Genomic DNA, 56,986 nt, shown 5'->3' with positions numbered 1-56,986 from the left:
GAGCTTCTGTTTCGTCTGTCCCTCAAACTGGGGATCCTCGATCTTGACGCTGATGATAGCGGTCAGACCTTCCCTGATATCTTCCCCGGTAAGATTTGCTTCACTGTCTTTTAAAAGTTTATTCTTTCTTGCATAATCATTAAATGTCTTTGTCAGCGCACTTCTGAATCCCTCCACATGGGTTCCGCCCTCAGGAGTTGTAATATTGTTTACAAATCCGTATGTGTTGTCCGTGTAGGAATCATTGTGCTGCATGGCAACTTCCACATACACGCCGTCCTTTGTTCCCTCGCAGTAAATAATCTGGTCATAGAGAGGCGTTTTGCTCTTATTCAGATAGGACACGAACTCCTTGATGCCTCCCTCATAGTGGAAGGTGTGCTCGTGAAGCTCTTCCCCTCTCCAGTCCCGAAGAACAATGCGGAGTCCTCTTGTCAGAAATGCCATCTCACGAAAACGCTGTTTGAGCGTATCATAGTCAAAAACAGTATCCTCAAAGATCTCCTTGTCCGGAAGAAACGTAACCTTTGTCCCCGTTCTGTCCGGTTCACATTCACCGATCACTTTCAGTTTATATGCGACTTTTCCCCGCTCATAGCGCTGTTTGTAGATCTGTCCCTCGTGGTAGATCTCCACCTCAAGCCACTCGGAAAGCGCGTTTACAACAGATGCACCTACGCCGTGAAGGCCTCCGGATACCTTATATCCCCCGCCGCCGAATTTTCCGCCGGCATGAAGGACGGTAAACACCACCTCAACAGCCGGGAGACCTGCCTTATGGTTAATTCCCACAGGGATTCCGCGGCCGTTGTCGCTGACTGTCACCGAGTTGTCTTTATTGATGTCCACCTGAATCTCGTCACAGTAACCTGCCAGAGCCTCATCCACCGAATTGTCCACGATCTCGTATACCAGATGGTGAAGACCTCTCACGGAAGTGCTGCCGATATACATCCCCGGTCTTTTCCTCACAGCCTCCAGGCCTTCCAGTATCTGGATCTGATCCGCCCCATATTCAGCGTCAAATTCTGTTCCTGATGCACCCATTTAATAACCTCCTAATTTGCTTTTACTGCCTGCCCGTTCCTGATATGAAAAATCTTGTTTATGGAAAACCGGTGATTCACGAATTCATCAAGTCCGGTACAGGTAATTATCGTCTGTATGTCATGTATACTGTCTAACAGATAGTTTTGCCTGTGTTTGTCCAGTTCAGACAACACATCGTCAAGCAAAAGTATCGGTGTATCTCCGATCAGCCGTTTTACGTGCTCGATCTCCGAGAGCTTCAGAGAAAGAGCAGCTGTCCTCTGCTGTCCCTGGGAACCGAATTTGCGGATGTCCAGTCCCCCCTCCGTCATGAAACATATGTCGTCCCTGTGAGGTCCCACAGACGTACTTTTCAGACGGATATCCCGCTCTCTGTTCTTCTTAAGAGCCTGCTCCAGCGTAAGGTTTCCTATGCTCTCCTCGTAGGTCAGCATGATTTTTTCCTTTCCGCCGGTCAGTTTATAATGTATTTCAGAAATTATTTCATTTACTTCAGAAATAAACTCTCTTCTTCTCTCCAGCACTTTTGTCCCGTATGCCACCAGCTGCATATCCCATATATCCAGCGTCTCCATGAGATGTGCCTGTCCGTATATATCTTTTAACAGGGAATTTCTCTGATTAATGATACGATTATAATTTGACAGATTGCTGAGATATATTTTATCGAGCTGTGAAAGTTCCAGATCAATAAACCGTCTCCTGCCTGCCGGTCCCTCCTTGATGATATTTAAGTCCTCCGGAGAGAAGAACACAAAGTGGACAATGCCGAACAGTTCACTGGCCCTGCGTATCGGTATCCTGTCGATTGCGATACCTTTCGGGCTGTTCTTCTTGAGATGCATATCGATCTGAAAACAGCTTCCCTTTTTCTCTACAACTGTCTCCAGATGGGATTCATCGTGTCCAAACTGAATGATGTCTCTGTCTTTCGTTCCCCGATGTGATTTGGTAGTTCCTGACAGATACAGCGCCTCAAGAATATTCGTCTTTCCCTGGGCATTGTCCCCATACAGAATATTTGTCTTCGGATCGAATTTCAAATCTAAAAAATCATAATTTCTGTAGTTTTTCAGCTTTAAAGATTTGATTACCATAATCTACCCATCGTAATTATTCTACACTTTTTCCTGTTATTTTTCAATTTTAATTTCCCTGCCCGCATATGCCGCAACATCGCCGTCATAGAGCTTCCTTCCACGGCGGGTGTCCGTCTCCCCGTTGACAGTCACTTCACCGTTCTGTATGACTTCCTTCGCTTCGGCGCCGTTCTCCACCAGCCCCGCCGCTTTTAAAACCTGTCCGAGCCGGATGAAATCTTCTCCGGCTCTCAGTCTGAATTTATCCATTACCCTCATACTCCTTCTTATACTGCCGCGTTAAAGTTAACCGGAAGAATCAGATAGATATAGCTCTGTACCTCGTCCTTGATAAAGCACGGTGCCTTTGCATTCATGAAGTACAGGTCTACCTCTTCGTCATCAATGACGCGGAGCGCATCGATTAAGAATTTGGGGTTGAATCCAATCAGCAGATCCTTTCCCTCTTTCGTACACAGGATCACTTCGTCCATGGATCCCACCTGGGATTTGATCTTCAGTTCCATGGACTCGTCCCGGATATCGATGATGATGGGCTTCTTGTCTCCCTCCTTGATGAGAAGGGTAGCACGGTCGATACACTCAAGGAGTTCTCTCTTGTTAATCCTTACCTTTGTCTCGTAGTCGCTGGAAAGCATCTGGTCAATCTTGAAATACTCCCCTTCAATCAGACGGGATACGACTACCGTGCGGTCAAATTCGAATACAATATGGTTCCTGGTAAACGAAATGTCCACGTCTGCCTCTGCCTCGCCTCCGATGATCTTGCTGATCTCCTGCAGAGTCTTTCCCGGGACGATCACCTTCTTCGGAGAATAGGAATCCTTCAGTTCGATCTTCCGGATGGAGATTCTGTGTCCGTCCAGGGATACCACCTTCAGGACATTGTCCTCAATCTCGAAAAGCTCTCCGGTCATCATCTTGTTTGTGTCATTATCAGCGATTGAAAAAATCGTCTGACGAATTACTTCCTTGAGCGTAAACTCCGAAACGGTAATAAAATCATCCTTCTCGACAGCCGGAAGATAGGAGAAATCTTCTCCTGACTGTGCTGCAATATTAAACTTCGCTTTCTCGCAGGTAATGAGTGCCTGGCTGTCATCCTGTGTCTCGATCACAACTTCACTGTCCGGAAGCTTTCTTACAATCTCTGAAAAAATTCTTGCATTCAGGGCAATGATGCCTCTTTCAATAATCTCACCGTCAATGGAAGTCTCTATTCCAAGCTCCATGTCATTGGCAGTCAGTTTGACGACGTCTGTGGACGCGTCAATCAGAATACATTCGAGGATCGGCATTGTTGTTTTTGATGGAACAGCCTTTGATACAATACTTACTCCTTTGACAAGATTGGATTTGGTACAAACAATTTTCATTTGCGGTAACTCCTTTCGCTGTGTGGAAAAATTTTCGCGCGTGCGCTTTTATGTATTTTGGTATGAATCGATTCCGCCTTCGCCGCCTTAGGGGATGTGAATATGTTAATATCTGCCTCAAACCCTTGAAAAACAAGGCTTTGTCCGCTTTGATAACTCTGTAGGTTTCGATTGAAATCGATGTAGAATCTGTGGGAATAATTCAGGGTGCAAAAATCCGTCCTGACGTTATTCCCAGCTTCTTCACATCATTATTCCCAGTTTATTTACAGAGTTATCCACATCGGCTGTTCCGAAGGTTATACAGGGTTAATTTTCTTCTTTATGATATTCACAGTATTGTTAAGGGCCTCGTCTGTCTTAAGGTCCTTCTCAATTTTCTTGACTCCGTGGCTGATGGACGCATGGTCCTTCCCGCCCAGAAGGGCGCCGATGGATTTCAGCGCTGTGTCGGTCATCTCCCGGCACAGATACATGACGATCTGGCGCGGAAGAACGATCTCGGAGTTCCTTTTCTTCCCTTTCAGTTCAGAGACAGGGATGTTAAAGTGTTCCGAGACAACTTCCAGAATCAGTTCCGGAGTGATCACCCGGTTGTTGTCCGGGGAGATCATATCCTTGAGAGCTTCCGCAGCAAGCGGAATATCGATAGGTTTGTTCTCAAGGTTGGAGAGGGCGATCAGCTTGTTAAGCGACCCTTCCAGCTCACGGATATTTGACTTGATATTATTGGCAATGTACTGCATGACTTCATCCGGAATGTGATAACGCTCCAGTCCGTCAAGTTCTTCTTTCTTCCTGAGGATCGCCATCCTCGTCTCATAGTCCGGGGAGGAGATATCCGCGATCAGTCCCCACTCGAAACGGGTACGGAGTCTGGCCTCAAGAGTTTCAATATCTTTCGGCGGCTTATCACTGGAGATGATGATCTGTTTTCCGGATACATGAAGGTGGTTAAATGTGTGGAAAAATTCTTCCTGGGTACTTTCCTTACCGATGATAAACTGGATATCATCGATGAGAAGCACATCGTTGTTTCTGTATTTTTCACGGAAAGTGGTCATTGCCAGCTCATTTCCGTTTTTACCGACTTTCAGGGCATCGATCAGCTCGTTGGTAAAAGTCTCACTTGTGACATAGAGAACTTTCTTTGAGGGATCGTTCTCCAGAATATAGTGGGCGATGGAATGCATCAGGTGGGTTTTCCCAAGACCTACGCCTCCATATATAAAGAGAGGATTGTAGATCTCGCCCGGAGATTCCGCCACCGCGAGAGAAGCAGCATGTGCGAAATTATTGTTGCTTCCCACGACAAAAGTATCAAATGTATATTTGGGATTAAGGTTTGCATTTTCATAAAGGGCATTGACCTTGTTTTTCTTAATAATATTCTCCTTCTTTTCCTGAAGGACGGTCTGGTTGTCCGTGACAAACGCGACCTCATATTCGATCCCGGTTACTTCTGCAATGCAGACTTTGAATGGGAGCAGATATTTTTCTTCAATATGTTCAAGGCTTGCCCTTAATTTTACAAGAATATAAACCGTGTTGTCTTTTACTTCATACACAGTCAGAGGCGCTATCCATGTATTATAGGAAATATTGGATGAGCAGTACTCAAGTTTCATCTTATTCAGTATCTGATCCCAGTTCTGTTCTACAATGTTCATCAAAAGTAACTCCTAATCAATATAATAGAGAGATATGAAGGCAAAATCTCTCTACTACATTTTACATCAAAATGTTGGCATAAGCAACGAAAAATCCGTGTTCATAACTTTATTAACATCTTTAAACCGCTCCCCGGGTAGTTTTCCAGATAAAATTTATTTTTTTCAACACGTTATTTTGTATTTATCCAATAGTTATCCACAAGTTATCAACAAATGTGGAAAACTTGTGGATAACTATTGGATATTTATGGGATATCTGCAAAGTTTTCCACACAGGCATGGTGAAAAATGGAGGACAAAATGAAAAACAGCGAAAAAACGCTGATTTTGCTTGACTTACAGCCATTTTTTAACTATAATTAAGAGCAGTGTCTTTTGGGAGAAAAAGATACGGGAGAATGATAATTATTGTGAATACTTTAATAAGTATAACAGAAAAGGGAGGTGTATGAGGAATGAAGATGACATTTCAGCCGAAGAAAAGATCCAGATCAAAAGTTCATGGATTCAGAGCAAGAATGAGCACACCGGGCGGAAGAAAAGTTTTAGCTGCCAGAAGAGCAAAAGGGAGAAAACAGTTATCAGCTTAGGCCGCAGATATGTGGCCTTTTCTTCTATTTATTATTAGTTAATATTGAAGAGGTATTGATGAAATTTTCCGAATCTTTAAAGAAAAATAAAGATTTTCAGATTGTTTACAGAAAGGGGAAATCCGTGGCCAACAGTTACCTTGTTATGTATATTCTTCCGAATAATACAGACAGGAACCGCCTCGGAATCTCCGTCAGCAAGAAAGTAGGAAACAGTGTTGTGAGGCACCGTCTCACAAGACTGATCAGAGAGAGCTACAGACTGTCAGAAGTTCATTTCCGAAGTGGGTATGATATTATTGTTATAGCAAGAAAGAGCGCAGGAGAAAAAGGGTATCATGAGATTGAAAGTGCGCTGATCCATCTCGGAAAACTTCATAATATATACGTCCCTTAGGACGACAATAAATCTACAGAAGGAAGTGGCGCGGATGAAACGGATCCTCATAGGCATGATCCGGTTTTACAGAAAATATTTATCCGGTCTGAAAGGGTACAGCACCTGTAAGTATTATCCGACGTGTTCTCAGTACGGTCTTGAGGCGATTGAGAAATACGGGGCTTTAAAGGGCGGCGCAATGGCGCTCTGGCGGATCCTGCGCTGCAATCCATTTTCAAAAGGCGGATATGATCCGGTACCTTAAGGAGGATAAGTAATGGAAGTTTATGGACTTTTAGCCTCGGGCTATGGGGACTGGCCGATCATCGGGCAGATTGCATGGCTGCTTGGTCAGATCATGAACGGTATCTACAATGTAATGAGTGCGATCGGTATCGAGAATATCGGTATCTGTATTATCATCTTTACGGTGATTGTTTATTCACTGATGATACCGCTTACCATCAAGCAGCAGAAATATTCCAAGATGTCGGCGGTAATGCAGCCTGAAATTCAGAAAATCCAGAAAAAGTATGAAGGAAAGAAAGACCAGGCGTCCATGCTCAAGCAGCAGGATGAGATGAAGATGGTCTATGAGAAGTACGGCACGTCAATGTCGGGCGGATGTCTTCCGCTTCTGATCCAGATGCCGATTCTCTTTGCACTGTACCCGGTTGTTTACAATATTCCGAGATATGTGTCCGGTGTGAGAAAAGTTTACGAGCCGGTTGTGGAAGCGATTATGGCGACAGACGGATGGCAGTCCATCATGGAGACCATCGGTTCTGCAAGTCCGGTTCTGATGAATCCGGATTCCTATGATTACAGCAAGGCAAGCACGATCGTAAATGTACTGTACAAGTTCCAGGATGCAACCTGGGGACAGCTGATCGATCAGATCCCGTCCATTTCCGATATTGCCCATTCAACGATGGACCAGGTTACACACCTGAACAGTTTTATCGGTATCAACATCGGTGAGGCGCCGATCACTCTGCTGACGAATGCATTCCACAATAGATCTTTCACGGGAATCATTCTGGCGGTTATCATTCCGATCCTGGCAGGTCTCACACAGTTTATCAGTGTAAAACTTACATCGGCGCAGCAGCCGTCCACGGGAAACAGCCAGGACAACCCGATGGCAGCGTCCATGAAGACAATGACATATACGATGCCGCTGTTCTCCGTATTTATCGGATTTACAATGCCGGCAGGTATGGGACTTTACTGGGCTGCCAGTGCTGTGGTAAGATGTGTGCAGCAGCTCGCAATCAATAAATATCTCAGCAAGAAATCTGTGGAAGATATTATTAAGGAAAATCAGAAGAAGGCTCAGAAAAAGCGCGAGAAGAAAGGTACCTCTGCGAAGGAGATCAACCGCATGGCGCTGACGAGCACAAGGAATGTAGGAAATACTTCCAGACAGCAGACAGGACTTACGGATGCTGAAAAAGAAGAGAAGTTAAGACAGACCCAGCAAAGAGCGATGAACGCGAAACCGGGAAGCCTTACGGCAAAGGCAAATCTGGTAAGCAGATATAACAGCGGTCTTGCTACAGAGACACCTGCTGATGAGAGCAGCAGTGAAGACAAGAAAGAGACTAAGAACAAGAGTAAACGGAAAAAATAGTCGTCTGTCCGCAGCAGACGCCTGAAGGCAGGGCGTCTGAGCAGGAGAAAGGAAGGAATCGGGATGAAAGGAAGTATCAGGGTATCAGCAAAGACAGTTGACGATGCAATCACAGAAGCATTGATTCAGTTGGGCGTTACAAGCGACAGACTTGAATATGACGTAATTGAAAAAGGAAGCCCGGGATTTCTGGGAATCGGCATGAAACAGGCGGTAATCGAAGCCTGGAAAAAGGAAGAGCCCGAACCGGAAGAAGATATCTTCTCAATGGATTTCTTAAAGGAAGAAAAAGAAGAAAAGGACGAAAAGCCTGTTCAGATGAAGGAAGAGAAAGAGGAGCAGGAGACAAAGGACGAAGCTGAGAAAGAGACAGAAGTAAGGAAAAAAGAGAAAAAAGAAATAAAAAGAGAACCAAAGAAAGATAAAAAGAAAGAAAAGAAAAAGGAAGCACCCCAGCCGCAGGAAGTACAGACAGAAGGAAAAAGGGAAGAAATCGAGCTTGCAAAAGTGGAGGATGAGACGATCCAGGCAGTTGAGAAATTCATCAGGGATACGCTTACGGCCATGAATATGGAAGTTGAGATTCACTCCGAGATTGACAGCGACGGCGCCCTGTTTATCGACATGAAGGGGGAGCATATGGGGATTCTCATCGGAAAGAGAGGACAGACTCTGGACGCTCTGCAGTATCTTGCAAACCGTGTCGCGAACAAGCACCAGGAAGGCTATGTAAGAGTGAAACTTGATACGGAGAATTACCGTTCGAGAAGAGAAGAGACTTTGAAGCATCTGGCAAAGAATATCGCACACAAGGTGAAGAGAACGAGAAGACCGGTTGCACTTGAGCCCATGAATCCGTATGAGCGGAGAATCATCCATTCCGCGCTGCAGTCGGATCCGTATGTGACGACCCACAGCGAGGGAGAAGAACCTTACAGAAAAGTTGTAGTTACTCTGAAGAGATAGTTTTTCAGATTTTGTTCTGAAGCGAAAGGACGTTTTACGCTTCACGAGACTTTCGTGAAGACGGCAAAACGTCCTTTTGTGCGTGAAGGAGGTTGATATATCATGGAGAGAGAGACGATCGCGGCGATATCGACAGGAATGACGAACTCCGGGATCGGGATCGTGAGGATCAGCGGCGAGGAGGCTTTTCCGGCAGCGGACAGGATATTCAGAGGCAGGGAAAAAGTCTCGGATGTAAAAAGCCACACGATTCATTACGGGCATATTTACGATGGAGAGGAAGAGATTGACCAGGTACTTGTCATGGCAATGAGGGCTCCCCACACGTATACGGGGGAGGACACGATTGAGATCAACTGCCACGGCGGTACATTTGTGGTGCGCAGAGTTCTTGAGACTGTGCTGAAAAACGGAGTGAGGCCGGCAGAGCCGGGGGAGTTTACGAAGAGAGCATTTCTCAATGGCAAGATGGATCTTTCCCAGGCAGAGGCAGTCAGCGATCTGATCACATCCAGAAACGAGTACGCAAGGAAAAGTTCGATCAGCCAGTTGAAGGGCAGCGTAAAAAATAGAATCAACGACATAAGAAATGAAATCATCTATCATACGGCTTTCATAGAGAGTGCGCTGGATGACCCGGAACATATCAGTGTGGACGGATATGGGGATACGTTGAAAACAGCGGCGGAGAAGATTGTTTCTGAACTGGACAGGCTGATTTTATCATCAGATGACGGAAGAATTATGAGGGAAGGGATCCAGACCGTCATACTGGGAAAGCCGAATGCGGGAAAGTCATCCCTCCTGAATGTTCTCATGGGGTATGACCGGGCGATTGTGACAGAGATTGCCGGAACTACAAGGGACGCCCTGGAAGAACAGATTCATCTGAAAGGGCTCAGCCTGAATATTATCGACACGGCGGGCATCAGGCAGACGGAAGATATTGTAGAAAAAATGGGTGTGGATAAGGCGAAGGACTATGCGCGGAATGCGGACCTCGTGATCTACGTTGTAGATGCGTCCGAAGAACTGGATGAGGACGATGATAAGATTCTGGATCTGATCCGGGATAAAAAGGTTATCATACTTTTAAACAAATCCGATCTGAAAACAGTGGTAGATGTGGATAAGATGCGGGAAAGAATCCGGACAGTGTGGATAAATGATAAAAATGCAGACCTTTCAGAGATACCGGTGATCGAGATTTCCGCAAAGGAAGAGCAGGGAATCAGCGAACTGGAGAAGACGGTGGAAAAAATGTTCCTGAAGGGAAGTATCTCGTTTAACGATGAAGTCTATATTACAAATGCAAGGCAGAAAAGTGCCCTGACGGATGCGCGGGAGAGTATGAAAAAAGTAATTGGAAGCATCGAAAACGGTATGCCGGAGGATTTCTATTCGATTGATCTGATGGATGCATATGAAGCGCTTGGAAGAATAACAGGAGATTCAGTAGGAGAAGATTTGATCAATGAAATATTCAGCAAATTCTGTATGGGTAAATAAAGACGAGTATGATATTGCCGTGGTAGGAGCGGGGCATGCCGGATGCGAGGCAGCCCTTGCGGCGGCGCGTCTTGGATTTAAAACAGTTATATTTACAGTGAGTGTGGACAGTATTGCACTGATGCCATGTAATCCCAATATAGGAGGCAGTTCAAAGGGACATCTGGTAAGGGAAGTAGATGCTCTCGGCGGAGAGATGGGGAAGGTCATAGACCGTACATTTATTCAGTCAAAGATGCTTAACAGTTCGAAAGGACCGGCGGTTCACTCACTGAGGGCACAGGCGGACAAGGCGGAGTACAGCAGGGCGATGCGTCAGGTACTGGAAAATCAGGAGAATCTTGATATCCGTCAGATGGAAGTGACGGATATTCTTGCAGAGGACGGAAAAGTTACCGGCGTACAGACCTACTCCGGAGCAGTCTATCACTGCAGGGCTGTTGTTCTTTGCACCGGAACCTATCTGAAAGCAAGATGTATTTACGGAGATGTGAGTACCTATACCGGCCCGAACGGACTGCAGAGCGCCAATTACCTCACGGACAGCCTGAAGGCTCTGGGAGTGAAAATGTACAGATTCAAGACAGGAACTCCTGCCAGGATTGATAAAAAATCTATTGACTTCAGTAAAATGGAAGAGCAGAAGGGTGACGAGAGAGTAGTACCGTTTTCTTTTACCACGGATCCGGAAGACGTACAGATCGAGCAGGCATCCTGCTGGCTCACTTATACAAATGAAAATACGCATGAGATTATCCGCAGAAATCTGGACCGTTCGCCATTGTTTTCCGGGGCGATTGAGGGGACGGGGCCGAGATACTGTCCGTCCATAGAGGATAAGGTTGTAAAGTTTCCGGACAAGAACCGGCATCAGGTCTTTATCGAACCGGAAGGACTTCACACAAACGAAATGTATGTGGGAGGTATGTCAAGTTCTCTTCCGGAAGATGTACAGTATGCAATGTACAGAAGTGTACCGGGACTGGAAAATGCTAAAATAGTTCGCAATGCGTATGCTATAGAATATGACTGTATTGATGCCAGACAGTTGAAAAGCACACTGGAATTCAAGAATATAGAAGGACTGTTCAGTGGAGGACAGTTTAACGGCAGTTCGGGATATGAGGAAGCAGCGGCACAGGGATTGATTGCAGGAATTAATGCGGCGAGAAAACTTCAGGGAAAAGACGGAATTGTCATAGACCGGTCTCAGGGATATATCGGTGTTCTGATTGATGATCTTGTCACAAAGGAGAGTCATGAGCCATACCGTATGATGACTTCAAGAGCAGAGTACAGGCTTCTCTTAAGACAGGATAATGCAGATATCCGTCTGACAAAGATCGGGTATGAAGTGGGGCTGATCAGTGAAGAAAGATATCAGAAGCTTCTTCTGAAGGAGAAGCTCATCGATGAGGAAATTCATCGTGTGGAGCATACGAATATCGGCACATCTCCGGAAGTTCAGCGAGTCCTTGAATCATGGGGGAGCACGCCCCTTTCTTCCGGAACAACACTCGCTGAACTGATCAGAAGACCGGAACTGTCCTATGAAAAACTCCGAGAGATCGATAAGAACAGACCGGAGCTTCCGGAGGATGTTATCGAACAGGTAGATATTAACATAAAGTATGACGGTTATATCAAAAGGCAGATGCGGCAGGTAGAGCAATTCAAAAAGATGGAGAACAAGATTATTCCGGAAGATATCAATTATGACGAGATTCAGAGCCTCAGGATAGAGGCAAAACAGAAACTGAATCAGATACGTCCCCTTTCGATCGGACAGGCTTCCAGAATATCCGGGGTGTCACCGGCAGATATATCCGTACTGCTTGTTTATCTGGGTGGAAAAAAGAGTGTATAAGTCTGTAAAAATGTGAATAAGTGTGGTGAAATAATGGATAATGTGAAAAAAAGTATTTATAATGAAAAAAACTGGCACGGGATTCAACTGACGGAAAAACAGTGCAGTCAGTTTGACAGATATTATGAACTTCTGAATGAATGGAATAAGGTAATGAATCTTACCGCAATAACCGATTATGATGAGGTTGTGCTGAAACACTTTATAGACAGTCTTTCTCTTGTAAGAGTACTGGATCTGTCTTTCGTGCATTCTCTGATCGATGTAGGAACAGGAGCAGGTTTTCCAGGAATCCCGATTAAGATTGCCTTTCCGCATATCAATGTGACTCTGCTGGATTCTCTGAATAAAAGAGTAAAATTCCTCGATACAGTGATCAGTGAACTGAAACTGGATGATATATCAGCGGTGCACGGTAGAGCAGAAGATCTTGCAAAAAAGGCGGAGTACAGAGAAAAGTCTGACTGCTGTGTTTCCAGAGCAGTTGCGAATCTTGCAACTCTGAGTGAATACTGTCTTCCCTTTGTAAGATGCGGCGGAAATTTCGTGTCGTACAAGAGCGGTTCATCCGATGAGGAGATCAGGGAGGCGGAGAAAGCTGTAAAGATTCTGGGAGGTAAGATAGAGAAGATTGATAAGTTTGTCCTGCCCGGAAGTGATATGGGAAGAGCGCTTGTGAAAATATCCAAGAAAGTGAGCACACCTAAGAAATATCCGAGAAAAGCCGGAGTTCCGGGAAAAGAACCGTTGAAGTAAGGTATTATTAAAGCATGTATTAAAGCCTGCATTAAAGCTTGATTTAAAGTTTGTATTAAAGTGTGTATATGAAATAGAAAATAATAAAATATCAACCGATGATTTGACAGATAAAGGAAATTATCTACTTAAATCATCGGTTGTTTTTTTTGACATCAATTATTCACTGTCGGAGAAGAGTATATTTACCTGCTCGATAAATTCTTCCGGTTTTTCAATATGCGGAAACTGCTTTGCATGATCAATCCCCACGATTTCAATCGAAGGAAGATGATTCTGATACTGTCCGGCAGCCAGTGTGTTTTCCGGATTATTTGTTCCTGTGATGATGAATATGCTGTTGTTCAGATTTGGAAGAGAACAGAGCACATTGGCGTTTGTATAACGTGATTTCAGGCATGCATACAGATAACGTGAATGTGTCTTCTCTTTCTGGGATGATTCAACGGCAATGAGAATATCTTTCTCGGTGATTTTATTCTGATCATAGTAGCAGGCTGAAGCAAGGGCTTTTCGCACAGTTTTCTTATTGATCTTTATATTGTAGATAAATGTACCGACAATGGGAGATGATAAGATGTGTTTTATCATCTTTGAACGTTTTGTTGGTACTTTTGCCAGGGTTACAATGTTCTGAGGATTGATCATAATAATCCTGTTGATAATTGTATTATCATTTGAACAAGCCATTAATACAAAAGATGAAGACTCGCCGGAAACAATCACATCCGTTTTATCTCCGATTATGTGTTTTATAAAATCTGTTATGAGCTGCACATACAAATAGTTCGTATATGTAAGAAGCGGTCTGTCGGAGCAGCCGCAGCCGAGCAGATCAATTGTATAAACTGTATACTGCTTTGATAAATCGTTTTCAATTTTATTCCACTCGTATGATGAAGAACAGACATTCAGATCATGAATCAGAAGAAGCGGACTTCCCGTTCCTTTTTTCTTATAGGAAATTCTTCCAAATCTCCAGTCATAGTATTCATTCTTTTCTTCTTCAAGAAGATTATCGGACGTAGAAATGTAATGGATTATTCTGTTGGCAAGATGCATAACCCCAATCGTCGTTCCAGTAAACAGCGCCATGTATCCAAGAAATTTTTTGAAACTCATTCGACTCACCCTCTTTCAGTATTTATTTCTATTATACTACAATCAGTATTTTAAGAAAAGTGAAAATAATGTTTCACGTGAAACATTTTAAAATGAGGTTCTTTGATGGATTATCGGTCGGATGTTCTGTCTCGTATCGCCATGGCGACCGCGCTTCCGCTGCGTTCCACTACGGGTCTTCATGGCAATACGAGACAGAACAGCCTGGAATTCGATATGGATGTCAAAAAATCGATTTTAAAATTTAGTACAAAGGATTTAAAGGGGAAAATAAGAAAAATAAAAAAATTCGAGGAAAGGGAAAACGATGAAAGTGAAATCAATAGGAGACTGAAGTGAAAATAGTAAAGTGACTAGTAAAGTAAATAATAAAGTAAAAATGATAAAGTAAAAGTAATAAAGTAAAAATGGAAAAGTGAAAATAGAAGTTTACAGGAATAGAATGATGTTTCACGTGAAACATTGAAATAAATGGTTTATATTAAAAAATATTATGATGATTTTGAGCTTGAAAAATGGCAGAGAGATAATTGAGGTTTGCAAAAATAATAGTAAATGTTTCACGTGAAACATTAGAAAAATATTTGATATAAATAAAAATACTGTAAAAAGATGTTTCACGTGAAACATTGATATAGATTAATAGAAAGAAAAGTGATATAATGAAAAAGCATCCGAATGAAAGGAGTACGACAATGGGTAGAATAATAGCAATAGCCAACCAAAAGGGAGGCGTTGGTAAGACAACAACGGCAATCAATCTGTCAGCTTCTCTGGCCAGTATGGGACAAAGAGTTCTTGCATTGGATATGGACCCGCAGGGAAATATGACCAGCGGACTCGGCGTTGATAAAGATAATGTAGAAAAAACAGTCTATGATCTTATTATTGGCAATGTTGGCATTGAGAAATGTATTCAGAGCGAAGTGATAGAGAACCTTGACGTACTTCCTTCAAATATTAATTTATCAGCGGCTGAAATTGAACTGATCGGAATAGATAATAAGGAGTTTATTTTAAAGGAAGAGGTCGATAAAGTAAAAGATGAATATGATTTCACTATAATCGACTGTCCGCCTGCCTTGAGTATGCTTACTATAAATGCCATGACAACAGCGGATTCCGTTCTTGTTCCAATTCAGTGTGAATATTATGCACTGGAAGGTTTGAGCCAGCTGATACATACGATTGAACTGGTGCAGGAAAGATTAAATTCTTCACTGGAAATCGAGGGTGTAGTCTTTACCATGTATGACGCCAGAACCAATCTTTCACTGCAGGTAGTCGAAAACGTAAAGGATAACTTAAATCAGAATATATATAAAACTATAATACCGAGAAATATAAGACTGGCGGAAGCACCGAGCTACGGAATGCCAATTAACCTCTATGATCCCAAGTCAACAGGCGCCGAGAGCTATATGCTTTTAGCAGAAGAAGTGATTCATAAAGGAGAAGAGTAATATGGCAGTGAAAAGAAACGGACTTGGAAAAGGGCTTGACAGCCTTATACCGAATAAGGCGGAAAAGACATTAAAAACGAACGAAAAGAAGCCGGAAGTAAACAAAACGGATGAAAAAACAAGCGAGACAGGTGAAATCCTCGTAAAGATAAACCAGGTGGAACCAAACAGGGAACAGCCGAGAAAAGATTTTGATGAAGATTCTCTTATGGAACTGGCTGATTCGATAAAACAGTTTGGAATACTTCAGCCTCTGATTGTGCAGAAAAAGAAAGATTATTATGAAATCATAGCAGGAGAGAGAAGATGGAGGGCTGCAAAACTTGCAGGCGTAAAAGAAGTTCCTGTCATTATTAAGGAGTATACAGATCAGGAAATTGTGGAAATCTCTCTGATTGAGAATATCCAGCGTGAAAATCTCAATCCGATTGAAGAAGCAATGGCATACAAAAGACTTCTGGAAGAGTTTAATCTGAAACAGGACGAAGTGGCAGAAAGAGTATCTAAGAGCAGAACCGCAGTCACAAACTCCATGAGACTTCTGAAACTGAGCAGCCGGGTTCAGCAGATGATCGTTGATGACATGATAAGTACCGGACATGCCAGGGCACTTCTTGCTATCGATGATGAAGAACAGCAGTATCAGCTTGCCAACAGGATATTTGATGAAAAACTCAGCGTAAGAGAGACTGAAAAACTGGTTAAAGCACTGAAAAATCCGAAGAAGGAGATTAAGAAAGAAAAGCCAGAACATACGTTTGTTTACCAGAATATTGAAGAACAGATGAAAAATATAATTGGTACAAAAGTAAGCGTAAATGCAAAGGCAAATGGAAAAGGCAGAATAGAAATCGAATATTATTCCGAAGAAGAGCTGGAAAGAATCTATGATTTAATTATGTCTATCCATACAAATTAGATAAGATTTTGAAACAATAATGGGGAGCAGATTATCTTTCACAGTACAGATGGGAATAATGAAAGATATAAATAAAAGGGAGTGTACAGATAATGAACGGGATATTGGGTAACCTCGGGATAGATCCATTCTATCTTTTTATTGTTGTGTTTGTATTACTGATCGTTCTGATCGTATTAAATATACTTGTTTATCAGAAATACAGTAAACTCCAGAAAAGTTATAACGTGTTTATGAAAGGAAAAAACGCAAAAACTTTGGAGAAAAGCTTCTTTGAAAAATTCAGGGAGCTCGAAGAAATCGGCGATCTTGCAAAAGAAAATGAAGAGAATATCAAAAATATCTACAAGAAAATGGAAGGCCACTACCAGAAAGTGGGAATCGTAAAATATGATGCATTTCATGAAATGGGCGGAAATTTAAGTTTTGCCCTGACAATGCTTGATGAGAATAATAACGGATGGATATTCAATGCGATGCACAGCAGAGAAGGCTGTTATACGTATATCAAGGAAATCGTGAAAGGCGAGAGTTATATTGAACTTGCTGAAGAGGAGAGACAGTGTCTCGAAAAAGCCATCTATCAGGAAGAATATGACATAAAAGATTTAGAAAAATAAGTAAAAGAAATGAGAGGTACAAAAAATGCTTGATATCAAATTTGTAAGAAACAATCCTGATGTAGTAAAACAGAATATTAAGAACAAATTTCAGAATGAAAAACTTCCTCTGGTGGATGAAGTAATTGAACTTGACAAAAGAAACCGTGAAATCAAACAGGAAGTAGAAGCGCTCAGAGCAGAGAAGAACAAAGCTTCCAAACAGATCGGGGCAATGATGGCTCAGAAAAAGCTTGAGGAAGCAGAAGAACTGAAGAAGAAAGTGGCAGAGAGCGGCGGACGTATCGATGCTCTTTCGGAAGAAGAGAAAGAAGTGGAAGAGAAGATCAGAAAGATCATGATGACAATTCCGAATATTATCGATCCTTCTGTTCCGATCGGAAAAGATGACAGTGAAAATGTGGAACTTGAGAGATTCGGCGAGCCGGTAGTACCGGATTTTGAGATTCCGTACCATACGGAAATTATGGAATCGTTCAATGGAATCGATCTGGACAGTGCAAGAAGGGTAGCCGGAAACGGGTTCTATTACCTGATGGGAGATATCGCAAGGCTTCATTCTGCAGTTCTCGCATATGCGAGAGATTTTATGATTAACAGAGGATTCACCTACTGTGTACCGCCTTTTATGATCCGGAGCAATGTTGTTACCGGCGTAATGAGCTTTGCTGAGATGGATGCGATGATGTACAAAATCGAGGGAGAAGACCTGTATCTGATCGGTACAAGCGAACATTCCATGATCGGTAAATTTATCAATACTCTTCTGACGGAGGATGAACTTCCGCAGACTCTTACAAGCTATTCTCCGTGCTTCAGAAAGGAAAAAGGAGCACATGGAATCGAAGAGAGAGGTGTATACAGAATCCACCAGTTTGAAAAACAGGAAATGATCGTAGTATGCAAGCCGGAAGACAGTATGGAGTGGTATGATAAGCTGTGGCAGAATACGGTAGATCTGTTCCGTTCCATGGATATTCCTGTCAGAACACTGGAGTGCTGCTCCGGAGATCTGGCGGATCTGAAAGTAAAATCTGTAGACGTAGAGGCATGGTCTCCGAGACAGAAAAAGTATTTTGAAGTAGGAAGCTGTTCCAACCTGGGCGATGCGCAGGCAAGACGTCTGGGAATCCGTGTGAAAGGAGAGAACGGAAACTATTTCGCTCACACGCTGAATAATACGGTTGTAGCTCCTCCGAGAATGCTGATTGCATTCCTGGAGAATAATCTGCAGGCGGACGGATCTGTGAAGATTCCGGAAGTCCTGCGTCCATACATGGGCGGAAATGCAGTAATCATGCCGAAGAAATAAGAGACCGGACGCTGCAGATCCATGTGATTAAATGAGAAGAGAGTAGGAAAATAATAAAATAAAATGCATCAATATTTGAAAGCAATCGGGTTTGATAATATCAGGACGAGGAAAGACCTGAAAGGAGTTCTGGATGATGTCCGGAACAAATGCACACACTATACGACCATATCCTATAATCAGGAAGAAGATTTCTGCGAATATCAGAAAGAGTACGGGCAGTGTATCGGCATCGCTCTCTGCGGCGAGCTCGATGAATATGAAAACTTTGAGCCCGCATACTATTTCCCCTATTTTAACGGGAGCGGAATCACAACCTTTGCAGACATTGTGGTGGAAAAAAAGATCGACAAAGAGCAGTATGTGGGAATGTGCGAAGATTCCAAAATCGGAATCAGTCTGATCTTCACCCTGCAGAACGGGATTGAGTATATGAAAGAAAAACAGGCGGGATTTGTGTCGGATCTGACAACATCCGTTACATTTTCCGGTCTGTCTCTCTCCGGGACCATTCTTCTGCCTGTTGTGAAAAGCGAGCGCCAGCTCAAGAATGAACGGCAGGCACAGGACAACCGGAAGATGTTGATCAACGCTGCGAGAAACGGCGATCAGGCAGCGATAGAGACACTGACGCTTGATGATATCGACACTTATTCAAAAGTCTCGCGGCGTCTTATTACAGAAGATGTATTTACCATCGTGGACACGTACTTTATGCCCTATGGAGTAGAGTGTGATCTGTACTCGATTATGGGTGAGATCCTGGCTGTGAGAGAGCGGCAAAATACTGCCACAGGAGTAAAGCTGTATCAGATGAAACTGAATGTGAATGAACTGAAATTCGACGTCTGTATCCCTGCGGATTCTCTGATGGGAGAGCCGGAGATCGGACGAAGATTCAAGGGAACGATATGGCTTCAGGGGTATATTAATTTTTAAAAACAGTTGTGAAACAAAGAAAAATATGATATACTAATTGTTGCGTGATTGATAAAAGCGCAATGTTTCTGTAGCTCAGCAGGATAGAGCGTCCGCCTCCTAAGCGGCAGCCCGTTCAAGTCCAAAACTGAATAATTTGGTTGTAGCGGTTGCATAAAACCGTTATAATATATATAAGTTCCTGTAGCTCAGTAGGATAGAGCGATTGCCTCCTAAGGGCGTGTTGGAGCAATCGCCTAACTTGCTTTTTCTAGCTGAGTTTTATAGATAAAATTGAATAATGTCCCAGTACCTCAGTAGGATAGAGGGTCCGCCTCCTAAGCGGAACGTCGCAGGTTCGACTCCTGTCTGGGACGCCAGAAAATCCGCTGTAAGCCTTTATTTTTAAGGGTTTACAGCTTTTTTGTTGCGAACACCCTCTACAAACTATTAAGTAAGTTAGTAGCTTTTTATTTATATAGAAATTCGATTTTTTTTAGGACTGTTTTGGTAGTATGGCTTGCTAACACTTTTTTATTTCTGATGAAAAATCGCTGATTTTCTTTAATTTTGCTAACACTTTTTGAAATTAGCTATTTGATTGATTTTGAAGTGTTTGCTTCAAGAGTTGCTCTTTCATCTCTGGCGACAGGGATTTTAGAAGCTCCAGCAACATCATATCGCTGTCACTGACACTCGTTTTTGTCTCGGGTTTTTCTTCCTCATCATTGAGGGTGGAATAAAATTCTTTATCCATTTTTTGAGCATTGAAACGTCTGTCTTCGTCAATGATTTCAGAATAAACATCTGTCACCATTTCTGCTTCCGCATGACCTGTATCACCCTGTACGGATTTTACATCACCATTTGTCATTTTCAGCTTATATCCCGTACTCAAATGACGCAGGCTGTGAAAAACGACTACTTCAAAATCGTTTTCTTCACACAGCTTTTGAAATCTGTCTCTGACAATACGGCTTTCCACAGGATTTCCATTTTCCAATGCAATGACGAGATTGTAATCGTTATAGGCATTGCCAAGAAATTCTTTCATCTCCTGCTGGTCTTTTTTATACTGCACTAATAGTTTAGCAACAGTCTTAGGCAACCAGACGGTTCTATTACTTGTTTCCGTCTTTGGAGTTTTCAGAACAAGGCGTGTAGTGCAATGCGGTTTCTGTGTAGGAAAAATCTTAATAACATCTTTCTCTTTCAGCTTTTGCATTGCTTCCGCATTTATTCTGGATAATTCCTTGTTGATAATTACTTTTGCGTTGTTGTTGGCAATCGCTTCCTCGTCAATAATCACATCTTCCCATGTAAGACCTGTGATTTCACCGATACGCATAGAGCAGGAAAAGGCTAAGTGCATACACATAACGAGCAAATCATCTTCCGCAGATTTAACAGCTTCTTTGAAAGTATCAATACTCCAAACCTTACGTCTGACCTTTGGAACTTTTGGCAAGGTAGCCAATGACGCAGGATTTCTTTTGTTAGGGTCGAAGTATTCCCAGCGGATAGCTTGATTTAAAGCACAGCGAATAATATCGTGAATTTTCTTGATGTTTGCTGGCTGAACACAACGCCCGCTAGGTTTTCTGTTTGATTGCGGTACTTCTGGGACGCTTAATAAATCATTGTAGTATTTTGATAACTTCTTTGTCGTAATCTCATTGAGCTTCCAATCACCGATATACGGATTGATATAATTTCTAATAGAGCCGACCTTGCTACTAAATGTATTTGGCGACCATTTAGATGTCCCGTAGAGATTAACAAAAATCTTTAAAAAATCTCGGAATGTAATATCCTCATTGACTACCTCTAACTCTTTTTTAGAGTCCTCAATCTGCTGTGCAAACTGTTCTTCTAAGGGAACAATGACATAGCCAAACTTTTCTTGATAATACTCTACAAATGCCTTTCGCTGTTTTGCTTCTTTTCTAGTTCCCAGCGTGTCCCACTTCTGTTTTCTTTCGCCAGTGTTATCCAAATACCAATAGATTACTGAAAAACTCTTTTTTCTTTGTTTTATTGTAGCCATAACTTATCTCTCCTTAATAGTTAAATTTGATTTAACCATTTATCGAAAGAAAGTTTAGACACTCGTATGACTCTACCAGCTCGAACATAACTGAACTGCCCGCTTTTCACCAGAGCATATGTAGCCTTTTTGCTGATATTCAGTTGTTTTGCGATTTCATCTACCGTATAAGTCCTTTTTTCCATTTCGGGAGATTGCGTATTTTTGCTATCATCTATCACAAATAAGACTCCTTTCATTGATAGCAATAAATACTTTCGTCTAACATAATTCATTATATCGTACTATGATTATGTAGGGAATAGTATTTTATTGCTTTGGTAAATTTTTTTACAAGCAGACAGACGGCTCTGGAAAAGCTCCGCTGGTATCTCAACCAATCTCATTCCTATGAGCAAAACCACCTCTGGGACGTATCATTATTCTGTGAATACAGGTCATAGCGGAGCGACTTTTCCAAAGGTCACTCTCGGATCACTGTGTGGGTCGCTCGCTCTCTTTTGGAAAGGTCATGGCGTACAGTCCCCGTGGCTCGCTGTATCACAAACGTATCTGTCTGCTTTATTTAGTTTTCAAAGAACTGCAACGGCTTGTCAGCCTGTAAAAGCCAACAGCAGGACTATTGACTTTTATAGAATGACAAGCGGTGTGGCTGGAAAGGGGAAAACACCACGCCCGCCTGTATGTATTTAGATTACTGCGATTTCAAAATTGAGTATCATGTCCAGAAAGGCTGTCTGTATTCTGTTTTTCAAATCTGCGTCCACTACCATACACACATTTCCGTGTTCATCATAGAGCTTTCGCAAACAGAGCTTTGAGATATATCCGTCGTAGAAGTTCATCACTGTAGCAATGGCTTCTGGGTCGCCCTCTGTCGCTGATACGATAACCTCAAAAGGTAAACGTTCATGTTTCTTCATTTGTGTTCCTCCATGTATTTCCTCAATGTTTCAAGCGTCTTTGTTCTGTGATACTGGACGTTTGAACGAGGGATATTGATAAAATGGCTGATTTCTCCGTCTGCCATATCCATGAAGTAGGACAACAGAATAATATTTCGCTTCTTCTCGGTCAGAGCTTTAAGGGCTTCACTCAACTTGTCATTTTCAATCCATACTTCAATTCCCAGCACGTTAAACACGGTGTAGTCGCTTTCGTACTTATCACACTCGCCAAAGCGTTCCTGCTGATAATCTGGCAAATCAGAAAATGAACACTCACGCTTTTCACGTCGCTTCATATCACGGTAGCCTTTCATCACAGCTCGCTTGATGACTTTCTTTGAAAGGCAATCGAACTGTGCTTCAACGGCTTGTCTGAAAGAAGATGTTTCCACTGTTTCACCTCCTTTCTGTGCAAAGTAGAAATGAACGGAAGTCCATTTCCCCCTTTCCGCACCCCAACTACCCAAGGAGGTGTCCAGCTACCAAGATTTACAAAAAAGAATTTGTAAATCTCGGATATAATAAAAACAGTCTATTAGAATACGAATGTACCAACAGACTGTTTTGCTAACGTAAGTGATATGAATTTTTAACTCATGTTCAGGGCGTGTTGACTGGATAACCATTGTAAGGCGGTTATTCAGTTGTGAATACTGGCGTATTTGCTGATACGCAATCATGACACAACCCCCTTACCCAAAGTTGTCCCGTGAGTGCAAAAGAAAAGGACAGCTCTGGGTATCCAAAACCGTCCTAATCAGATTGAAAGACATGGAAAAAGATATTACCTTAGAACGGTTTTTTTTATTTACCGTCAAGGTAATATTGATATGAATTATTAACGCATGATATATGTATTTTTAACACATTCTAATCATGTGTCATGAAGTATAAACTCATGACAGGTGATTGAAAATGAGGAAAAAGAAAGATACGCACAGCTTTGATTTCCGTCCGCTGGGACTGGCAATCAGAAAAGCGAGAGAGAAAGCTGGGCTTTCCCGTAATGATTTAGGCGATAAGGTCTTTTACGGAGAACGTCATATCGCAGATATTGAGAATATAGGGAAACACCCCAGCTTTCAGCTATTTCATGATTTAGTGACCATGTTCCATATCTCTGTTGACGAATATTTCTATCCGCAGGAGAAAGCAAAAAAATCTACAATCCGCAGGCAGATAGACGTATCGCTCGATGAGCTGACAGATGAAGAACTTAAAATCATTCAAGGAACAATCGACGGTATCATGAAATATAAGGGGACGGGAAGCAAATAGGCTTCTCGTTTTCTTTTTCCTCTTACAAATTATCCTGCCGATCTGCTTTGCAGGAAGCAGGATTTAATGAAAAAAGCCAATAATCTGTAAGAAAATTCTTACAAACTATTGGCTCTGCGTCTTAGCGTCTGGCTCTTTAATAATTTTTACTATTCCACGATTTGTATTGATTAAAGTTTCATGCTTGCATTTTGGACAGAATAAAGGGAAATTTATCAATTCTGTATCTTTTCGCACTTTAACTCGTGTCTTACTATTGCAAATAGGACATAATATCCATGATTGCTTTTCCACGGCAACACCACCTTTTATTTTAACGGAATACAAAATTCACACAAATGTAATGAGATTTTCGAGAAAGCATATCGCTCAATTATCGGTTTCGTATAGTCAACTGGCAAATCGGAAGTTAATGTGTCAATATTCTTCCAAAAATTTGCCACGTCATTTTCTGCGTGTGGAACCTCAAATATAGCGTAATGCCCACTATCAATATTACGAATAGGTAAATCACAATGAATATCCTTGCCAGTGATAATCATTCCCACGTCATATCGCTGTTCGTTTTCTGGCGTTGATAAAGGATTGTCCAAAGCTATACCTAGTATCGTTGTATCATCTTTGAATAAATCATTACTTTTTAAATATTCTTTTAACTTTTCCATTAGTTGCTTGTTTTCTGCACCATACTTACCGGTTCTGCGTATATATGCAATTTTAATATCTTTAAATTCCTCAATAACCAAGTTATTACCTCCCACATTTCAATCGGTATCAAGCTTGATAAAGCAATGGTAAGGGCAATTAAAATGTTTTTCAAGATATTTTTTAAAATGCACCACAACTTTTTTTAAAGGTAAGTTCTTCCTGCTGATCTGCACCGCAGGAAGCAGGAAGAAAACTTAAATTTTCACTTTTTTTGTAATTGTGTAAATATATTCTTCTGGTGTAGGCGTTCTGTTTCCAAAGTATTTCTTGAAGCGTTTCTGTATCACTGGGTCTTTACTATTCATAGTGTTGTCAATATTTTCTTGTATCTCGGCTCTGAACTCAGATAACGACACACCTCTGGCCTTTGCTCCAGCTTGAAGAATTTTTTTCATATCTTTCTTTTTTAAAACTATCATAGTTATTCCCATTTAAAGAATTTCAAAGAAACAGTCGTACAAATCACGATAATTACAACCATTAACCCGATAGGAAAGATGATATTATCAATCGGCAAACCTAACGCTGTGCCTTTTAATAATTTTATTCCCTGTGTTAATGGGAGTATATTTGCAAAGTTTTGTAACGCATTAGGCATAATCTCATAAGGAAGCGTTGCACCCGAAAAAATTAGCATTGGAAAGTATAAAATACTGGCAACGGTACTTGCGATTTTCATATTTGGTGCTATTCCACCAACCATCATACCAATGCTAAACATAGACAACATTACCAACACGAAAGATAAGAAAAACTGCCAAAAACTTCCTATTATCTGAAAATCAAAAAATAAAAAAGCCACTAAATAAATGAGTGCCAATGACACCAATGAATAAATACAGTAAATAGTTATTTCGACCAGTAAAATTGTAATCGGCTTAACAGGTGTCACTTTAAGTCTCTTTAAAATTTTTCTGTTTCTATAATCAGATACAACTAAAGGCAAGCCCATTAGTCCGCCAGCACAAATAGCTATTGTAGATACTGCACCGAATGATTGTTGCAAAAAAGTATATTCAGCATCAGCAAAAGCAGGTTTATCGCCATAAATAATACCCAATAGAACTATTACTACCACAGGCATACAGATAGCAAAAATGAACATATCCATACCCCTAAGAGAAAGTTTTAATTCTGTTTTTAGCATAGTCTTAAATGTTTTCATTTGTCATGTCCTCCTCTGCATACCAAAGATAAACTTCCTCAAATTCTTTATATGGACTGCTGGCAATCGCTTCTTCAATTGTCCCAGAAAAAACGGTATTTCCCTTTTTCAAAATCATAATCCTATCGCAAAGATTTTCTACCTCGTCCATAAAATGAGAGGTAAGGAAAATAGTTAATCCTTTTTTCTTTAGCTCCGATAAACATTTCCATACATCACGGCGGGCTTTGGTGTCCAATCCTGTCGTCAATTCATCTAAAAAGACTACTTTAGGGTTAGGGATAAGTGCTAAAACAATAAATAGTTTTTGTTTCTGTCCGCCAGACAGTTCCGATACAGGACTTTTTAATTTGTCAGACAGTCCGAATTGCTTCAATAAAATTTTATAATCCGTAACTTCTTTATATAGGCATTGTGTTTCCTCGCATAACTCTGACACCAAAATTTTTTCTTGATAGTTTGACTCTTGAAACTGTACGCCTACGTTTTCAAACAATCGTTTTCGCTCTTTTGTCGGACACATTCCAAGTATTTCTACTGTCCCACTGTCTGCCTGTCTCGTTCCTAAAATACATTCAATCGTGGTGCTTTTTCCTGCCCCATTCGCTCCCAAAAGTCCAAAAACTTCACCTTCATTTACAGAAAGACTTATATCATTGACAACACAAGTATTTCCGTAGGATTTTTTGAGATGTTCAACTTTAATTGTTGTATTCAATTTTATTCCCTCCTTTATTTTACGGACAAATAATAACACCAGAGAAAACTCTGGTGTTAAAATGTAGGGTGTATTTAAAAGGATTTTTTCATATTAATTAGGGTCGCTTTCATAAATCGAGCATTTTCAGAAGCGTCATTAAGTGACAGCAATAGCTTATCGCAAGCGGTTATAATATCTTCGTTTTCTTCCGGCATACCAATCACAGATTTTATATTTATGTCTGGATTGACCGATAAAGCATTTAACATTCTAAGAATAGAAGATAAAGAATAGTTAGCACATCTTAATGCTTTAATAATGCGTAATCGTTTTATATCATCATTTGAATATACTCGATAACCATTTGCTTTACGCTTAACACACAGTAAACCGTTCAACTCCCAATTTCGCAAAGTGTCCATTGTAATGCCTAAAAACTCTGATACTTCTTTACGTTTCAATAATACCTGATTAGGACTACTTTCTCCATTTAAGAGTTCATTTACAATTTGTATTGCCTGCTCCGCATTATGTTTTTCACGCTCAAGCTGTGATAAATATTCATCTGTCAATTTAATAGCCATATCAAAATTTCCTGTAGCAGAAACTTTAATAATATTCATAGCTTTTTTTCTCAATCCATTTTGCAAAATTTCAACTTTTAAAGCTGTACGGGCTAAACGAAATTGCTCTATGTGAAAATCCGTAAAAATGCGATATCCATTTTTTTGGCGTTTTGCCAGTGGTATTAAATGAAGTTGTTCATACAATCTAACTGTGTTTGGGTGTACACCAATTATTCGAGCAACTTCTGTTGTTTGATATGTATTCATCAAAAAACCTCCTATCTTACTAAAAGTATATCATCACTTCAAAGGTTGGTGTACTAATGGAGGGTTAATTATATACAAAATCATAAATATATGCAAGAGTTAAAGGCTTGCGTAGCATACGATACGATGTATGACGCAAGCCTATTGACTACCTTATGATTTTCCAGTTGCTATCTTTATGTAGCGTCAGCTCATACTGTGATACCTGTGTTGCCTTTGTCTGATTATCAATGAATTTCACCGCAACACTCACTTTCACGTTGTCGCCGTCAGCCGTAAATACTGGATTGACAAGCTCGGAAAAGAGATAGTCGCCGTTTATCGGTTCAAGGGCATTTCCCTCTACATAGTAGGCAAGCTCCTTGTCCGTTGCAGTAGGGTACAGCTTAAAGAATGTTTCCAGAAACGCCGTGGCGTCATTTACTGTGTCAGCGTCCACACTGTTGTCTGCTTCCTGTGTCTTTGGTTCATAATCGGATTTTTCCATAGCGGGAGCAAGGGTCGGGTTCTGGATAATCACCATATCCCCGTCAGCGTCCACATGGACGGTCACGGTATAGGTTTCTGATACGTCCCTTGTCTGGTCGCCCTCTTTTATCTGTTGATCTACCTCATAGGTGACAGAAAAAGCGTTCTCCCCAGACTGTTCCACGTCCCAGATAAGTACGTCCGTGACCGTGGAGCTGGTCGGTATATCCGTTCTCACCGTATCAACATTCAAATCCTGCAATTCCTGTGTCAGATAGGCACTGATAGCCTGTGTCCTTGCTTCGATTGCTTCCTTGCTGTTGCTCCATGTGTAATAGGATTTACAGAAATTCTTCACGAAATTTTCTATGCCGTTGGTGTCATTCAAGCGGAGCTGTATGGTTTCTATCTCATGCGTGGTGTGTTGGTCGATAGCCGTAAAATTCTTATACACACCAAAGCTCACGCTTGCGATAAGCACCACCCAGAGGGCAATGACGGACTTCTTATGCGTCCCCACTTTCATAGTGCAGATTTTCTTTTCCTTTATCGGTTTTTCTTTCTTCTTGAACATGATATTTCCATTCCTTTCTTTCTATTGCTTAATTCTGCCAGCCCCGATAAGGTGCTGTTGCCAGTAGCTATTGTTCAAATCAGCGTAGCCTATCGGGTCGCCAGCGTGGTACATCTGGTTATTTCCCACATAGATACCGACGTGGGTTACATACGTCCCCGCATTGTAGGTACTGTGGAAGAACACCAAATCCCCAGCCTGTGCCTGTGATAGCGGGATATGCTGGGTAGCGTCATACTGTGCCTGTGCCGTTCTCGGTAAGGAAATACCTGCCTTGCCATAGCACCATTGAACCAGCCCTGAACAGTCAAAAGAAGTATTAGGATTGCTCCCGCCGTACACATAGTCCCAGCCTTGATATTTCAGAGCTTCGTTCATTATCTTCTGTGCCAGCTCGCCCGATACTTGATTGACGGTGAGATACTGGCTGACAAGCTCCACATAGAACATATTCCCGTACCCGTAACGCCAGCCACCGTTGCGGGCAACAGCGATAGGGTTCGTGTAAGTGACTTTTGTTCCACCAGACTTGTCACGGGCGAAATTCTCTGCCAGCGTGAAGCTGTGCTTTTTCCCGTTCTTAGCTACATAGTCGATATATCCACCGCCATAGTTATAGGACTGTACCACGACGTTTATATCCTCTATGCCTTGACTTTCTGCTGAAGAAAACAGAGACGCAAAATACTTGCACCCCTGCTTGATTGAGCTTTCTGTATCAAGGGAATTAGGCGGTAAGCCCATGCTCTCGGAACTCTGCATAACGTCCTCGGCTGTCCCGCCACTTTCCACCTGTATGATTGCCAGCAGATAGGGGACGTACTCGGATATGCCGTATTCTCTGGCGTATTTTTCCACCATAGGCTGATGTTTCAAGACCTCTGCGGACAGGTTCATACCCGTTACCCATGAGGAAGAGCCACCGCCCCCGTCGTCGTCCTCGGCACTGATAAGCACACCAAAGAAAAGCACTATCGCAAGAAGAAAGGGAAACAGACTGCCGATAATGGCGATATGTCTCAGCTTCATTTCTTACGTCCTTTCTTTTCCGTGGTGTTTATGGTCGCTTTCTTAATGTTTCGCTCTTTTCTGGTGGTCTGTCGGTTCAGTTCCACACCATTAAGCCTTGTCCCGTGTTTCTGTGGCATAGGTTCATCAGATTTTGAAGCCAGCGGACGTTCCTTGACAGATTGTGGCGTGGTCAGCTCGGTATGTACCTTGTCAGTAGTGACAGGACGCTTGATTTCCTGCATTTTTCCTGTGTCTGTCTTTGAAGCAGGAGAAGCGGTCACAGGTCTTTCATGGGGACGGGTAGCTCCTGTTGTCGCTGATCCGTCCGTCTTTCTTCCAGTCTGCCTTGCTTCCTGTGCTTTTTGAAGCTCCATACGCTTGTCAGCGATATTCTGTCTATGTTGTTGGAGCTTGTCGGCACGTTCGCTCTGTCTGGTTTCCTGCCCCTGCACAATGCCACGCTTGAAGTCGGACACATTTGCTTTTGCCTTTTCCTTTGCGGAGTGTACGGCATAGGCAGTCTGGGTCGGCATATCCTTGATATTCTCCTTGACAGTCGTTGCCTTGTCCTTGACCTTGTTTTTCGTATCAAGCACCGCACCCACAGCAGAACCAGCTCGGCTTCCAAAAGACGCATTTTCTCGACGCTCTTTTCTACCCGTACCAGCTCTGGCAGATTTCCCAGAACCGTCATTCATGGCTGTTCCGGCTACTGTACCAGCCACCGCACCAGCGACACTTCCAGCACCGACAGCCCTTGCGATACGGTGTTCCATACGCCTAGCCCTGTGTCGCATGAACAGATACGGGCGACGGAATATCCTGCGTCCCATGCTCTGGCTGTCCCCAGCGTTTAAACTGAACATACTCATAAGGTCGCCCAGCTTCATGTAGATACCCGCAAAGCAGACTATCTGTAAGAACGCAATCATAAAGAACGGGTAATCGGTGGATATGTTGTAGAACATACTGGAAATACTGAAAGCCACCGTGACAATGAGCGTTATTCCCGCCCTTGTCATAATCGTATTGAACACTCGCACGATTGCCTGTTTCGCCATGTTCTCATAGCTCGGTATCATGGAGAGCAGGAAGCTAATCGGCAGGAACATGGCAAAGATGATAAAAAGTATCTGGGAGAATATCATCATGCCCGTAAGCAGGAAAACAAATATCGTTATCCCCAGATTGAAGATAAGCAGGAAGAACACCATTCCCAGACGGTTGATGACCTGCGGTATCGTCAGATTGTCGTTGTCGTTATCCTCGATTTCCGTTTTCACCACGTCCTCACGGGTCGCCCCGTCGTCGGCAGAGGGACTAGCCGATACCAGAGCTTCCACACGGTCAGCCCCGATTTCCTCTATATCGCTGTTTCCAAATTGCAGGAGTAGCCACGGCTGTTGTACCTGTATGGAGAACAGGCTGTCCCTTATCAAGTCCACGCTGTCTTTTCCTTGACTGTCGCTGTCGGGGAGCATGATTTTTGTTCCCAAATCCAGCGAAGCGGTACTTATATCACTGGAAAAATCGTTAATCTTCTTGATATAGTCGGGAGCATAAGCGATAAAGGAAGCGGACACGATAAACACCACAACGAAGTTGATAACGGCGTGGAGTGCCTTGCTGGTTTCTCGCTTGATAAGCCCTGTGTAGGCTACATACATACCCACGATAAGGATAATGAGGAGCAGGAAGCCTACATAAAAGCCCGTACTTCCAAAGCCGTTTTCCGTCACACCCGCTAGGGTCTGTATGCTCTTTCCGATACTGTCTGCCATGTCGTTGATAAAGTCCAGCTTATACGCCTGCTGGACGACGTACCCCGTGGCGTTACTTAGATACAGGCTGATAGTCCAGATAAAGTTGGTGATACAGTACAAGCCGTACTGTACGGACTTCCCGATACCGTCCAGCCAGTTCCACGGAAGCCAGCCCCAGCTATTGTCCACATAGAAGTCAAGCTGGTAATTCTCCAACGGGTACTGTGAATACAGGTTGTCCGCATTGACGGTATCATCTACCAGCCCAGAAGCGTGTGCCACCGTCCCGAACAGGGAGAGGAACACAATAGAGGTAAAAATGACTATCAGAGCAATCTTGAAAAAACGAAAGAGCTTCTTTCTTGTCAGAAGCCCCTTTATCCTATCTTTCATCACTCCACCTCGCTTTTCACGGGCGGTCTGGTATCAAAGGCGTGCAATAGTTCTTCAAAGACAGGGTGTATCTGTACCACGCCCACACGTCCGTACAAATCTTGAAGCAGGCATTGTCCGTTCTCCAAGTCACGAAGTCGTTTCTGGTTGTTCTCGTCGTCCTTGTCGATACCGAAAAATTCAAGGGTCTGCTTTATCTCGTTGATGTCCGTAGAACGGAAAGCGAATTTCAGACCGATATTGTTCTTTAGGCTCTCTTTGGACACGTCGCCAGAGGATTGTGTGACGAAGTACACGCCAGCCTGCATAGCTCGCCCTGCACGCACCAGCTTGTTAGAAAGGGTTTCGCCCTGCGCCACGTTGAGGAACGCCCACGCTTCATCTAAATCCACGATTTTAAAGATACTGCGGTCTGAATGAATGAAGTCTAAGGCAAAGGTGGAAATGACAATCAGCATAGCCACGGACAGCAGTTCTATGGTCGTGTATTCCTCAAAGGTCGTGTCCTTGTCTGGGAGTACCAAATCTGCCACCTGTATGATATTGAGCTGATTGTCCAAGCTGATAGCATTAGACACTGAACCGTCAGAGAACAGCAGATGTGCGAAATCATAGTCCGTAAAGCTGTCGATATGGTCGGCAATGTTGCGGGCTATCGCCGTGTCCTCTCTGCGTAGCTCGTCTATCACATGAAGCAAGCCTCGCTGATCGCTCTGGGTCACGGCTCGCACCGCTTTTCTAAGGACAGGGAATTTCTCACCGTCCCTAGAGGAAATCCCCGTAAGGAATGTGAGAATGTCTATCGCCAGACTTTCAGCGTCTTTGACGTTCTTCATAATCACGAACGGGTCAAGAAGCCCTGCATTTTCCTTATCGCTGGTAAGATTGACGATATTGATTTCATGGGCTATCTCTGGGAGCGTTTCTTTCCAGTTCCCACGCTCGCTCTTAGGGTCGAGAATGACCGCCTGCCCGCCAAAGAGGACGGAATAGTAGACGATAAGATTATTACAGAATGACTTCCCACCGCCCAGCGAACCGACAAAGGCAGACGCCAAAGCATTGGTGACTGTCCCCTTGATACCCTGTGAAGCAAGGGACGGCTGTAAATAGACGTTTCTTCCTGTGTCCACGGAATAGCCGATATAGATACCTGTATTTTCTCCTAACTGCTGGGTCGCTCCGAAGCCAAGACCTGCCAAGAAGTCGGATTTCACATACTGCACATAGTCATTGATGTAACGCTTGCTGGCGGGGAGAAATTCAGAGTGAAGCCCCAGCATATCCCCAGCAGGACGGACTAACTTTACATTGAGGTCGTCGTAGAAGTCCTTGACCTCATCACAGCGTCGTTTCAGCTCGTCAAGGTCGGGAGCTGATACACGGATAACGTAAGAAAGTTTATACATACTTTCCTTGCTCTGGTCTAAGTCGGTTTCCAGCTCGTCCACGCTGTCCAGTGCGTCCACCACATTTGAGCTTGTTTCGCTTCCAGACTGATAGGCGTGGTTGTCCAAGTCTTTCAGCTCTTTTTTCTTGTTGCGGACAGTCGATAACGCTTTTCTGTTTCCCACGATTTCTACATTCATGCTTGTATCAACAGGAAACGTGAACTGCTGTTGCTGGAAGTAAAATATCTCACTGGACGGGAAGTCCAGCTCACCCACAATCGCATTGACGGTAAAGTAGGACACGAAGCTCTCGCTGTCCTCATGTTCCAGCCTTATGTATCGCTGGCTTTCCTCTACCAGACAGCGGGTAGGACGGATAAGGTCGTACTGCTTGATAAGCGTTGCCTTTTTCAGCTTCTTCTTTGGAAGCGAATATTCGTAGTCCTCATACGCCACGCCGTCCCTGCCGTAGATATGCTCGATAAGATACCCGAAGTCGTTCTTGTCCAAACGACGGAACTTGAAACGGCGGGAGATTTTATTTTCCAGCAGTTTTTCCATTTTCATGTAGCGGTTGATTTCATCATCTGGCATGGAGATAAAATCGTTCATCAGCGTGTGGTTGACCTCGTTTAGAAATTCCTTGAACGTCAGAAACGCTGATTTCTTCATGCTGTCAAGGCTGACCTTTTCCTCGGTCACAATGAGCTTGAAGCCGATAAAAAAGCGGTAGTCCACTTGATTGTCGCCAATCATGGAAACAAGGGCTTCCGTCTGTTCATCTATCTTCTGTATCGCCACATCACGAAGTCGCCCCGTCACCAGCTTCTTTGACTGCTCCTGTATGCTTCTGACGGAGCTTTCCGTTGCTATCTGCAAGGCGTGTATCTTCCCCTCACGGCTCTGTGCGATAAGCTGACGGAAGCTGTCATGGACGATAAATTTCTGTTCAGCCGATAGAAAGCTGTAATTGTATGGTATCAGCTCATAGTAGGCGAATACCTCATTGTCCTTGTTCCAGACAAGGTTGTTGTCGATATACTTAATCGGGAACATACATCACACTCCTAACCGCCGTGACGGGTTCGCTGAACACTTCCTTTTCCAGCTTCACGGCTTTTCCTGCATAGGTCACTTTTGGTCGCAGAGCAAACGTAATCTGCGATTTCAAGAAGCTGTAAGGCTTCTTGCCGTCAAAGGTCTTTTGGCTCATGAACCATGTGAGGGCAACGGGAATACCGAAGTATTTTAAAAATGCCCCCTCGATAAGCGATAACGGCGGTAAGTCCCCTAAGAGAATGACAGCAAACTCCGTGATGACAAACCACGTTATCTGGGTAAAGGTAACGGGAAACGGGAGAGTAAAGTCATTGATTGCGTATAAGACTTTTTCCACGTTCCAGATACCCGTGTAGCTCTTAATCTTCTTCAATTCGTTTCAGCTCCTTTCGTTGTAATGGAAAAGGACAGCCATTTTCAGACTGTCCTTGATAGAAAAAGCTGTCAGTAGCAACAGTTCCTGTCGCTGATCTGCCAGCTCTAATATGGTATCTCGCATATCCCTCGGCTTGTTTCAATAAATGTCCCCTCTATGGACAAGTCCCTGCCGTATGCTTCATAGTCGATATAGTTCTGCAACGGTAGCGGTATCTCACCCAATACCTGTAACTCGTCAATGAAGTAATAGGCAATATCGGTCATGTCCTCACAGTCTGGGTAGAAATAAATGTCGTCCTTGTGTTCGTAGACCTCTTCCAGACTTCCATAGTGGGAAACAAACTCGTCCAGAGCGTCGGTGATATAATCGGGAAGCTCACAAATCATCTCGTACATCTCATTGAGTTCTTGAATGGAGATATATTCCCCGATTTCAATCGGAAAGTTGTCGGTATCATGGACAGCGTATTCTTCATAGTAGCTGTTCAGCCCGATACGCTCCGCAACATCTTCCTCGTCGATAGGGAAAGAGAACCAATCCCCGACAAGTTCGCCCTCATTGTACTTGCCAAGATTAGCTATATACACCCTCATGTCGTCAACCACAGGCACACACCTCTTTTCTACGGAAGCTCATAGATACCGTGGTCGGTTTCCACAAAGCGTCCGTTGTCGTCAAGGTACTGTCCGTAGGCTTCAAAATCGAAATAGCGGGTGAAGCTCTCACTAAGGGAAGTAAAGTCTGGGTCATTGTTCAGAATGTGGCGGGCAACGTCCGTCATGTTCTTACACCATGAGTAATGAATGATGTCGTTTCTATATCTGTGCAATTCATCAAGGTCAGTGAAATAGCACATCAGCTCCGTATAGTCCTCTTTCAAATCAGAGGGTAAATTTTCGTAGGTATGGTACAGGTCATTGAGCTTTTCCACGGTGGTATCTTCCTGTACTTCATCAGCAAAGGGAAGCTCCTTGCCTGTGATATAGTAATAGTCTGTATCTACATCAATCCCCAGCATTTCTTCCACCTGTTCTGTGTCGATAGGCAGGGTGAACCAAAAGGCTCGGATTTCTCCGTCTGTTGGTTCTCTGGCTTCAATCTGCACACGCATTTCTTCCATGTTTCATCACTCCTCTCTTGTCAACGCTTCCTGTATGACGGCGTAAGGCACACCGAATACATAGCGTGAAAAATCTTCTAACTGTTTCTTAGGGTAGTCAGACAGGCAAAGGCGTTTCATCTCAAACCAGACCGTACGCTTGTAATAGGGCAGGTCGGAAAGATACGGACACCCAATTTTTGCCTGCATATCGGTAAAAATATCTTTCAATCAATCACTCCAATCTGAAATTTGAGTATAGAAAAAGCGGTTGATCTCCAAAGGAGTAACCGCTTTGTGTGTGGGATATGAAATTGTAAAATTATGATTTCGTATACGCCAACGTGATAATTATTACTTTTTATTTGGCTTTCTCTTAATTCCTAGTAATTTAATAAAATCTTGAAACATTGATGTATCGGTGGGTTCAAACATTACCCATTTACCATCTCGATAGGTTTTAGCTTCATCATAGATTTTTTGGACTTGTTGAGAATAATCATTGCGTTCTGCTTCAAATTTTGCTCTTTCGTCTTTTCCAAAGATAATCATAAATCCTATACAATTTTCTCTAGCATATAACGCACAGAGTGTCTTACCACCTCGGCGATATTTATACTCATAAGTCCATGCCTTTCCACCTTTATTCCATAGACGTTCCATTTCATATTTTTCGTCAATTAAAGTACATAACTTATTCCATACATCATACAATGATTGCCCAACCAAAGTCATCATTTCCTCTGCACTCGGTATTTTATCAAGCATAATTTTTTCCCTCCAAACACTTTGATTTATTGCATACAAGCATTTACAAACTTCATAGGCGTGTATCTCATTCCATCCGCTAACTGTTCCGTATCTGTTTCAACAAACCCCAGTTTACGATAAACGGGTACAGCATATGGAGAAGAATTAACGGTGAATACATTTCTTTCACTGTGGTTTAAAACATATTCCCAAAGAGTTCTTCCAATTCCTTGCCTATGATATTTTGCTTTTACAAAGAAACAGCAGATGTGCTTTCGATTTTCGCTTGTAGCAATTACACCTTTCAATTCGTCCTGCTCATAAGCTCCAAAAAATTCAAGCGTCTTTAGGATTTCATCATTCTCAATAAAATCCTTAAATGATTGAATACCCTCATCTGAATAGTCGGGAGCTTCAAATTGTAAAAATACTTCCCATATCAAAGTGATAGCTTCGTCAATCTCAAAGGGTTCTAATTGTCGAATTTCCATACAGTCACCTCACTTCTTATACTGGCTTAATTAAATTTGCTTCTAAGAGAGTTTCAAATGTATTTACAGAACCACCATGTTCAATGATTTTTCCATTTACAACTCTGTCTATATTGACACCTGTAAATGATAATTTCTTATGAGTGGGTTTAATACCTATCCATTCACCCTCATGTGTACCTGCCATTATAAATTCAGAAATCACATATTCCTTATCATTGAATTGACGTACTATTTTCATTGTATAGTCTGGATAAGTCTTTTTTACGGATATTAGATGTTGCTTCATGCCGTCCAACCCCAAAGGTACAGTTTTGTCTCCGAGAGTCAGAGCACAGTTTTCTGATACATATTTAGATAATTCTTCAAGTCTATTTTCTGAAACAATCCTCTCATAGAAGTTCTTTACAATCATTTTGTCATTCATTTTCTACCCTCGCAAATTTAATTTATGATTTCCATACTTACATTATATCAGTTGAAAATCAGCCATTCAATGAAATTCATAGCATGACTATTTTTTATCTGTGTACCATTCCGTCACCCCCTTTCATTCCCCCCTATGCCCGAACTCCCATAGGGGGGGGACAGGTAAGTTTGCGTGTCCGCAAACTGCTGATTGTTACGCTCCAATGATACGGTTGAACAGCTCTAACAGCACGTCTTTGACCCCGCCTGCATTGAATACCAGCCCGACAGCGATTAAGGCAATCACAAGGAAGCCGATTAACTTAGAAAACTCTCTCTTAAATCCTAAGTAGATACCGATAACCACGATTGCCATAAGCACCAAGCTCTGGGCGTTGCTTAAAAACCAGTTGTATAAGTTCTGTCCGAAATTCATTCTTTATCAATCCTTTCTTTCTTGATTTCTTCCATTTGTTCATCAGCCATTTTGCTGACCTGTGCGATACACATAAGGACGACACCGATACCCATTCCCAGCGATACCAGCACCAAGTCCTTGACAAGTTCTGCCATAACCAAATTTCTCCTTTACTCTGTGATAAGCTCCTCTGTGTCCGCTGTCTGCTGTTTGATTATCTGCAAGTGCTTTTCCGTCAGCTTTGCGTTGTCCTCAATCTCTTTCAGATAGCTTGTGCTGTTGCCAGCGTCTATCTTTTTCAGCATTTTCAGCGTAGGGGCGACCTGTCGGCTTATCCAGCCCAGCGTCCTTTCCAGCGTGTAAGGCTCTGGGTCGGTTGTCAATTTGATAGGCGGGCGGTCTTTCCCGATAAACCACGCCCAGCGGTCATTGAGCTTCCAGTCTGTCTTTCGCTTCTCCGGCTCTCTGTCCACGAAGCGGATATAGTGATTGATGATAGAAAATGCTGTCTGTTCTGCGTCATAATGGGTCAGCAGTTCACGGACAGCATAATAGGCTCTTTCATCTTTCAGTCGTATCTCGAAGCGGTTCTTTATCGGAGCTTCCTCAATCGGCACGCCCAGCTTTGCGTACTGTTCATAGTTCTTCTCATAACAGCAGAAGTAGACTTCCGATTTCAAAGAGCCGATATACAGCGTGTGTCCCATGCCCGCCTTGTCCTGCTCGTTGTGCTTCACCAGCTCGCCCGAAGCATAGGACTTGAAAGAACGGAACAGGGACACACATTCCTCACGGTTGCATTTGGCGGTCAGATCTGGAATATCCAGTATGCCCGCCCTGTCGTTAATCGCAAGGTCAAGGCGTTTCATCACACCGCCCTCAACCAGAGCGTCCATGAGGAAGTCATACCAGCTTCGCTCCTGTGCCAGCAGATAGCTTTCAAACTGGCGACAGCCTTTTCCTTTCAGCTCTAGAAGCGTGCCTTTTTCCTCGTCCTGCGAGGTGTAGACAAACACATCACCCAGATAGTAATGCTCGGTGTATTTGTAGTGTCCGTAGTCCTCATGGAGCATATAGTCGATATTGAGCTTCAATATATCTTTGATAACGTGCTGGATATCCAGCGTGGGAAAACGGATACGCACATAGTCGAACAGCAGGAACATGGGAGCGTCGGGATTGAATTTCTCGACAGCTTCCATGAGCTTTTCCTGCATATCGTCCGTGAGCGTTACCTTTCCCGCTTCGATACGGTTCAAGTGTTCACGGCTGATACCAGCCATGATTGCAAGCCTTGTCTGGGACACGCCGTAAGACTGACGTTTCTCTTTCAAGGCGGTTATAAAGGTGCTTTCATTCAGCCTGCATACCCCCAATCGTGAAAGTGTGATATTTTCCGCCGATTGTCACAGTCAGCTATGAATGAGAGAAAACCCTTTTATCAAGCGGGATTTCCAGACTTTTTGACCGTAGTTTCCAGCGGAATTGTGCCCCTCTGTTAGATACCGAGGGGCTTCTTTCGCTGGCGTGGCTTACGCCACACCAGCAAGGCTAGTCCGTTCCGTCGCCTTTCGCTTCGCACGTCGCCGTCCCGTCCTGCCTTATGAGGACGAGAGAACCGATAGCTTGTAAAAAGTCATGCTCCTTTGGAACAAGGGGAGTATAAAATTCCGATATGACACTTGTACCTACATCACAATAGCCACGCCCTTTGATACGCTTCTGGAAAAACTGTTTCTTTACGTCGCTTCCAAAGAGCATACCGTAGCCTAGCTCACTGATACGCCCCAAGCCCAAACGGAAGTTGAAATTATCTCTGATACCGTCTGAAAAATACTTTGCGTCGGGACGCTGGCAGGCAACAATAAGGAAATAACCCGCCTGTCTGCCAAGCATGACGATTTTCTTTAGTTGGCTTAAAAGGCTCATGCTTTCCTTTGTCCCCAGCATTTCCAAGAACGCCACATACTCATCAAAGATAAGGAAGCAGGGCGGTAAACCCAGATAGGCATAGTTCTCACCCGTCTTATAGTCTGGGTGCTGTTTCATTTCCTCGCTTCTTGCTACCATGCCCTCATAGAACGCATTGACACACTCTATCATATCTTCTTTTGTGTGGTACACGTTATCCATGACCGTACCCAAGTCCGCAAGATCAGCGTTCTTAGGGTCTAAGATGAAAAGCTGTGCGTTGGTCTGTAAGAGGGCTTCAATGATTGTCAGCAGGAAATAGGTCTTTCCACCGCCAGTCCCGCCACAGATAAGGGCGTGAGGGAGTGCGTCATATTCCCATGTAAGGTTCTTCATCAGACGCAAGCCCCCGTTTTCAGCCTTTACCTCGTCAATCGTGATACGGTTCGCTATCATGTCATAGAGCAGGGTGTACTCGATATAGCCGTCATGGAGCGTCTTGTCGATCAGCTCACAGTACAACCCGCTTTCCAGTTTATCTTCCAGTCGCAAAAGCTGGTCTTGATACTTCCCCAAAGAGATTTCACAGCGGATATGGAGCAGTCCTGTGTCCATTTGATAATAGATTTTAGGAAACCAGACGATTTTTTCCCTTGATCTGCTCTGCAGGTCAGTGAAAAAACCGCTGTCCTGTACGGTCTGGGCTTCATACCACTTATTGTCCAGTATCATGCGTGCCAGTTTTTGACGGTGCAGGAGCTTCTTAAAGCTGTCATGGAAGAAGCGGTAATAAAGAAAAGCGACCAATGTACAAACACCAGTCGCTATCCCTATGGTTATGAAGTTGTATGTGGAAAGCGTCACGCCATTATCAAGCAAGCTGAAATGCTCCCAATCGGTACGCAAAAGCTGTCCCATGTTCAGTAGCAGGAGAACCACCACGAGCAGGAGCAGGAGCGTACCTGTACAAAAGCGGTACACAAGGTTCTTGTCGCTGGCTCTGATACGCTTTCCCTTGTATTTGTATAGGTTCATAAACACCCCTTTCTGAATATAGAAAAAGCGGTTAATCGTATAGACTAACCGCTTTATTTCTAAAGAAACCATGTCCAGTTATATAGTAGGAAATTACTTGCACAAGCTAACACTAAATAAATAACTGGCTCCGAATTTCCCAATGAAATAGTTCGCTGTTTTTCTTTTTTGTTAAAGAAATGATTTCCAATCAGTTTCCATACAACATATCCTAAAACCGCACCTAATGTATTCATCAGCAAATCATCAATATCTACCAAACGATTAGTTGGTAATTGAGCAAATTCGATAAATACTGAAAACACTAATCCTGTTAGGGCGACTTTTATTGGATTTCTAAAATTTTTCCATATATACGGCAATAAAAATCCCAATGGCATAAGCATAATTATATTCATGCAATAAGTAAATAAACCATCTGACTGAAACGGGATAATTCCAATATTTGCCTGTTGAAAAGTTTCAATCAGCCCGCCTTTTGAAATGATGTCCCATACAGAGCCGATACCCGTAACAGAAAAAACAAGCCATACATAAATCATCATAGTGTATGTCCAAAAATAATGTGTAGAAGTTGATTTTCTCTTACACAACAATAAAACTACTTGATACAGCATTACTGGAAATACAGTTAAAATGATTGGAATAATCATCATTAAAATCACTATCCTCACTCCTCTCTGAAACTATGTACAATATTTTACTATATTATTCTGAAAAAATTTCAAAGATAAGCAAAATAGTTTCTTAATTTTATCCTACAATTTTATTTTTTCTGCTGTCCCTGTGGAGCGTGGTGCTGTGGATTGCCTGCGGGCTGACCGCCTTTATTTTTCAGTACAATGTCGTCTGCCTTGATGTACCATTCCACGTCTGCCCCTCGGTAGTTGGCGTTTGCCACCGTATCGGCAACAGGATTGATAAGCTCCACCTCGGCATTGTACGGGTAGTCCTTGACAGGGATTTCCGCTGGGATAGATACCTGTATCGTGCGTTCCTGCTGACTGCACTTCAAATCATAGGTTCTACGCTTGATTTCCTCGCTGGTCGTCCCGTCCTCATTCTCCACTCGCACTTCATGTCTAAGTGCAGAGAATTTCAGCACTCCAAACGTCTTTTCCTTATCTAACACAATTCCATTCGCTAATCTCATAATCTGTTATCCCCCTTTACTTACTTTCCTCGACTGGAAGCATATCATCAGCCGTTAAGATATAGTTTGTGTAGCCACGACCTCGCACGTTCTTTCCCTCGGCGGTAATCTTAGGATTGACGAGCTTGACTTTCTGCTCATACTTGAAACGCTTCTCCCCAGTCTTTGCGGGAAGCACCACGATAATGTCGTCGGCTCTCTGAATGTCGGAATACAGGTTATAACTTCTCGTTACGGGGACAAAGCGACCATTGACACGCTGTTGCTCCACGTCATTTTCTCCTGCAAACTCCAAGTTACCAAAAGTCTGTGCCATGTTAGGCACGATATATTTCAATTTCATGTGTTCATACCTCATTTCTTTCTGTGATTAATATGTGGGGAGCTACACTCCCCACGCCCCTAGTGGACTGTTCTTTTCCGTCAATCCGCAAGCAGATTAACAGAAAAGGAACAGTTTAAATTTTCATTTCCTGTTATAAGTACATACGGCGGGGAACGTGATTTCTTCATCATAAGCAGACCATTCGATTATGAACGTCTACGCTTGAAGAAATATGTTCCTGCCACGCCTGCACCAGAGAGAACAAGAAGCCCTAAGAATAAGGCAATGTTTGTATTATCGCCTGTCTTTGGAGCGTCTGTTGTCTTGTTCGGTGTATCTGGTGTGGTCGGCTGTTCCGGTTCTGTTGGTTCTTCCGGTGTTTCTGGTACTTCTGTGATTGTCACCGTCTGCCCGTCGTCCTCAATGTCCTTATGCTCTGTAACCTTAGTCGGTTCATCTGGATTGCTCAAATCGTATAATTCCTCAAAGGTCACAAGTTCTTTCCCGCCAAGCTCGGAAGCGTCGAATGTAAAGGCAATCTGGACTTCCATGCTTTCACTGTCGGCAGTAAAGGTATAGTCATTCTCGACACGTTCACCATTGATGATAAGTTCTGCATTTTCGTCCTTAATCATCTGCCAGCCTTTGAGCTGATACTTTGTGCCGATTTCCAAGCCGTCAAGAGTAACGGTATCAATGATTGTCACGTCTTTTCCAGCTTCAATCTCTTTCTTTCCGTCCTCGCTGGTCGCTGTGGTATGGATAGAGATGATACGCTCTGTGATAAGCACAGTCTGTCCCTCGTCGTCAATGTCCTTGTGTTCAGCCACCTTTACAGGCTCGTCCTCATTGGAAAGGTCGTAAAGTTCCTCAAAAGTTACAAGGTTCTTGCCACCTAAATCAGACGCATTGAATGTATAGGAAATTTCCACTTTCATTTCTTCATCATCAGCAGTAAAGGTGTAGCTGTTCTCTACACGCTGACCGTCAATAAGAAGCTCGGCATTTTCCTCTTTCAACATCTGCCAGCCTTTCAACTGATACTTTGTGCCTTTTTCCAGCCCATCAAGCGTAACCGTGTCAACGATTGTTACCTTTTTACCTGCCACGATAGATTTCTCGCCGTCCTTGCCTGTGGCTGTGGTATGGATAGAGATTTCTTTCTCGTATTCATCAGTAAGCGTCCCTAAGTCAACGGTCACATTGTTTCTGGACACCACGATTTCAAAAGGTGGGATAAGCTCAAAGCCCTTGTTGCTCTCACAGCGTAATTCCTCAATGATATAGGTATCGTAAATCAAAGCACCTTTGCTGTCGTCTGGCTCGCTTGTTCCAAACCAGATACCGTCCTCGCTGGTCTTTCCTGCGTTGGTGTTGTTCTTATGGGAAGCCCAGTCGGAAGAAGTGGAGAACTGCCCGTTATCATCAGTTACGATAATGTGGCTCTCACCTGTGGTCTTGCTTGTGATCCTAAACGGAACTCCCGCAAGACGTTGGTGTGTGCCAGCACCAATCTTGACACCCTCTAGGTCGCCACGCTTCACTTGATTGTAGATTGATGTGTCTGTCCCTGTAAGGTCAACGATTTTTCCGTCCTCTGTGATTTCAAATTCAATCGGTTCTGCACCGTCCGTCAGATAGCCCTCTGGAGCTTTGCTTTCCTCGATACGGTATTTTCCGTAAGGTAACAGGTCGGCAGAAGTAGAAGCCACGCCCTCAATGTCGGTAAGGATTGTCTTTACCACTTCATTCTTGCTGTAAAGTTTCCCCTCGACAAGTACAGCGTTGTCATTCAGAGAAATGATTTCAAATTCAGCGTCTTTCAAAGTCGCACTTCCTTGACCTTTGGTATCGCTGGTTTCTAAATCTCTTTTCTGGATTTTTACACCGCCACGGATAACCTTGTCTGATACATGGTACTGATTGCTTCCAGACAGTACGGCAATGTCGCCGTCCTCGGTAATCTGTGTAAGGTACATTCCTTTAATCTGTTCCTCGCTTCCGTCAGTCTGCATATATGCACCGTCAAGAAGATAGCCGTTAGGTGCTTTCGTTTCCTCAACGGTCAGCGTTCCTAAAGGAAGCACGTTCTTTCCGCCCTGTGTATAGAAGCTGTCCCCAGATACCTTGTATTCATCAGAAAGGCGGGAAACATAATGGATAGTGCCGTCGCTGTCCTTTTCAGCGATTGTCTTTGTCACCCATGTTTTTGTAGGCTCACTAGGGAGATTGTCAGCGGTATAGTGTCCCGCATAGAATTTCCATGTGAACTCCGCACCCTCTAAGGAAGCGTCGCCCTGTGGAGCGTCTTTCTGTGTTTCCATGTCAATCTTGAAAAGCTCGATAAGGGTGTCTGTGACCTTTGGCGTATCTGATACATTGAGTGTCGCTGTCTTGCCAGCTTCCACATTTAAGGAATAGACAGTGTTGTCCACCTTATAACCAGCAGGAGCAGAAAGCTCTTTGATGTAGACTGTTCCAGCCTTTACTTCCACGGTATCAGTATTTCCGCTGTTATCAGTCGTAAGGGTGGCAAGCTGTTTCGTACAGTCCTTATCAGAATAGACACCATATGTCGCACCAGCGATAGAGTAAAGCCCGTTTCCGTCGGTAATGCTGGCATTACTGGAAGTCTTTTTAAGGGTGGCATTTCCTACGGCAAGTTTCGCCCAGAACTGTCCAATGTCCTGTCCCTCGCCAGAGTAGATATAACCGCCACATTCATAGCGTCCCTTGTTCTCGCTGGCAAAGGCTTTCGCCCCAGCGTAAACTTCGTCCTGTACGGCTTTTGAGATTTCATCATAGGAAGCTCTGACGTTATCGCATTGCCAGCCAAGATGAACGCTCAATCTCTGCCATACGACGCACTGTTTCAAAAGATAGATATGCTGACTGCTCAATCCGCTGTGGCTCTGCACATACTGATTAACATACTCGATTGAGAGGGCAACATCTGAAATCTGGTCGTAGCTCATGCGTGTGCTTGCGTCGGCTCTGGTCTTATAACCGTTGCGGAAGTTGGTGTTAATATCCACGCAGAAAGCGTCCTCGCCCTCAACGGTCATGTGTCCCTCATTGAATGTCGAACCGATAGAACCGTCATTCATTACTTTTTCAACGATACCGACACGCTCTGCACTTTCTGTCCAATATTGCTTCTCGGAAGCGTGGACTGCCGTTGTCGGCAAAGCGGTAACGATAGTCGCAAAGGCAAGGAAGCCTGTGGCTAATCGCTTCAATATCTTTTTCATAGCTTTTAATTCTCCTTTCATTCTCAAAGAGAAAGGACGCTCATTTCTGAACGTCCTCTTTAATACGAGTATCTTTTTTTCTTGTGATAAATGATGTAAAATTGATTTATATAACGTGTGGATTTTTAAGGCTGATTTGCTCCGTTCTGCTAACCGTTTGCTCACACTTTAAAGTAAATTTGAGTATAGGTCAGTTTATCAGCTTCCAGAAGGAACAGAGACTTTTGCCTGTATTTCCGCTGTTAAACGCCACCGTAAGGATAATCGAACCACTAGCTACCACGTTCCGCAAGGAACTCCTAAGCAATAGGCCGCTGGTTCGACTCCAGTCAGGAACGTATAAACGCCATGAATCCAAGGATTTGTGGCGTTTTCTCTTTTAGAAATTCATGCATGGATATAAAATGCATAAATATAAATTCCTGCTAATTGGACTTGAACTGCTTTACCACCTTCTGCTAATAAAATCAATGTGTTTGCTAATAAGAAAATTAGCAAATTCTGTGCTAATAAGTTATTGGGCCAAAAGCTGTGCCAGTGTATTAGCCAGCTCAGGCGATTTTTTCAGCTGCTCGATTAAGCTGTTGATGTCTATTTCTGCTTTTTCAGGCTTCTCGTTTGGAAGAGGCGGATTGTATTTGCTCAGATCGGGATTAGCGTAGAACGCTGCATCAAATTTTTGAGCATTAATTTTTCTATCCTCATCAAGTATATGAGAATAAACCTCAGTAACCATATCTGCCTGAGCATGTCCAGTATCTCCCTGAGTAGCTTTAATATCGCCATGGTTCAGCTTGAGTTTGTAAGTTGTACTGGAATGTCTGAGTGAATGGAACACTACGTTAGGCAATCCGGCTTCCTCACGAAGTTCTTCAAAAGCCTTCAGCAATACCCTTCCTTCACATGGGCGACCATTCGCAAGAGCGACAACAAGATTGAAGTCCTGATATTCGTCACCGAGAAATTCTTTAAGCTCATCCTGTGCCTTTTTCCAATCACGAAGAATGTAAGCCAGTGTTTTCGGTATCCACACACGCCGGATACTGGTATCGTTTTTTGGCTTTTTCAGAACAACCCTGGTTGATGTATTCGGCATCAATGGCGGAAAGATATAATAGACATCTTTCTGATCCAGGGTTTCCAGAGCCCGTTTAGAAACTCTGAGCAGCTCTTTTTTAATATCAATGTACGCATTATCTTCTGCGATTGCCTCATTGGAGATATTTACAAGGTCCCAGGTAAGTCCAAGGATCTCTCCTTCTCTCATAGAGCAGGCAAAAGCAAGATTTATTGCTACATACAATTTACCATCTTTACAGCTGTTAAGCGCTTTACTGATGCTTTCTGCCGTCCATATATCACGTTTTTTGTATTTGGTTCGGGGAAGTGCATCGGAAAGCTGAAAAGGATTTTTCCCGACAAGCTCCCATTTGACAGCCTGTTTAAATGCAGTAGAAAGAAGTTTGAAGATTTTTTCAATCGTTGCCGGTGGAAGAAATTCGCTTTTGGGCTTACGGTTCCTGACAATCACAGGTTTTGTTTTTGTCAGTGTTTTGTAGTAAGAATCAACAAATTTACGGTTTACCTTCTGAATTGGTGTCGATCCTATAATCGGATTGATGTAGTTGCTGATTAATCCTAAATTACTGTCGTAGGTAGTAAGTCCCCATTTCTTTTCACCGTACAAAGTTACGAAATCATATAGAAAATCTTCTACTGTTTGTGAAGTAGGAGCAATAAATGTTCCATTCTCCTGCTGATTTTCTATTTCTACTTTCCTTTTATTTGCGTCTTTGTAACTTGTAAAGGTTTCCCACTTCTGTTTCTTTTCGCCTTGCGGCGTATCGTAATAATAAACGACAGAATAATTCTTTTTACGCTTAATGATTGTAGCCATACGTTTTTCTCCTTTATTCAGGTCTGCCGTTCAGCCAGTCCTCAAAGGATTTTTTATTTACCCGTATAATTCTGCCTATCCGTTTGGAAATAAAGAAATTCTGTTCGCATAATTTATAAGCTGATTTTTTACTTATTCCAAGAATGATGGCTATATCACTTACCGAGTAAGTATCAGATCCACCGGATGATAAAGCAGATGTTTTTGAGTAGTTGGTTTCTGCTGTCATTTATCCTCCTTTCAAAGAACAGCAGGAAAAACGTATAACTAAGACATCCTCGTGCCATTATTATACGTTTTTTCTGCCAGGTTGTAAATTTCGTATTCATGATAATTCAAATCAAAAAAGTTAATTCTCCCTGGAAGCCAGTTCCTGCGCCTTCCCAAGCCGCGTCTTCGGCGTTGCTATGCAATCTTAAAGCCTGCAGGCACGCATCGTGCTGCACTATCTGCAGGCACCCGTATCCCTCTTCCGGGAGGGTGTGAAATTTTCAAGGTACTCTATTTTGCCATTTGTAAGGGAAATAGGGGAGAAAATGCAGAATGTGTAAAAAAATAGAAAAAAAGCTGCCCGTGTGGACAGCCTCTGAAAATTATTTATGTCTGGCAGCGAGCCGATGTAGTATACTGATTACAGCGATCATATCCTCATCGTCGAGCTGCTTTAATAAGTCAGCCGCTTTTTCGTATAGAGGAAGATTGTGAAGAGCTGTATCGAAGAACTGGCAGGGAGTTACTTCCAGATATTCGCAGATTTCCAGGAAGTTCTCCATGGTAGGCAGGGAGCGCCCGGAAGAAATGGACTGGATGTAACTTTTGTTTTTGCCGAGATCCAGGCTCATCTGATATTCGGATACATTCTTTTTTATCCGCAGTTCGGTAATCCTGTCACCGATAAATTTTTTCTCCATGTCATCCACCTCTCTTCCTACATCTTCCTTCGATTTTAAACTATTTACTTCCGGCAAATTACGGAATAAAATAGAGTTATTCACTATATAAATGCTCATATTACGGAATATAACCGGAATTTACTGCTATATACCTGATTGCAAAAAAATGTGATAGAAGCGCTGTTTTAGGGTATGATGTTAATGAGGTGTTTTTAATGAAAATCATAGGTACGCAGGAAGAATTGAAATGGGTCCGCAGGGCGCTGGCAAACAACTGTGAGGGATGTATCTTTGAAGAACGATGTAATCAAAATGCCAGTGAGGAGCAGAAGAAGCATGGAAAAACTCTGACAAGCTGTGAGGAATTTATGGCAAGACAGATCACGTTTGTCAGCGAGGAGGAAACAAAAACCACAAAATAGGATATTTATACCGTTATTGCATTCCATATATAGTATAAAACAAATTGACAGCACCTATATCCTGTGCTACTATACTGATATAGTTCTTTTTTATGCGTTCCCCGGCGGGGGATCATGTTTTGGGATTTTGAGAAATCCCGTACATGAAGAGGAAAAGCAGGAGCTTTTCCCGGCATAAGTTGTTTATGTTTGTAGTGAAGTGTCACCGTATGCCTGAAATGGCTGTGTGGCACTTTTTTTGTTTTATCGGTGAAGAACCAGATTGGAAAAGGATGAATGGAGAAAACAAGAGGTTTCTCTGCTCATCCTTTTTTATTGCCGTTTATCCGGAAGAAAATGTTTCTGCCGGATTTTTGTGTATGTGTGTGGCCTGCCACAATCAGCTTCGGCTGTTTATGGAAAAATATTTTAAAGAAAGGTGGAAGAAACAATGAATGAAACAATGGTTTACGCAGATGGTTTTGAAAAGACATTTGCCACGGCGGAGGAGATGCTTGATTTTCTTTCAAGAAGAGGGAAAGCCTCAGAGTGGATCCGCAAGCCCATCCGTGCCCTCCGGCTGGTGCCGCTTGAAAAAGAGGCGGGCAACCTGGAGAACGGAGATGAAGAGATGGAGGAGATCCTGAAGGATACGGAAAAGCACACCCGGCTTGTACTGAAGGTACGAGGCGAGGCATATCCGGTCCGGAACTGTGCGATCCAGACAATCTTAGGACGTGCCGGTATTGGCGGGGACGGCCTGCGAAAGCTGGATCTGGCAACCTATGCAAAGGTTGTGAATTGCTGCCTGAAAGCAGCGAAAGGGGAATGCCTTATCAAGATTGCGGATGGAAAAGTCTCTGCAGTCCACGGGGGAGACGCCCATGATTACAGCGTACTGGACATGAAAGCAATCTTTGAGATGACCAGTGAATATCTGCACACGAATTTCAAGGGAAGCGCTTATCTGGAAGGCTCCGGAACCTATGACCATTCCGTCATGAGTGCCATGTGGACGCTTTCCGGGAACCAGGAGCTTCTGGATACCTACAGGGATGCACTGGACCGGTACGGAGTAAGCAGGAAGAATCTTACGCCGGCGCTGCGCCTGACCACTTCTGATGTTGCAGCCAGCGGTGTCAATCTGTATCCTATGCTGCTGACAGACGGGAACAACCGTACGCTCAGCCTGGGAAGCCCGATCACTCTGGCGCACAGGAACCACAGCACGATCCTGGATTACCGCAACAATTTGAAAGAAGTGTATGCAAGATACAAGGATGCCACAGAGCGTCTGGCAGCGCTTCTGGAAATTGAGATCCATAACCCGGTGAACTGCTTAAGGTTACTGATGAAAAAGCTGAAAATCAAGGCGGCGATCCGTAATGAAGTGGTGGAGATGTATGTGGCACAGAACGGGGAACAGGCCTGCACGGCCCATGACCTTTACTATGCCATGAACGAGGCACCCTTCTATGCCGCTTGCCAGGGATTTACCGGCAGCCAGCTTTTGCGGATGGAGGAAAACCTGACCAGGGCCCTTGCCATGGACTGGAAGGAATTTGATGTATATGGCGCCGTTAAGTGTTAAGGAGGAGCTTATGAAACAGACGTTACAAATGGATTATGAACCGGAACAGGTCGTGGATATCAGTACCCTCTCCAGAGAGCAATGGCTCGCATTCCGCCGTTTGGGTATCGGAGGCAGTGATGTGGCCGCTATCATGGGAATCTCGCCTTTTGTTACCAGCCGTGATCTTTACTATGACAAGATCGGCGTTACCCCGGTGATTGAGGAACCTGAAGCCAACTGGGTTGCCAAGGAATTTGGACACAGACTGGAGGATCTGGTAGCGGAGATTTTCTCTAAGAAAACCGGCCTGGAGGTGTTTCCCGTGCGGATTATGTTCCGGCATCCGCTTTACCCGTTTATGCTTGCCGATATTGATTTTTTTGTGCGTATGCCGGATGGCAGCTTTGCCATACTGGAGTGCAAAACCTGTAATTATAACGCCAAAGAGAAGTGGGATGACGGGAAAATCCCGGAGCACTATGTCTATCAGGTGCGGCACTATATGTCGGTGGTGAACATCAGTCATGCATTTATTGCGTGTCTGTGGGGAAATAACGAGAACGACTTTGTATACCGTTCTCTGGAGCGTGATCTCATGGAAGAGCAGGATATCATCGAGCAGGAAGGATATTTCTGGCGTGAATTTGTGGAGAAGAAGGTGGAACCGCCGTTGGTGGGGAAACCGGATCTGGTGCTTGCCAGCATCCGCCGTTACAGCGGCTATGCTGATAAGTCGATCCCGGAAATCCCGATCACAACGCTGGATTCCAGAAGCCTGGAAAAGTATCTTGCTTTATCAGATGAAAAATCTCGTTTGGAGAAGCGCAAGAAGGAAATTGACGCAGAACAGCGTGCGATCAGTGTTCCCTTTGTGGAGCTGATGGGACAGGGATGCAAGGCCTTTCTGGAAGACGGAACCAACCGTTACAAGATTACCTTTAACCCGACACGCAGGACGATGATCGGGAAAGAAAATCTTGAAAAGCTGAAAATGCAGCATCCGGATATTTTCAAAGAGTATGCTACAGAAACAGAAAACCGGATCTTCCGGTTAAAGAAGGAGGCGGCGTGATGTTAAAAGGAAAAAGAGCGTATATCTGCTCTCCGTTGTCTGCAAAAACCCGGGAAGAACGAATGTTTAACATGGGGCTTGCGAAGGCGTATCTGGATACGGTCAGAGAGGTATTCCACTGCCGCACGTATGCCTCCCATGCCTATCTGCCGCTGATGCTGGATGACACCATACCAGAGGAACGGAAGCTGGCGCTTTCCATTGGAAAACAGCTTTTAGACTTCTGTGATGTGCTGATTATCTGTGGCGGCAGGATTTCTTCCGGCATGGAAGGAGAAATCCGTTATGCCCATGATACCGGGAAGGAGGTGTACTGGCTCGAAGGAGGCCGGGATCCGTTTCAGTTACGGAAGATAAAAAATTGGAAGGAGATCGAATATGCGGTGCAGATACCGGAAAACCATATTTCTGAATGAGGAGAATGGATACACCATTGCGGTGTTTACGACGAAGGATGCTTCTGTACCGCTTGCTGCCAGAGACAAATACTTACAGGGCCAGAAAGTGATCGGGTTTACCGCCATAGGCTTTGACCTGCCCCAGTCTGACCAGATCGAGATTGAGATGGAAGGACAGTGGGAAAAGTCCAGCCACGGCCTGCAGTATCAGGTGGAAAATTTCATGGAGATCGTGCCGCGCACGAAGGAGGGGATCTTAGGCTACCTCTCCTGCGGTTCTGTAAAGGGTGTGGGGCCAAAAGTTGCAGAGGCCATTTACAAAGAATTTGGCCTTAATACGCTGGAAATCATGGAAGAACATCCCCAGGAGCTTCTGAAGGTGAAAGGAATTTCCCAGAAAAAGCTGAAGGGGATTGTGGAGTCCTACGGGAAAAATAAGGTGTTCCGGGAACTCATGACATTCCTGGCACCCTATAAGGTAACGCCTAAAAAGGTGAACCTGATCCTCCAGCGGTTTCGCAATGAGTCCGTGGAGATTGTCCGTCACAGGCCTTATCAGCTCTGTGCTGTGAAAGGGTTTGGCTTTTTAACAGTGGATGCCATTGGACGGCAGAACTGCCAGGCGCTCAATGACCCCATGCGGATTTCAGGCTGCCTCTCCCATCTCATGGAATCAGCTATGAAGGAGGAGGGGCATCTGTACCTGGAGCGCCCGGAGCTGATCCAGCGGGCATATACCATGCTGAACCAGGATCTTCCGCATCAGGCAGTGACAGAAACAGACATCCAGCGGGTACTCTACCGGCTGGTGATGCAGGAAAGTATTGTGGTAGACGGCGAGCGGGTGTATGTGAAGAAGCAGTATGAGGAAGAAAACCAGACCGCTTCCATGATCGCCCGGCGTTTGTTGGATCAGGGCGAGGCGTATGACATCGAAAAGGAATTGGCGCAGGCCCAGACTGCCCTGGCGATTACCCTGTCAGAGAGGCAGAAACAGGCAGTGCGTATGGTGTTCCAAAACCAGATCAGTATTATTACCGGTGGGCCTGGGACTGGGAAGACCACTGTGTTAAAGGTCATCCTTTATATCCATGCTATTGTCTGCAGGTCACAAGTGCAGCTCATGGCTCCTACGGGGCGTGCGGCACGCCGGATGGCGGAAAGCACCGGGCATGAAGACGCCTCAACGATGCACATGGCTCTGGGACTTCTGGGTGACTCTGCCGATTATGAAGACGCAGTAGAATATCTGGAGGCCGGTTTCTTAAATCTGGATGAAGTATCCATGGTAGATATGCATTTGGGATATGAATTTTTCCGCAGGGTAAAGCCTGCCTCCCGTATCCTGCTGGTAGGCGACGTAGATCAGCTCCCTTCTGTGGGAGCTGGTGATGTGTTCCGGCAATTGATCGGCTGCGGGCTGATCCCTGTGACGGTGCTGGATCTGGTATTCCGCCAGGGAAAGACCAGCAACATCCACTTAAATGCCCGTAAAATGTTGGCAAACCGGACGGATTTTGGCTTTGGAGATGATTTTCAGTTTGTCTCCTGCAATTCGGCAGATGAGACAGCAGCCATGGTACGTCAGCTCTATCAGGAAGAGGTCGCAAGGAACGGGCTGGATCATGTACAGATTTTGACACCCTATCGGGTAAAGACGGTAAATGGCGCTAACGATCTGAACCGGAGTCTGGAGGATCTGATCAATCCCCCTAGTCCTGGGAAAAAGGAACTGTCCGCAGGAGGGCAGACCTATCGGGAAGGGGATAAGGTACTGCAGAACAAGAATACGTTGATGGCCAGCAATGGTGACCTGGGAAGGATTACGGATTTTTATACGGATGAGGAAGGAACCGCAAAAACGGTGATCGAATTTCCGGATGGACGTATCGTGACCTACGAGACGGAGGATCTGGAGATGATCGAACACGCCAATGCCATTACCATACACAAGTCCCAGGGATCCGAGTGCGATATTGTCATCATCCCCTGGGTGAGAGCCTTTTATATGATGCTGAAGCGGAATATCCTGTACACAGGCATTACCCGTGCAAAGAAAAAGGTGTATCTGGTGGGGCAATGGAACGCAGTCTGCCAGGCAATCCACACGGATGATGCCGGCAGGCGCAATACAGCACTTGGAGAGCGGATCACCCGTTACTATTATCAGTATCTTCAGGAGCGTGAGCCGGAACAGCTTCGGCTTGCAGTATAAAAAATAATTTCCACTTATAAAGAAAGGCAGGCTATTCCTTATGTAGAGGGATATCCTGCCCTGTTTGCGAAAGGAGCAGATTTATGAACGAATTACTGTATCAGAAAAATCAGGCAGTGGCGGCTTTGAACCGGGTAGAGGGATTTGAGCCTCTGGAATTTGCCCGCACAATCAAACAGGAGGATCAGGAAGACCAGCTTTACCTTGATGTGAAGTACCGGAAACTCTGGTTCCGTCTGGCCTATCCTCTGGGGCGGATCGCCAGTACCATTGTTCGGTTTAACGAAAATATGGCGCTGGCAGAGGCAAGGATCTATCTGAACCATGAAGATGCACCGGAGAACTATATTGCCAATGCTTTTTCTATGAAATTCCGCTCAGAGGATCCGAAGTTTGGAGACAAGTTCCTAGAGATGGCAGAGACTGCCGCCGTGGGAAGGGCACTCTCCGATGCGGGCTTTGGTGTCCAGTTTGCGGACGTAGGAGAAAGCAATGATCCGGCGCAGGTGGATGCGGGGATTCCCGTACCAATGCAGTATCCGGAAGCAGGGATCTCTCCATATGGAGGAGAGCCGGTTTCTACCGGACAGCCTGGCTACAATAGCCAGAATCACTATGCAGGGAATACGCCTGCAGGAAATATGGTGTATCCGGGAAGTACGGCAGAATCCAGCCCCAGCCAGAGCATGATGAACCAATTCTATCATCAGGCACAGGCGCAGGGAAATATGATGGGAGCGTCTGTACAGCCGATGCGACAGCCTGCACCTGTGAAGAACACTCCTCTGGATGGAAACCTTCCTGTGGAGGAGCTGGTGAAGCGCATGACCTATGAACAGGCGAAAGCCGTGGTCATCGGCGGAAAAGGGAAATTCGGCGGGAAATCTATGGGTGAAGTGGCGGTGGAAAGCCCTTCCAGCCTGGATTATTTCGCTTCCAGCTACCGGGGGCATAACAATCTGATCCCGGCGGCAGCCAGGGTCCTTTTGAGCCAGGCACTTCCAAAGGCCGGTTAATCATTAAATACAACTTTCCGCAGTCTTCTTTAGGCTGCGGAAGAAAGGAGGTCGGACCTGGATGTATGATATGACCGGGTTTGATTATGACATCACGGATGTTGCCAACCTTCTGCGGCTGCATAAGCGCCGTGGAAATTACTACGACTGCCCGTTCTGTGGCGACACCAAAGGGCGGCTGAATATCAATCCGGCAAAAAACGTCTTTCGCTGTAACCGCTGTGACAAATCCGGCGGGATGCTGCAGCTTTATGCGGACTTGCATAACCTGACCTACCGGGAAGCAAATGAGGAAATCCGGGAGGCTTTGAATAAAGGGGAATACCGGCAGGTGCGCCAGGCAAAGGTACAGGAAGAAAAGGAAGAGCCTGTGCAGTCGAAGCTGGCGCCACTGGATGAACGGCACCGTACCTATACGGAATTACTGGACCGGCTTCCCCTTTACAGTGTACATAGAGAAAACCTGAGATCCCGGGGCCTTACAATCGAACAGATAAAAGAGCGGCGCTACCGTAGTGTTCCGATGTACGGGCTGCATAAGATTGCAGAGACACTTCAGGAGAGCGGCTGCGTGCTAGAAGGCGTACCGGGATTTTACCGGGATACGGAAGAACGCTGGACGCTGAATTTTAAAACGAAGAACTCCGGATTCCTGGTTCCTGTGGAGTCCATGGACGGAAAGATCCAGGCGTGTCAGATTCGTCTGGACCATCCCAGGGATAACAACAAATATCTCTGGTTTTCCAGTGCGGGCTATCCACACGGTGTTTCCTCCGGAAGCCCGGTTCATGTGATCGGAGATCTGGATGTGGAAAACGTCTATCTGACAGAGGGCGGGCTGAAAGGCTCGATTGCTCATTACCTGTCCGGTCATACGTTTATCTGTCTGGCAGGCGTGAATATGTACCGGAGCCTGCGCCCGGTGTTGGAGGAATTTCAGCGAAGAAAGATGAAATTTCTCTTTGAGGCGTTTGACATGGACAAGAAGCTGAAAACAGACTGTGATAGGCATTATCATAAATGTGCTGTCTGCAATGAAAGGGGGACGCCGGCAAACTGTCCATACAAGGTGGAAAAGCGCCGGATCATCCAGAACGCCTGTGGAAAAGTCTATGGGATCTGTCAGGAGTTGTCCCTGCCGGTTAGCCGTATGATCTGGGACCAGGATGCAGATGGTAACTGGAATGGAAAAATCAAAGGTATAGATGATTATTATTACGCAAAGCGGGCTGCGACGTCAGCCCCTTTGCAGAAACAGAAGGGAGTGGAAGCATGAGAAAAGGAGAAAAGCTGCTGTTTCTGGCAGGGATCCTGCTTGCCATCGGCGCCCTTGCTTTTTCTGCGTGGAAACTGAGAGGAATCTATGGAGAATACCAGGAGGGCGAAGATACCTACGAAGAGCTTGCCTCATTTGTGGAGGATCCGGAGGATAAGCCGGAACCAGACAAAAGCGATGTGGAACCGGACGGATATTTGCAGATTGATTTTGAGGGACTGCAGGCTGTGAACTCGGACGTGATCGCCTGGATTGATATTCCCGGCCTTTCCATCAGTTATCCGGTGGTACAGGGAACCGATAATGCTTATTATCTGCATCATCTGTTTACCGGGGAGTACAACAGCAGCGGCAGTATCTTTGCGGACTGGCATAACCAGCCGGATTTCACGGATCCAAACACCATTGTATACGGTCACAATATGAAAAACGGCAGTATGTTTGGAACCCTCTCCCATTATCAGGATCGGGCTCTGTGGGAGGCTTCTTCTTATTTTTACCTGTATGTGCCGGGGAAGGTACTGAAATATCAGATTTTCTCCTGTTATGCCGGGTATGTGGGGAGCGAGGCTTACACCTATGCGTTTCCGGAAGAGACAGACTTTCAGGCTTTTCTGAAGCAGATCCGCTCCTATGCGGGATATGATACCGGTGTGGAAGTCGTGGAAACAGACCGGGTGGTGACACTTTCCACCTGTGTCAGCTCTAGACGTGACTATCGGTACATTGTCCACGGGAAATTGACAGAGGAAATAGCAAATTGAAGAAGAAAAGTATAGGAACAGAAAACAGCGCCGGTATGGAAAAGGAAGACACCATGCCGGTCTTTTTTATGGAGGAAAGTATCATGTTGGAAGCTGAATATGAGAAAGCACGGGAGGAAATTGGATGGAAAGGAAACAGTGTGCTTGAAGAAGAGCGGATACAAACACTCCAGTTAATCTTTCAGCGAGCCTGGCGTTATCAGGAGCGAGGGATGCTGGATGAGATTATATTAGGCTTTGTCCGGAAAAAGACAGGAATGATTCAGAAAGCTAAAACAAAAGGAGAGCTGCAGGAAATCAGCAAACCGCCAAGGCCGGTTTATAACGGCAATGGCTTTACACCTGGAAAGTATGACACAGAGGAAGAAGAATTGCTGGTCTGGAGCCTTACTTGTTTGAAAGCACCGCTCAACAACCAGGCATATGAACGGTACAAAGAGCTGTTCTGCCGCCTGTTGCCGGAAAAGGCGAAGATATTATTCCCGGAAATGAATGAGAATAATCAGGCAAAAGTTGCCTGAAGAATGGAGGATGGATATGACGATCAGAGAAGCAGGAAAAGTGTGCGTGGTAAGGTGATTTTACAGCCACAGGGTAAGGAGTTTTTTACATGCCGCGGTAAGAACTTTTTTACATCATGCGGTAAGGAGTTTTTTACATGAGTTGGTAAG

63 protein-coding genes and 1 tRNA gene (1 of these 64 cut by a window edge) are annotated in these 56,986 nt (G+C 44.1%); 26 read left to right on the top strand and 38 right to left on the bottom strand.

Annotation, left to right across the window (positions count from 1 at the left end):
- The 5 genes from gyrB to dnaA form a co-directional block, all read right to left on the bottom strand.
- Window positions 1-1,047, bottom strand: the 5' portion of a protein-coding gene (gene gyrB, locus B5F07_RS15535) for a DNA topoisomerase (ATP-hydrolyzing) subunit B (protein ID WP_087162176.1). 891 nt of this gene lie to the left of the window's left edge; the window shows 1,047 of its 1,938 coding nt (coding positions 1-1,047); the start codon lies at window positions 1,045-1,047; its stop codon lies off the left edge, out of view.
- An 11-nt stretch (window positions 1,048-1,058) separates the two neighbouring features.
- Window positions 1,059-2,147: a DNA replication/repair protein RecF gene (recF, locus tag B5F07_RS15530; RefSeq protein WP_087162175.1), complete on the bottom strand. Its 1,089-nt coding sequence runs from the start codon at window positions 2,145-2,147 to the stop codon at window positions 1,059-1,061.
- A gap of 36 nt (window positions 2,148-2,183) precedes the next feature.
- The gene (locus tag B5F07_RS15525) at window positions 2,184-2,399 is read right to left on the bottom strand and encodes an RNA-binding S4 domain-containing protein (protein ID WP_087162174.1); all 216 of its coding nucleotides are present in this window, start codon (window positions 2,397-2,399) and stop codon (window positions 2,184-2,186) included.
- Between the two features lie 17 nt (window positions 2,400-2,416).
- Complete coding sequence (dnaN, locus tag B5F07_RS15520; RefSeq protein WP_087162173.1) at window positions 2,417-3,526, bottom strand: DNA polymerase III subunit beta; 1,110 nt, start codon at window positions 3,524-3,526, stop codon at window positions 2,417-2,419.
- Window positions 3,527-3,825: 299 nt separating this feature from the next.
- Window positions 3,826-5,196: a chromosomal replication initiator protein DnaA gene (dnaA, locus tag B5F07_RS15515; protein WP_087162172.1), complete on the bottom strand. Its 1,371-nt coding sequence runs from the start codon at window positions 5,194-5,196 to the stop codon at window positions 3,826-3,828.
- Between the two features lie 458 nt (window positions 5,197-5,654).
- On the opposite strand from dnaA, the gene rpmH reads away from it, so the two are divergent.
- The 8 genes from rpmH (at window position 5,655) to rsmG (ending at window position 12,899) form a co-directional block, all read left to right on the top strand.
- Window positions 5,655-5,789, top strand: a complete 135-nt coding sequence (gene rpmH / locus B5F07_RS15510) for a 50S ribosomal protein L34 (RefSeq protein ID WP_004847680.1) — start codon at window positions 5,655-5,657, stop codon at window positions 5,787-5,789.
- A gap of 58 nt (window positions 5,790-5,847) precedes the next feature.
- On the top strand, window positions 5,848-6,186 hold the full coding sequence (gene rnpA / locus B5F07_RS15505) for a ribonuclease P protein component (RefSeq protein WP_087162171.1): 339 nt from the start codon (window positions 5,848-5,850) through the stop codon (window positions 6,184-6,186).
- A gap of 34 nt (window positions 6,187-6,220) precedes the next feature.
- On the top strand, window positions 6,221-6,433 hold the full coding sequence (gene yidD / locus B5F07_RS15500; RefSeq protein WP_204248856.1) for a membrane protein insertion efficiency factor YidD: 213 nt from the start codon (window positions 6,221-6,223) through the stop codon (window positions 6,431-6,433).
- A gap of 12 nt (window positions 6,434-6,445) precedes the next feature.
- Window positions 6,446-7,801, top strand: coding sequence for a YidC/Oxa1 family membrane protein insertase (locus tag B5F07_RS15495; protein ID WP_087162169.1), 1,356 nt, complete (start codon window positions 6,446-6,448; stop codon window positions 7,799-7,801).
- A 63-nt stretch (window positions 7,802-7,864) separates the two neighbouring features.
- A complete protein-coding gene (jag, locus tag B5F07_RS15490) occupies window positions 7,865-8,767 on the top strand; it encodes an RNA-binding cell elongation regulator Jag/EloR (RefSeq protein ID WP_087162168.1) in 903 nt (300 codons plus the stop codon).
- Window positions 8,768-8,869: 102 nt separating this feature from the next.
- Window positions 8,870-10,276 (top strand): tRNA uridine-5-carboxymethylaminomethyl(34) synthesis GTPase MnmE, encoded by a 1,407-nt coding sequence (mnmE, locus tag B5F07_RS15485; RefSeq protein WP_087162167.1) that lies wholly within the window; start codon window positions 8,870-8,872, stop codon window positions 10,274-10,276.
- Entirely contained in the window at window positions 10,242-12,143 is a 1,902-nt protein-coding gene (gene mnmG, locus B5F07_RS15480; protein ID WP_087162166.1) for a tRNA uridine-5-carboxymethylaminomethyl(34) synthesis enzyme MnmG, read from the top strand. The genes mnmE and mnmG overlap by 35 nt, the downstream gene beginning before the upstream one ends.
- Before the next feature lie 33 nt (window positions 12,144-12,176).
- On the top strand, window positions 12,177-12,899 hold the full coding sequence (gene rsmG, locus B5F07_RS15475; protein ID WP_087162165.1) for a 16S rRNA (guanine(527)-N(7))-methyltransferase RsmG: 723 nt from the start codon (window positions 12,177-12,179) through the stop codon (window positions 12,897-12,899).
- Window positions 12,900-13,058: 159 nt separating this feature from the next.
- Here rsmG and B5F07_RS15470 read toward each other — a convergent pair whose 3' ends face one another.
- Window positions 13,059-14,021, bottom strand: coding sequence for an alpha/beta fold hydrolase (locus B5F07_RS15470; RefSeq protein ID WP_087162164.1), 963 nt, complete (start codon window positions 14,019-14,021; stop codon window positions 13,059-13,061).
- Window positions 14,022-14,126: 105 nt separating this feature from the next.
- Here B5F07_RS15470 and B5F07_RS15465 point away from each other — a divergent pair, with 105 nt between their 5' ends.
- From B5F07_RS15465 to B5F07_RS15435, 7 genes are all read left to right on the top strand, one after another.
- On the top strand, window positions 14,127-14,360 hold the full coding sequence (locus B5F07_RS15465) for a hypothetical protein (RefSeq protein ID WP_087162163.1): 234 nt from the start codon (window positions 14,127-14,129) through the stop codon (window positions 14,358-14,360).
- Window positions 14,361-14,716: 356 nt separating this feature from the next.
- Window positions 14,717-15,484, top strand: coding sequence for a ParA family protein (locus B5F07_RS15460; RefSeq protein WP_087162162.1), 768 nt, complete (start codon window positions 14,717-14,719; stop codon window positions 15,482-15,484).
- A gap of 1 nt (window position 15,485) precedes the next feature.
- Complete coding sequence (locus B5F07_RS15455; RefSeq protein ID WP_087162161.1) at window positions 15,486-16,403, top strand: ParB/RepB/Spo0J family partition protein; 918 nt, start codon at window positions 15,486-15,488, stop codon at window positions 16,401-16,403.
- A 92-nt stretch (window positions 16,404-16,495) separates the two neighbouring features.
- Window positions 16,496-17,023, top strand: a complete 528-nt coding sequence (locus B5F07_RS15450; RefSeq protein WP_087162160.1) for a DUF4446 family protein — start codon at window positions 16,496-16,498, stop codon at window positions 17,021-17,023.
- 25 nt (window positions 17,024-17,048) lie between these two features.
- Window positions 17,049-18,335 carry a serine--tRNA ligase gene (gene serS / locus B5F07_RS15445; protein WP_087162159.1) on the top strand — a complete coding sequence of 429 codons (1,287 nt, stop codon included), beginning with the start codon at window positions 17,049-17,051 and terminating at the stop codon, window positions 18,333-18,335.
- Window positions 18,336-18,398: 63 nt separating this feature from the next.
- A complete protein-coding gene (locus B5F07_RS15440; RefSeq protein ID WP_087162158.1) occupies window positions 18,399-19,274 on the top strand; it encodes a DUF3881 family protein in 876 nt (291 codons plus the stop codon).
- Window positions 19,275-19,556: 282 nt separating this feature from the next.
- Window positions 19,557-19,633 (top strand) — tRNA-Arg (locus B5F07_RS15435).
- A 209-nt stretch (window positions 19,634-19,842) separates the two neighbouring features.
- On the opposite strand, the gene B5F07_RS15430 is transcribed toward B5F07_RS15435, so the two are convergent.
- From B5F07_RS15430 to B5F07_RS15410, 4 genes are all read right to left on the bottom strand, one after another.
- Entirely contained in the window at window positions 19,843-21,300 is a 1,458-nt protein-coding gene (locus B5F07_RS15430; protein ID WP_076779891.1) for a tyrosine-type recombinase/integrase, read from the bottom strand.
- Between the two features lie 20 nt (window positions 21,301-21,320).
- A complete protein-coding gene (locus tag B5F07_RS15425; protein WP_241146957.1) occupies window positions 21,321-21,521 on the bottom strand; it encodes a helix-turn-helix domain-containing protein in 201 nt (66 codons plus the stop codon).
- A 468-nt stretch (window positions 21,522-21,989) separates the two neighbouring features.
- Window positions 21,990-22,223 carry a helix-turn-helix domain-containing protein gene (locus B5F07_RS15415; RefSeq protein WP_076779895.1) on the bottom strand — a complete coding sequence of 78 codons (234 nt, stop codon included), beginning with the start codon at window positions 22,221-22,223 and terminating at the stop codon, window positions 21,990-21,992.
- Complete coding sequence (locus tag B5F07_RS15410; protein WP_076779897.1) at window positions 22,220-22,639, bottom strand: RNA polymerase sigma factor; 420 nt, start codon at window positions 22,637-22,639, stop codon at window positions 22,220-22,222. Before B5F07_RS15410 ends, B5F07_RS15415 begins: the two co-directional genes overlap by 4 nt.
- Before the next feature lie 523 nt (window positions 22,640-23,162).
- Here B5F07_RS15410 and B5F07_RS15405 point away from each other — a divergent pair.
- Window positions 23,163-23,525 carry a helix-turn-helix transcriptional regulator gene (locus B5F07_RS15405; protein WP_076779900.1) on the top strand — a complete coding sequence of 121 codons (363 nt, stop codon included), beginning with the start codon at window positions 23,163-23,165 and terminating at the stop codon, window positions 23,523-23,525.
- A 105-nt stretch (window positions 23,526-23,630) separates the two neighbouring features.
- On the opposite strand, the gene B5F07_RS15400 is transcribed toward B5F07_RS15405, so the two are convergent.
- The 28 genes from B5F07_RS15400 to B5F07_RS15265 form a co-directional block, all read right to left on the bottom strand.
- Entirely contained in the window at window positions 23,631-23,819 is a 189-nt protein-coding gene (locus tag B5F07_RS15400; protein WP_076779902.1) for a cysteine-rich KTR domain-containing protein, read from the bottom strand.
- A gap of 14 nt (window positions 23,820-23,833) precedes the next feature.
- A complete protein-coding gene (locus B5F07_RS15395; protein WP_076779904.1) occupies window positions 23,834-24,271 on the bottom strand; it encodes a GyrI-like domain-containing protein in 438 nt (145 codons plus the stop codon).
- Window positions 24,272-24,427: 156 nt separating this feature from the next.
- The gene (locus B5F07_RS15390; RefSeq protein ID WP_076779907.1) at window positions 24,428-24,652 is read right to left on the bottom strand and encodes a hypothetical protein; all 225 of its coding nucleotides are present in this window, start codon (window positions 24,650-24,652) and stop codon (window positions 24,428-24,430) included.
- 2 nt (window positions 24,653-24,654) lie between these two features.
- The gene (locus B5F07_RS15385; RefSeq protein ID WP_076779909.1) at window positions 24,655-25,398 is read right to left on the bottom strand and encodes an ABC transporter permease; all 744 of its coding nucleotides are present in this window, start codon (window positions 25,396-25,398) and stop codon (window positions 24,655-24,657) included.
- Window positions 25,385-26,116, bottom strand: a complete 732-nt coding sequence (locus B5F07_RS15380) for an ABC transporter ATP-binding protein (RefSeq protein WP_076779912.1) — start codon at window positions 26,114-26,116, stop codon at window positions 25,385-25,387. The genes B5F07_RS15385 and B5F07_RS15380 overlap by 14 nt, the downstream gene beginning before the upstream one ends.
- 74 nt (window positions 26,117-26,190) lie before the next feature.
- Complete coding sequence (locus tag B5F07_RS15375; RefSeq protein WP_076779914.1) at window positions 26,191-26,931, bottom strand: MerR family transcriptional regulator; 741 nt, start codon at window positions 26,929-26,931, stop codon at window positions 26,191-26,193.
- Between the two features lie 148 nt (window positions 26,932-27,079).
- Window positions 27,080-27,973 carry a conjugal transfer protein gene (locus B5F07_RS15370; RefSeq protein ID WP_076779916.1) on the bottom strand — a complete coding sequence of 298 codons (894 nt, stop codon included), beginning with the start codon at window positions 27,971-27,973 and terminating at the stop codon, window positions 27,080-27,082.
- A 21-nt stretch (window positions 27,974-27,994) separates the two neighbouring features.
- Window positions 27,995-29,002: a bifunctional lytic transglycosylase/C40 family peptidase gene (locus tag B5F07_RS15365; protein ID WP_087162157.1), complete on the bottom strand. Its 1,008-nt coding sequence runs from the start codon at window positions 29,000-29,002 to the stop codon at window positions 27,995-27,997.
- A complete protein-coding gene (locus B5F07_RS15360) occupies window positions 28,999-31,140 on the bottom strand; it encodes a CD3337/EF1877 family mobilome membrane protein (RefSeq protein WP_076779920.1) in 2,142 nt (713 codons plus the stop codon). The genes B5F07_RS15365 and B5F07_RS15360 overlap by 4 nt, the downstream gene beginning before the upstream one ends.
- Window positions 31,140-33,587: an ATP-binding protein gene (locus B5F07_RS15355; protein ID WP_076779921.1), complete on the bottom strand. Its 2,448-nt coding sequence runs from the start codon at window positions 33,585-33,587 to the stop codon at window positions 31,140-31,142. Before B5F07_RS15355 ends, B5F07_RS15360 begins: the two co-directional genes overlap by 1 nt.
- The gene (locus B5F07_RS15350; protein WP_070087533.1) at window positions 33,574-33,963 is read right to left on the bottom strand and encodes a conjugal transfer protein; all 390 of its coding nucleotides are present in this window, start codon (window positions 33,961-33,963) and stop codon (window positions 33,574-33,576) included. The genes B5F07_RS15355 and B5F07_RS15350 overlap by 14 nt, the downstream gene beginning before the upstream one ends.
- 107 nt (window positions 33,964-34,070) lie before the next feature.
- Complete coding sequence (locus B5F07_RS15345) at window positions 34,071-34,574, bottom strand: antirestriction protein ArdA (protein ID WP_087162156.1); 504 nt, start codon at window positions 34,572-34,574, stop codon at window positions 34,071-34,073.
- A gap of 17 nt (window positions 34,575-34,591) precedes the next feature.
- The gene (locus B5F07_RS15340; protein WP_087162155.1) at window positions 34,592-35,089 is read right to left on the bottom strand and encodes an antirestriction protein ArdA; all 498 of its coding nucleotides are present in this window, start codon (window positions 35,087-35,089) and stop codon (window positions 34,592-34,594) included.
- A 6-nt stretch (window positions 35,090-35,095) separates the two neighbouring features.
- Entirely contained in the window at window positions 35,096-35,299 is a 204-nt protein-coding gene (locus tag B5F07_RS15335) for a hypothetical protein (RefSeq protein WP_076779926.1), read from the bottom strand.
- A 123-nt stretch (window positions 35,300-35,422) separates the two neighbouring features.
- Window positions 35,423-35,836 (bottom strand): DUF3788 domain-containing protein, encoded by a 414-nt coding sequence (locus B5F07_RS15330; RefSeq protein WP_076779928.1) that lies wholly within the window; start codon window positions 35,834-35,836, stop codon window positions 35,423-35,425.
- A gap of 26 nt (window positions 35,837-35,862) precedes the next feature.
- A complete protein-coding gene (locus B5F07_RS15325; protein ID WP_010817892.1) occupies window positions 35,863-36,309 on the bottom strand; it encodes a GNAT family N-acetyltransferase in 447 nt (148 codons plus the stop codon).
- A gap of 16 nt (window positions 36,310-36,325) precedes the next feature.
- The gene (locus B5F07_RS15320; RefSeq protein WP_010817891.1) at window positions 36,326-36,736 is read right to left on the bottom strand and encodes an ester cyclase; all 411 of its coding nucleotides are present in this window, start codon (window positions 36,734-36,736) and stop codon (window positions 36,326-36,328) included.
- Window positions 36,737-36,931: 195 nt separating this feature from the next.
- A complete protein-coding gene (locus tag B5F07_RS15315; protein WP_010817890.1) occupies window positions 36,932-37,153 on the bottom strand; it encodes a hypothetical protein in 222 nt (73 codons plus the stop codon).
- Complete coding sequence (locus B5F07_RS15310) at window positions 37,150-37,290, bottom strand: DUF3789 domain-containing protein (RefSeq protein WP_021374764.1); 141 nt, start codon at window positions 37,288-37,290, stop codon at window positions 37,150-37,152. The genes B5F07_RS15315 and B5F07_RS15310 overlap by 4 nt, the downstream gene beginning before the upstream one ends.
- Before the next feature lie 15 nt (window positions 37,291-37,305).
- A complete protein-coding gene (gene mobT, locus B5F07_RS15305) occupies window positions 37,306-38,496 on the bottom strand; it encodes a MobT family relaxase (RefSeq protein WP_083582725.1) in 1,191 nt (396 codons plus the stop codon).
- A 190-nt stretch (window positions 38,497-38,686) separates the two neighbouring features.
- Entirely contained in the window at window positions 38,687-40,081 is a 1,395-nt protein-coding gene (locus B5F07_RS15300) for an FtsK/SpoIIIE domain-containing protein (RefSeq protein ID WP_076779932.1), read from the bottom strand.
- A 59-nt stretch (window positions 40,082-40,140) separates the two neighbouring features.
- Window positions 40,141-40,737, bottom strand: a complete 597-nt coding sequence (locus tag B5F07_RS15295) for a VanZ family protein (protein WP_206407333.1) — start codon at window positions 40,735-40,737, stop codon at window positions 40,141-40,143.
- 110 nt (window positions 40,738-40,847) lie between these two features.
- Window positions 40,848-41,234: a YdcP family protein gene (locus B5F07_RS15290; RefSeq protein WP_076779934.1), complete on the bottom strand. Its 387-nt coding sequence runs from the start codon at window positions 41,232-41,234 to the stop codon at window positions 40,848-40,850.
- Between the two features lie 16 nt (window positions 41,235-41,250).
- Entirely contained in the window at window positions 41,251-41,577 is a 327-nt protein-coding gene (locus B5F07_RS15285; protein WP_076779936.1) for a YdcP family protein, read from the bottom strand.
- Window positions 41,578-41,765: 188 nt separating this feature from the next.
- A complete protein-coding gene (locus B5F07_RS15280; protein WP_076779938.1) occupies window positions 41,766-44,810 on the bottom strand; it encodes an SrtB-anchored collagen-binding adhesin in 3,045 nt (1,014 codons plus the stop codon).
- Between the two features lie 514 nt (window positions 44,811-45,324).
- Window positions 45,325-46,707 (bottom strand): site-specific integrase, encoded by a 1,383-nt coding sequence (locus tag B5F07_RS15275; protein WP_087162154.1) that lies wholly within the window; start codon window positions 46,705-46,707, stop codon window positions 45,325-45,327.
- Window positions 46,708-46,720: 13 nt separating this feature from the next.
- Entirely contained in the window at window positions 46,721-46,936 is a 216-nt protein-coding gene (locus B5F07_RS15270) for a helix-turn-helix domain-containing protein (protein WP_087162153.1), read from the bottom strand.
- Between the two features lie 364 nt (window positions 46,937-47,300).
- Window positions 47,301-47,618, bottom strand: coding sequence for a helix-turn-helix domain-containing protein (locus B5F07_RS15265; RefSeq protein WP_015573094.1), 318 nt, complete (start codon window positions 47,616-47,618; stop codon window positions 47,301-47,303).
- Between the two features lie 197 nt (window positions 47,619-47,815).
- On the opposite strand from B5F07_RS15265, the gene B5F07_RS15260 reads away from it, so the two are divergent.
- From B5F07_RS15260 to B5F07_RS15215, 10 genes are all read left to right on the top strand, one after another.
- Entirely contained in the window at window positions 47,816-48,022 is a 207-nt protein-coding gene (locus B5F07_RS15260) for a hypothetical protein (protein ID WP_087162152.1), read from the top strand.
- 185 nt (window positions 48,023-48,207) lie between these two features.
- Complete coding sequence (locus B5F07_RS15255) at window positions 48,208-48,456, top strand: hypothetical protein (protein WP_087162151.1); 249 nt, start codon at window positions 48,208-48,210, stop codon at window positions 48,454-48,456.
- Window positions 48,453-49,592 (top strand): transposase, encoded by a 1,140-nt coding sequence (locus B5F07_RS15250; protein WP_087162150.1) that lies wholly within the window; start codon window positions 48,453-48,455, stop codon window positions 49,590-49,592. The genes B5F07_RS15255 and B5F07_RS15250 overlap by 4 nt, the downstream gene beginning before the upstream one ends.
- 10 nt (window positions 49,593-49,602) lie before the next feature.
- Window positions 49,603-50,646 (top strand): YqaJ viral recombinase family nuclease, encoded by a 1,044-nt coding sequence (locus B5F07_RS15245; protein ID WP_087162149.1) that lies wholly within the window; start codon window positions 49,603-49,605, stop codon window positions 50,644-50,646.
- Entirely contained in the window at window positions 50,646-51,062 is a 417-nt protein-coding gene (locus tag B5F07_RS15240) for a DUF7768 domain-containing protein (RefSeq protein ID WP_087162148.1), read from the top strand. The genes B5F07_RS15245 and B5F07_RS15240 overlap by 1 nt, the downstream gene beginning before the upstream one ends.
- Entirely contained in the window at window positions 51,025-53,259 is a 2,235-nt protein-coding gene (gene recD2 / locus B5F07_RS15235; protein ID WP_087162147.1) for an SF1B family DNA helicase RecD2, read from the top strand. Before B5F07_RS15240 ends, recD2 begins: the two co-directional genes overlap by 38 nt.
- 83 nt (window positions 53,260-53,342) lie before the next feature.
- Complete coding sequence (locus tag B5F07_RS15230) at window positions 53,343-54,275, top strand: hypothetical protein (protein WP_087162146.1); 933 nt, start codon at window positions 53,343-53,345, stop codon at window positions 54,273-54,275.
- Between the two features lie 61 nt (window positions 54,276-54,336).
- On the top strand, window positions 54,337-55,551 hold the full coding sequence (locus B5F07_RS15225) for a CHC2 zinc finger domain-containing protein (RefSeq protein WP_204248855.1): 1,215 nt from the start codon (window positions 54,337-54,339) through the stop codon (window positions 55,549-55,551).
- Window positions 55,548-56,315, top strand: a complete 768-nt coding sequence (srtB, locus tag B5F07_RS15220) for a class B sortase (RefSeq protein ID WP_087162145.1) — start codon at window positions 55,548-55,550, stop codon at window positions 56,313-56,315. The genes B5F07_RS15225 and srtB overlap by 4 nt, the downstream gene beginning before the upstream one ends.
- On the top strand, window positions 56,312-56,836 hold the full coding sequence (locus B5F07_RS15215) for a hypothetical protein (RefSeq protein WP_087162144.1): 525 nt from the start codon (window positions 56,312-56,314) through the stop codon (window positions 56,834-56,836). The genes srtB and B5F07_RS15215 overlap by 4 nt, the downstream gene beginning before the upstream one ends.
- Window positions 56,837-56,986: the final 150 nt, after the last annotated feature.

Origin of the sequence: Lachnoclostridium sp. An169, from assembly GCF_002160525.1 — a bacterium.
In the GTDB taxonomy this organism is placed as follows: domain Bacteria; phylum Bacillota; class Clostridia; order Lachnospirales; family Lachnospiraceae; genus Mediterraneibacter; species Mediterraneibacter cottocaccae.
Note: the sequence above shows the minus strand (reverse complement) of the source record. Positions and strands in the feature narration are given on the sequence as shown.

What these genes read in the sequence shown, in the direction of transcription:
- recF (WP_087162175.1), bottom strand. Translation starts at nt 2,147, where the DNA reads ATGGTAATCAAATCTTTAAAGCTGAAAAACTACAGAAATTATGATTTT.
- B5F07_RS15525 (WP_087162174.1), bottom strand. Translation starts at nt 2,399, where the DNA reads ATGGATAAATTCAGACTGAGAGCCGGAGAAGATTTCATCCGGCTCGGA.
- dnaN (WP_087162173.1), bottom strand. Translation starts at nt 3,526, where the DNA reads ATGAAAATTGTTTGTACCAAATCCAATCTTGTCAAAGGAGTAAGTATT.
- dnaA (WP_087162172.1), bottom strand. Translation starts at nt 5,196, where the DNA reads ATGAACATTGTAGAACAGAACTGGGATCAGATACTGAATAAGATGAAA.
- rpmH (WP_004847680.1), top strand. Translation starts at nt 5,655, where the DNA reads ATGAAGATGACATTTCAGCCGAAGAAAAGATCCAGATCAAAAGTTCAT.
- rnpA (WP_087162171.1), top strand. Translation starts at nt 5,848, where the DNA reads ATGAAATTTTCCGAATCTTTAAAGAAAAATAAAGATTTTCAGATTGTT.
- yidD (WP_204248856.1), top strand. Translation starts at nt 6,221, where the DNA reads ATGAAACGGATCCTCATAGGCATGATCCGGTTTTACAGAAAATATTTA.
- B5F07_RS15495 (WP_087162169.1), top strand. Translation starts at nt 6,446, where the DNA reads ATGGAAGTTTATGGACTTTTAGCCTCGGGCTATGGGGACTGGCCGATC.
- jag (WP_087162168.1), top strand. Translation starts at nt 7,865, where the DNA reads ATGAAAGGAAGTATCAGGGTATCAGCAAAGACAGTTGACGATGCAATC.
- mnmE (WP_087162167.1), top strand. Translation starts at nt 8,870, where the DNA reads ATGGAGAGAGAGACGATCGCGGCGATATCGACAGGAATGACGAACTCC.
- mnmG (WP_087162166.1), top strand. Translation starts at nt 10,242, where the DNA reads ATGAAATATTCAGCAAATTCTGTATGGGTAAATAAAGACGAGTATGAT.
- rsmG (WP_087162165.1), top strand. Translation starts at nt 12,177, where the DNA reads ATGGATAATGTGAAAAAAAGTATTTATAATGAAAAAAACTGGCACGGG.
- B5F07_RS15470 (WP_087162164.1), bottom strand. Translation starts at nt 14,021, where the DNA reads ATGAGTTTCAAAAAATTTCTTGGATACATGGCGCTGTTTACTGGAACG.
- B5F07_RS15465 (WP_087162163.1), top strand. Translation starts at nt 14,127, where the DNA reads ATGGATTATCGGTCGGATGTTCTGTCTCGTATCGCCATGGCGACCGCG.
- B5F07_RS15460 (WP_087162162.1), top strand. Translation starts at nt 14,717, where the DNA reads ATGGGTAGAATAATAGCAATAGCCAACCAAAAGGGAGGCGTTGGTAAG.
- B5F07_RS15455 (WP_087162161.1), top strand. Translation starts at nt 15,486, where the DNA reads ATGGCAGTGAAAAGAAACGGACTTGGAAAAGGGCTTGACAGCCTTATA.
- B5F07_RS15450 (WP_087162160.1), top strand. Translation starts at nt 16,496, where the DNA reads ATGAACGGGATATTGGGTAACCTCGGGATAGATCCATTCTATCTTTTT.
- serS (WP_087162159.1), top strand. Translation starts at nt 17,049, where the DNA reads ATGCTTGATATCAAATTTGTAAGAAACAATCCTGATGTAGTAAAACAG.
- B5F07_RS15440 (WP_087162158.1), top strand. Translation starts at nt 18,399, where the DNA reads ATGCATCAATATTTGAAAGCAATCGGGTTTGATAATATCAGGACGAGG.
- B5F07_RS15430 (WP_076779891.1), bottom strand. Translation starts at nt 21,300, where the DNA reads ATGGCTACAATAAAACAAAGAAAAAAGAGTTTTTCAGTAATCTATTGG.
- B5F07_RS15415 (WP_076779895.1), bottom strand. Translation starts at nt 22,223, where the DNA reads ATGAAGAAACATGAACGTTTACCTTTTGAGGTTATCGTATCAGCGACA.
- B5F07_RS15405 (WP_076779900.1), top strand. Translation starts at nt 23,163, where the DNA reads ATGAGGAAAAAGAAAGATACGCACAGCTTTGATTTCCGTCCGCTGGGA.
- B5F07_RS15390 (WP_076779907.1), bottom strand. Translation starts at nt 24,652, where the DNA reads ATGATAGTTTTAAAAAAGAAAGATATGAAAAAAATTCTTCAAGCTGGA.
- B5F07_RS15385 (WP_076779909.1), bottom strand. Translation starts at nt 25,398, where the DNA reads ATGAAAACATTTAAGACTATGCTAAAAACAGAATTAAAACTTTCTCTT.
- B5F07_RS15375 (WP_076779914.1), bottom strand. Translation starts at nt 26,931, where the DNA reads ATGAATACATATCAAACAACAGAAGTTGCTCGAATAATTGGTGTACAC.
- B5F07_RS15370 (WP_076779916.1), bottom strand. Translation starts at nt 27,973, where the DNA reads ATGTTCAAGAAGAAAGAAAAACCGATAAAGGAAAAGAAAATCTGCACT.
- B5F07_RS15365 (WP_087162157.1), bottom strand. Translation starts at nt 29,002, where the DNA reads ATGAAGCTGAGACATATCGCCATTATCGGCAGTCTGTTTCCCTTTCTT.
- B5F07_RS15360 (WP_076779920.1), bottom strand. Translation starts at nt 31,140, where the DNA reads ATGAAAGATAGGATAAAGGGGCTTCTGACAAGAAAGAAGCTCTTTCGT.
- B5F07_RS15355 (WP_076779921.1), bottom strand. Translation starts at nt 33,587, where the DNA reads ATGTTCCCGATTAAGTATATCGACAACAACCTTGTCTGGAACAAGGAC.
- B5F07_RS15340 (WP_087162155.1), bottom strand. Translation starts at nt 35,089, where the DNA reads ATGGAAGAAATGCGTGTGCAGATTGAAGCCAGAGAACCAACAGACGGA.
- B5F07_RS15330 (WP_076779928.1), bottom strand. Translation starts at nt 35,836, where the DNA reads ATGCTTGATAAAATACCGAGTGCAGAGGAAATGATGACTTTGGTTGGG.
- B5F07_RS15325 (WP_010817892.1), bottom strand. Translation starts at nt 36,309, where the DNA reads ATGGAAATTCGACAATTAGAACCCTTTGAGATTGACGAAGCTATCACT.
- B5F07_RS15320 (WP_010817891.1), bottom strand. Translation starts at nt 36,736, where the DNA reads ATGAATGACAAAATGATTGTAAAGAACTTCTATGAGAGGATTGTTTCA.
- B5F07_RS15315 (WP_010817890.1), bottom strand. Translation starts at nt 37,153, where the DNA reads ATGAATTTCGGACAGAACTTATACAACTGGTTTTTAAGCAACGCCCAG.
- B5F07_RS15310 (WP_021374764.1), bottom strand. Translation starts at nt 37,290, where the DNA reads ATGGCAGAACTTGTCAAGGACTTGGTGCTGGTATCGCTGGGAATGGGT.
- B5F07_RS15300 (WP_076779932.1), bottom strand. Translation starts at nt 40,081, where the DNA reads ATGAACCTATACAAATACAAGGGAAAGCGTATCAGAGCCAGCGACAAG.
- B5F07_RS15295 (WP_206407333.1), bottom strand. Translation starts at nt 40,737, where the DNA reads ATGATGATTATTCCAATCATTTTAACTGTATTTCCAGTAATGCTGTAT.
- B5F07_RS15290 (WP_076779934.1), bottom strand. Translation starts at nt 41,234, where the DNA reads ATGAGATTAGCGAATGGAATTGTGTTAGATAAGGAAAAGACGTTTGGA.
- B5F07_RS15285 (WP_076779936.1), bottom strand. Translation starts at nt 41,577, where the DNA reads ATGAAATTGAAATATATCGTGCCTAACATGGCACAGACTTTTGGTAAC.
- B5F07_RS15280 (WP_076779938.1), bottom strand. Translation starts at nt 44,810, where the DNA reads ATGAAAAAGATATTGAAGCGATTAGCCACAGGCTTCCTTGCCTTTGCG.
- B5F07_RS15275 (WP_087162154.1), bottom strand. Translation starts at nt 46,707, where the DNA reads ATGGCTACAATCATTAAGCGTAAAAAGAATTATTCTGTCGTTTATTAT.
- B5F07_RS15270 (WP_087162153.1), bottom strand. Translation starts at nt 46,936, where the DNA reads ATGACAGCAGAAACCAACTACTCAAAAACATCTGCTTTATCATCCGGT.
- B5F07_RS15265 (WP_015573094.1), bottom strand. Translation starts at nt 47,618, where the DNA reads ATGGAGAAAAAATTTATCGGTGACAGGATTACCGAACTGCGGATAAAA.
- B5F07_RS15260 (WP_087162152.1), top strand. Translation starts at nt 47,816, where the DNA reads ATGAAAATCATAGGTACGCAGGAAGAATTGAAATGGGTCCGCAGGGCG.
- B5F07_RS15255 (WP_087162151.1), top strand. Translation starts at nt 48,208, where the DNA reads ATGTTTGTAGTGAAGTGTCACCGTATGCCTGAAATGGCTGTGTGGCAC.
- B5F07_RS15250 (WP_087162150.1), top strand. Translation starts at nt 48,453, where the DNA reads ATGAATGAAACAATGGTTTACGCAGATGGTTTTGAAAAGACATTTGCC.
- B5F07_RS15245 (WP_087162149.1), top strand. Translation starts at nt 49,603, where the DNA reads ATGAAACAGACGTTACAAATGGATTATGAACCGGAACAGGTCGTGGAT.
- B5F07_RS15240 (WP_087162148.1), top strand. Translation starts at nt 50,646, where the DNA reads ATGTTAAAAGGAAAAAGAGCGTATATCTGCTCTCCGTTGTCTGCAAAA.
- recD2 (WP_087162147.1), top strand. Translation starts at nt 51,025, where the DNA reads ATGCGGTGCAGATACCGGAAAACCATATTTCTGAATGAGGAGAATGGA.
- B5F07_RS15230 (WP_087162146.1), top strand. Translation starts at nt 53,343, where the DNA reads ATGAACGAATTACTGTATCAGAAAAATCAGGCAGTGGCGGCTTTGAAC.
- B5F07_RS15225 (WP_204248855.1), top strand. Translation starts at nt 54,337, where the DNA reads ATGTATGATATGACCGGGTTTGATTATGACATCACGGATGTTGCCAAC.
- srtB (WP_087162145.1), top strand. Translation starts at nt 55,548, where the DNA reads ATGAGAAAAGGAGAAAAGCTGCTGTTTCTGGCAGGGATCCTGCTTGCC.